Genomic DNA, 54,632 nt, shown 5'->3' with positions numbered 1-54,632 from the left:
TATCCCCTGTGTGCCTTGTCTGGTGGTACCGACGCGGCTGAATACCTGAAGAAAAAACTGGGTATTGATTACAACGAGACCACCAAAGACGGCCTGTTCACTCTGAAAGAAGGTGAGTGTATGGGCGCTTGTGGGGATTCCCCAGTCATGTTGGTGAACAATCACCGCATGTGCAGTTTTATGAGCAACGAAAAAATCGATGCGCTGGTAGAGGAGTTGAAGTCATGACTTGTTTGCACGGACGACATATTAACCCAGTGATTCTGGCTGGTCTCGATGGCAGCAACTGGGACCTGAAAGGTTACGAAGCACGTGGTGGTTACAAGGCGCTGCGCAAAATCCTGACTGAGGGTATTTCTCAAGAAGACGTGATTGCGGAAGTGAAGAAGTCCGCGTTGCGCGGCCGTGGAGGCGCAGGTTTTCCGACCGGCCTGAAATGGAGCTTCATGCCTCGCCAGTTTCCAGGGCAAAAGTATTTGGCCTGTAACTCCGATGAGGGTGAGCCGGGCACATTCAAAGACCGTGACATCTTGCGCTACAACCCGCACTCAGTCATCGAAGGCATGGCGATTGCTGCCTATGCGATGGGTATCTCTGTGGGGTATAACTACATCCATGGCGAAATTTGGGAAACCTATGAGCGCTTTGAAGAGGCCTTGGAACAGGCTCGTGCCGCGGGTTACCTTGGTGACAATATCATGGGTTCCAACTTCAGCTTCCAGTTGCATGCCCATCAAGGCTATGGCGCTTACATTTGCGGTGAAGAAACCGCGCTGATTGAGTCTATCGAAGGCAAAAAGGGTCAGCCCCGTTTCAAGCCACCGTTTCCGGCTTCTTACGGAATTTATGGCAAGCCCACCACCATCAACAACACAGAAACATTCGCTGCAGTACCTTTCATTATTCAGAACGGTGGTGACTGGTTTCTTGAGCTGGGTAAACCTAACAACGGTGGTACGAAGATTTTCTCGATCTCCGGCGATGTTGAAAAACCCGGTAATTATGAAATTCCTCTGGGGACACCCTTTGCGACGCTGCTGGAGATGGCAGGTGGCATGAAGGGCGGTCGAAAAATCAAGGCGGTGATTCCAGGTGGTTCATCCATGCCAGTGTTACCCGGCGACGTGATGATGGCCACCGACATGGACTACGACTCAATCGCAAAAGCGGGCTCCATGCTGGGTTCGGGTGCTGTGATCGTGATGGACGAGACACGCTGTATGGTGAAAAGCCTGTTGCGCCTGTCGTACTTCTATTACGAAGAAAGCTGTGGCCAATGCACACCTTGCCGTGAAGGTACTGGCTGGCTGTACCGCATTATCAACCGGATTGAACATGGCGAAGGCCGTCCCGAAGATCTTGATATGCTGAACTCGATTGCAGACAACATTCAGGGCCGTACCATTTGCGCGCTGGGTGACGCAGCGGCGATGCCAGTGCGCGCTTTCTTGAAACATTTCCATGAAGAATTTGAGCATCACATCACACACAAGTCGTGCATTGTGCCGGCTTACGTTTGATTCCCTGCGGGTAGATACAAATGGTTGAACTAGAGATTGATGGTGTAAAAGTTGAAGTGGCCGAGGGCAGCATGCTCATGGACGCCGCTGAGAAGGCAGGCAGCTATGTGCCTCACTTTTGCTATCACAAAAAATTGTCGATTGCGGCCAATTGCCGCATGTGTCTGGTTGACGTAGAAAAGGCGCCCAAGCCGCTCCCCGCTTGTGCCACGCCTGTGTCGCCGGGCATGATTGTTCGCACCAAAAGCGAAAAAGCCGTGAACGCCCAAAAAAGCGTGATGGAATTTTTGCTGATCAATCACCCGCTTGATTGCCCGATTTGTGACCAAGGTGGCGAGTGTCAGTTGCAAGACATCGCAGTGGGTTACGGTGGCGTGTCTTCACGCTATCAGGAAGAAAAACGCGTTGTATTCTACAAAGACATCGGGCCGCTGGTTTCCGCGCAGGAAATGAGCCGTTGCATTCACTGCACACGTTGCGTGCGTTTTGGTCAGGAAGTGGCCGGCGTGATGGAACTGGGCATGGCCAATCGCGGTGAGCATTCAGAAATTCTGAGTTTTGTGGGTAATTCGGTGGACTCCGAATTGTCGGGCAACATGATCGATCTGTGCCCGGTGGGTGCGCTCACATCCAAGCCATTCCGTTACAACGCCCGCACTTGGGAAATGGCGCGTCGCAAATCCATCTCGGCGCATGACAGCCTGGGGTCGAATGTGGTGGTGCAGGTTAAGGCCGACAAGGTCATGCGCATTGTTCCGCAAGAAAACGAGAGCGTGAATGAGTGCTGGATTTCCGACCGCGACCGTTTTAGCTATGAAGGTTTGCAGGCCGCGGATCGTTTGACAGAACCGATGATCAAGAAAAACGGTCAATGGGTGACAACCGACTGGCAAACCGCTCTGAATGTGGCCTTTGAAGGTTTAAAGAAGGCCCGACGCGAATCGACCGACCTGAATAGCATCGCCATGCTGGTTTCGCCAAACAGTACCTTTGAGGAAATGGCACTGGCCAAGGCTTTGATGTCAGGTGTCGGTTCAACGAGTATTGATGCGGGTCTGCGCCACAGTGCAAACATTAACCTGGCCGGTGCTAATCCCTGGTTGGGCGCTTCAATTCAAGAATTGGCGGATGCGGAATCGATCATTGTTGTGGGTGCTGACCCCCGCAATGATCAGCCTTTGCTGACTCAGCGAATTCGTCAAGCGGCAAAGCAGGGTGCCCGGGTGGTATTGGTGAATGCCGGTGGATTGGATCCATTGATGCCCAAAGCCGTATGGCTCAGGGCAGCTCCTTCCAAGTGGGCTGACACCCTGGGTCACGATGCTGTATCCAACGCATTGAGCGCACCTGAAGGCGGAAAGTTTGTACTGATTGGTCAACAGGTTTTGATGAGCCCCTTTGCAGGTCAGGTATTGACCAAGGCAAATGACTTGGCCAAATCGACTGGCGCGACACTCGGGTTCCTGGGTGATGGTGCCAACTGGGTCGGGTCTTTTATTGCGGGCATTCAAGCCAGTGCTCATGGTGGTAAAAGCGCCCAAGCGATGCTGGAAGGCAAGGCCAAGGCAGCGATTGTTTTTGGCGCAGAACCTGATCTGGACAGTGTGCAAGGTCAAAAGATCGTACGCGGCCTGATTGATGCGGAATTTGTGGTGCAAGCCAGTGCATTTGTGGGCAACGCCAAGCAGTATGCGGATGTCCTCTTGCCGATCGCGCCCAGCACTGAAACATCCGGTACCTTTATCAACATTGCGGGCACCGCTCAGACGTTCAAAGCTGCGGTTCGACCATTGGGTGAAACTCGCCCAGGCTGGAAGGTATTGCGAGTGTTGGGCAATTTGCTGGGCCTGGAAGGTTTTGAGTTCAATAGTTCTGAAGAAGTATTGAAAGCATTCTTGCCAGCCAACCATGCTGCGGTCTTGAGCAATGCGATTCCCGAACAAGCTGTCGCCGGCGTGGCGCTCAACGGCCAACTCGAACTGGCAGCATTCGCGCCAATTTATGACACCGATGCATTGGTTCGCCGTGCGGATTCACTGCGTAAAACCAAGGCGGCGAAGCCAGCGCTTGCGCAAATTGGTGTACGAACTGCCGACGCATTGGGTATCAAGTCCGGTGACAAAATTCAATTGACAGACTCTGAGGGCGGCACGTTGCGTGCTGCGGTTCTAGTGAATAAAACAATTGCTGACAACACAGTGTTGGTGCCCATGGGGCGTGCGGATTCGCAAAGCCTGCGCAACGTATTTGGTGGTGTAACAGTCGAAGCGGTGGTCGCCAGTGAGGTGCAGGCATGAGTTCGCCGGTTGAAATGATCACGACCTTCGGCGCTGATTTGCTGGGCCCGGCCTGGCTGCCAGTTTGGACACTGATCAAAATTCTGTGTATCACTTTGCCGCTATTGGGTCTTGTGGCTTATCTGACCTATTGGGAACGCAAAATGATTGGTCGCATGCACATCCGCATGGGTCCAAGTTATGTGGGCCCAATGGGTTTGCTCCAGCCAATCGCCGATGCGGTCAAGATGATGTTCAAGGAAATCATCGTGCCGATGAATGCCAACAAAGGCTTGTTCATCATTGCGCCGATCATGACCATCATGCCAGCCTTGGCGGCGTGGGCGGTGATTCCGTTCGGACCTGAAACCGTTCTCGCCAATGTGAATGCTGGTTTGCTTTATCTCATGGCGATTACATCGCTTGAGGTGTATGGCGTGATCATCGCCGGTTGGGCATCCAATTCCAAGTACGCCTTCCTGGCTGCCATGCGTGCTTCTGCGCAAATGGTGTCCTATGAATTGGCGATTGGTTTTGTACTGGTCACAGTGTTGCTGGTAGCAGGCAGCCTGAACATGACCGACATCGTGATGACTCAGACCACAGGCCAGTTTGCTGATATGGGTTTGAACTTTTTGTCCTGGAACTGGTTGCCGCTGTTGCCATTGTTGGTGATCTACATGATTTCAGCTGTGGCTGAAACCAATCGTCACCCATTTGACGTGGTAGAAGGCGAATCGGAAATCGTGGCTGGCCACATGGTTGAATACTCTGGCATGACGTTTGCCATTTTCTTCCTGGCTGAATACGCCAACATGATTTTGCTGTCTTGCCTGGCAGCGATTATGTTCTTCGGTGGTTGGGACGCACCAGTTGCATTCCTGAGTTTCATTCCAGGCTGGATCTGGCTGGGTATTAAAACCTTTTTGCTGGTGTCGATGTTCATTTGGTTCCGTGCATCATTCCCGCGTTACCGCTATGACCAGATCATGCGTCTGGGCTGGAAAGTGTTCATTCCATTGACACTGGTTTGGCTGGTAGTGGTGGCTGCCTGGATGCAGACTCCCTGGAACATCTGGAATTAATTGAGAGCGAACCATGTTTCAAGTTGTTAAAGAATTTTTGAACAGTCTGTTGCTGCGCGAGATGCTGAAAGGCATGGCGCTCACCATGGGTTATATGTTCACTCAACCCATCACGGTGCTTTATCCGATGGAGAAAACACCGATGTCGCCCCGTTTTCGCGGATTGCACGCTTTGCGTCGTTATGAGAACGGGGAGGAACGCTGCATTGCCTGCAAACTCTGTGAGGCGGTGTGTCCGGCCATGGCGATTACGATTGAATCCGAGCAGCGCGAAGACGGCACACGTCGTACAAGTCGTTACGACATCGATTTGACCAAGTGTATTTTTTGCGGTTTTTGTGAAGAGTCGTGTCCAGTAGATTCAATTGTAGAAACCCATATTCACGAATATCACGGTGAGAAGCGTGGTGATTTGTACTTCACCAAAGAAATGCTTCTGGCTGTGGGCGATCGCTACGAGGCTGAGATCGCAGCCAATCGCGAAGCCGATGCAGCCTACCGTTAACTTGATACAAAACTTAGAAGACTAAATGCAATGGATGCAATAACCGGTTTCTTTTATGTGTTCGCCGCCATTCTGGTATTTGCCGCGGTGCGCGTAATTACTGCCAGCAACGCTGTACATGCAGCCTTGTATCTGGTGCTGTCGTTTTTCTCAGCCTCAGCGCTTTGGATGTTGCTCGAGGCAGAATTTCTGGCTATTTCCCTGGTGCTGGTTTACGTCGGTGCGGTCATGGTTTTGTTCCTGTTCGTGGTCATGATGGTTGATGTGAACATGGACAAGGTGCGCGCCGGGTTTTGGAAAAATCTGCCAGTGGCCGCAATTGTCGGCTCGCTGATTGCCTTCCAGATGTCGGTCGTATTGCTTCGCGGCTTCTGGGACCCCAATCTGGAAACTCCGGAACAGGCTGCCAACAACACTGCGGCTTTGGGTAAGTTGCTGTACACCGAGTATTTGTATCCATTCGAAGTGGCTGCCTTGATTTTGCTGGTGGCCATGGTTGCCGCGATTGCCCTCACATTGCGAAAGCGCAAAGACACGAAAGGCCAAGTGCCGTCTGAACAGGTTCGAGTGAAGTCTACTGACCGAGTGACCCTGGTGAGTATGCCCGCCGACCTTGACCGCAAACAAACAAAAAGCGAGACCCCAAGTGGTCCCAAAGCCTGATCGGGAATAGACAACAATGATTTCACTTTCTCATTACCTCGTGCTGGGCGCGATTTTGTTCTCGATCAGCGTGATCGGAATTTTCCTGAATCGCAAGAACCTGATCGTGATTTTGATGGCCATTGAACTGATGCTTCTGGCCGTGAATATGAACTTCGTGGCGTTTTCTCACTTCTTGGGCGATTTGTCCGGGCAGTTGTTCGTTTTCTTCATCCTCACAGTGGCTGCCGCTGAGTCTGCAATCGGCTTGGCAATTCTGGTGGTCCTTTTCCGTAACATGAATTCAATCAACGTCGAAGACCTCGACCAGCTGAAGGGGTAAGCGCGAATGAGTCCCTTGTATTTGATCGTTCCGTTCGCACCGCTGGTTGGCGCCATTCTCGCCGGTTTTTTCGGTAAGCAAATCGGTCGAACCGGTGCCCATACAGTCACCATTGCGGGTGTCGCCATTTCCCTGATCGCTTCGATCATGGTTTTTATGGATGTGATGGAAGGCAACACGTTCAACGGCACTTTGTATGAATGGGCAGCCGTTGGCACCTTGGTGTTCGAAGTTGGTTTCCTGATTGACACACTGACCGCCACCATGATGTTGGTCGTAACTAGCGTGTCGCTGATGGTGCACATTTATACCATCGGCTACATGGAAGAGGACGACGGTTATCAGCGGTTCTTCTCCTACATCTCGCTGTTTACTTTTTCCATGCTGATGCTGGTCATGAGTAACAACTTCCTGCAATTGTTTTTCGGTTGGGAAGCAGTGGGCCTTGTCTCCTATCTGTTGATCGGATTTTGGTATAAAAAGCAAAGTGCGATTTATGCCAACTTGAAAGCTTTTCTGGTTAACCGTGTCGGTGACTTTGGTTTCATTCTGGGTATCGGCCTTGTGATGGCTGCTACTGGTTCAATGAACTACACCGAGGTTTTTGCTCAGGCAGACAGTCTCGTCGGTCAGACCATGCCTGGAACGGATTGGCCTTTACTGGCTGTGGCCTGTATCTGCTTGTTCATCGGCGCGATGGGCAAGTCAGCCCAGTTCCCACTGCATGTATGGCTGCCAGACTCGATGGAGGGTCCAACACCGATCTCTGCCTTGATTCACGCGGCGACCATGGTAACCGCAGGCATTTTCATGGTCAGCCGGATGTCACCGCTGTTTGAACTCAGCGACATCGCCTTGAACTTTGTTCTGGTGATCGGTTCAATCACTGCCTTGTTCATGGGTTTTCTGGGCATTATTCAAAACGACATCAAACGCGTGGTGGCTTATTCAACCTTGTCGCAGTTGGGCTACATGACTGTCGCCTTGGGGGTTTCCGCCTACCCAGTGGCTATATTCCACTTGATGACCCATGCTTTCTTCAAGGCCTTGCTGTTCCTTGGCGCAGGTTCCGTGATCATTGGGATGCATCACAATCAGGACATTCGTTACATGGGCGGCTTGTGGAAGTACATGCCCATCACTTGGCTGACTTCTTTGTTGGGTTCGCTGGCTCTAATTGGTACGCCGTTTTTCTCGGGTTTTTACTCGAAGGACAGCATCATCGAGGCAGTGCATTTCAGCAACTTGCCCGCGGCCGACTTTGCTTACTTCGCTGTGGTGGCGGGTGTATTCATCACTGCCTTCTACAGCTTCCGCATGTATTTCCTGGTGTTTCACGGCAAAGAGCGTTTCCATGACATCCAACACCACGATGACCATGGCGATGATGATCACCATGCGCATCACGGTCCCGTGCAACCTCATGAGTCGCGCTGGGTGGTTACTTTGCCGCTGATTTTGTTGGCCATTCCCTCGGTACTTATTGGTTATATCGCTGTTGAGCCCATGCTGCACGGCACTTTCTTCGAAGGCGTAATCACCATCAACCCCGAACATGGGGCCATGGCTGGTCTGAGCAGCATTTTCCACGGTGCAGCCGCAATGGGTGTTCATTCATTGCAAACAATGCCATTCTGGCTGGCTTTGGCTGGCGTGGTTGCCGCCGCCGTTTGCTACTTGTGGGTTCCGGCTATTCCAGCAGCGTTTATGAAAGCTTTGAAGCCTGTCCACACGTTGCTGGACAACAAGTACTACATGGACAAGTTCAACGAAGTGGTGTTTGCCGGTGGTGCACGTGGCCTGGGAGAAGCATTGTGGAAGTTCGGTGATCGCATGTTGATCGATGGGTTGGTGGTCAATGGCAGTGCCAAGTTGGTGGGTTTGATCTCGGGTGTGGTTCGCTTTGCGCAAAGCGGTTTTATTTACCACTATGCGTTCGCGATGATTCTCGGCGTTCTGGCCATGATCATCACATTCATCACACTCAAATAAACAGGGCGGAACCTCGGTTCTTACGATTGGAAAATATCAATGTCTAACAATATTCCTTATCTAAGTTTGGCGATCTGGCTGCCAATCGCCTTCGGTGTCTTGATCATGGCCTTGGGCAATGACAAGAACGCTGGGGCAGTTCGGGGAGCTTCCCTGATTGCTGCGTTGATTAGCTTCGCCGTAACTCTGCCTTTGTACTTTGGCTTTGATACGAGTACGGCTGAATTGCAATTTGTTGAAAAGATGCCGTGGATCGAGGCGTTCGGCGCTTCGTATGGTTTGGGTGTGGATGGCTTGTCAGTCTGGTTTGTGATCCTGACTGCCCTGATCACAGTGTTCGTTGTCGTCGCGGCCTGGGAAGTGATTACCGAGAAAGTTGCGCAATACATGGCCGCCTTCCTGATTCTGTCTGGTTTGATGGTTGGCGTGTTCACAGCGACCGACGGATTGCTGTTTTACGTATTCTTCGAAGCAACGCTGATTCCGATGTACATCATCGTGGGTGTGTGGGGCGGTCCAAACCGAATCTACGCTGCTTTCAAGTTCTTCCTGTACACCTTGTTGGGGTCGCTGTTAACACTGGTTGCGATTATTTATCTCCAGTTCCAGTCCGGTACGTTTGAAATTGCTGCGTGGCACAAATTGCCGCTGAACCTGACTGAGCAAACCCTGATTTTCTTCGCATTCCTGATGGCTTTTGCGGTGAAGGTGCCGATGTGGCCTGTTCACACTTGGCTGCCCGATGCGCACGTGGAGGCGCCCACCGGTGGTTCTGTGGTGTTGGCTGCCATTATGTTGAAGTTGGGCGCGTATGGTTTCCTTCGCTTCAGCCTGCCAATCGCGCCGGACGCAAGCCAGGAACTCGCTGGTTTCATGATCACCTTGTCATTGATCGCTGTGGTTTATATTGGTGTAGTGGCACTGGTCCAAAAAGACATGAAAAAACTGGTGGCGTATTCGTCGATCGCGCACATGGGTTTCGTCACTCTGGGTTTCTTCATGTTCCAGGACCTGGCAGTGCAGGGTGCCATCATTCAAATGATTTCGCATGGTTTCGTATCCGGCGCCATGTTCATTTGTATCGGGGTTTTGTACGACCGTGTTCACAGCCGTGAAATTGCTGCTTATGGTGGCGTGGTCAACACCATGCCCAAGTTCGCAGCCTTCTTCCTGTTGTTTGCAATGGCCAATGCCGGTTTGCCTGCAACCAGTGGTTTTGTGGGTGAATTCATGGTGATTTTGGGTGCTGTGAAGTACAACTTCTGGATTGGTTTGCTGGCGGCGACCACACTGATCTTCGGTGCGGCCTATTCGTTGTGGATGTACAAGCGTGTCGTGTTTGGCGAGGTTGCCAATGATGACGTGAAAGCGTTGAGTGACGTGAATACCCGTGAATTCATGATGTTGGGTGCGCTGGCAATACTGGTTATGGCCATGGGCCTTTATCCCAAACCCTTTACTGATGTGTTGCAAGTGTCCGTCGATGCTTTGTTGCAACATGTGGCTCAGTCCAAGCTTTAATTGAGGAATGTTCGTGGATCAGATGAATCTCTCACTCGCTATTCCTGAAATTGCCCTGGCACTTTTCGCCTGTGCATTTCTGATTGCTGACAGCGTGACCAAGGGCCGCATTTTGCCGATGCTGCACAACATTGTGGTCTTGTTCTGTATCGGTCTTGGTGTGTATTGCCTGGCGCAAGTGCCCACAGCTGGAACCGAACTGGCATTTAACAACATGTACATCGCCGATAGCATGGCTCTGGTACTGAAAGGTTTTTCTGCACTGGCAATCGCTTTCACATTGATTGTAGGTGCGAACTACGCCAAAGACCGTGACATGTTCAAGGGTGAATTGCATGCTTTGGTCTTGTTTGCCTTGTTGGGGCAGATGATCATGATTTCCGCCAACAACTTGTTGCTGGTGTACCTGGGTGTTGAGCTTTTGTCGCTCAGCTTGTACGCGGCTGTGGCCATGCAGCGTGACAATGTGCGTGCAACCGAGGCGTCGATGAAGTATTTTGTTCTTGGCGCTCTGGCTTCAGGTTTCCTGTTGTACGGCATGTCCATGATTTATGGTGCTACAGGGTCGTTGAACCACTCTGATATCGCGTTTGCTGCCACAGCGGCCGTTTCCGGTCAGAAATCCATCATTTTCGTGTTCGGTATCGTGTTTCTGGTGGCCGGGTTGGCCTTCAAGCTGGGCGTGGTTCCCTTCCACATGTGGGTGCCCGACGTGTATCAGGGTTCGCCGTCAATTTCCACTTTGCTGATCAGTGGTGCTCCCAAGTTGGCTGCATTTGCGATGTTGATGCGTCTGTTGGTTGATGGTTTGTTTGTGATGGCATTTGACTGGCAAAACATGCTGATGGTGTTGGCGATTGCATCACTGGCGATTGGTAACCTGACCGCGATTGCACAAACCAGCTTGAAACGCATGTTGGCCTATTCAACCATTGCGCAAATGGGTTTTATGTTGCTTGGTTTTCTTTCTGGCGTTACTGGACAAGACACGGGTAATGCAGCTCAGGCTTATTCTTCTGCTATGTTCTACAGCATTACCTATGTACTGACTACGCTGGGTACTTTCGGTGTGATCATGGTGATGTCCCGCAAAGGTTTTGAGGTCGAAAACATCAGCGATCTGAAAGGGTTGAACAAGCGTGCCCCTTGGCTGGCTTTGATTATGCTGTTGTTGATGTTCTCATTGGCGGGTATTCCACCCATGGTGGGCTTTGCCGCCAAGCTGTCAGTACTGAAAGCCTTGTTGGCCACGGGTCAAGTGTGGCTGACTGTGTATGCCGTCATGTTTAGCCTTGTGGGTGCTTTCTATTACATTCGAGTGGTGAAGGCGATGTATTTCGAAGTCCCTTCGGATGAAACTGAAATTGTGATGGGCAATGATGCCCGCGCTGTGTTGGGCCTGAATGGCTTGGCAGTCATCTTGCTGGGCCTCTTGCCTGCACCTTTGATGGCGTATTGCATGACGGCGATTCAGCAAACACTTGCTGGTTGATTGATAGTTTCAATTCTTTGAATATTGACAGGAGGTAGGTTTTGACGCAGACGATTGGGCATTGGTTGTTGTTTGGCTTGGCCTTGCTGTTTGCGAACCTGCCTTTTGTGAGCAACCGAGTGATGGGTATTCTGCCTGTGGCGAAAAAGGGCGGTTGGACCCGAGTGCTTGAAGTAATCGCTGGTTACTTTATTGTGGGTTTAATCGGATTTGCCATTGAAGGTAGTTTGAGCCAGGTAACCCCACAGCGTTGGGAGTTTTACGCACTCACTGCTTGTCTGTTTCTGGTGTTTGCATTTCCGGGTTTTGTTTACCGCTTCCTGTGGCGTTCACCAAAAGGTTAATCGAGGCCTGCCACTGTCGCTTTGCCTGTATTCCTTTCATTCCTCTGTTGCGTTCAAGGTAAACGTGTATTCATGGAAATCCAGTTATGAAACGTTTGCTGCCTGGACTTGTTGTACCTGCAGTATTTGTATTTGGCGCCTGCACAAATTCACCTGAAGCCACAACCCGAAAATTACAGTTTCTTGCCAAGACGGATTGTGAATTGGTCTACAAGTCGACAGGGGCTCAGGTGATCGAAAATTTCTGTGAAACGCAATGGAAGCCAATCACCGTTTACATTGCTGATCAAAAGTATTCGGTCGACTGGATCAACGAGAAAACCAGTCGCAGACTGTTTGAACTAGGGTGTGGGCAGCCCGCGGCTTGCTATTACGAATTGACGTTGGACGGCGTAACAGTCAATGGCAGGTTCGCTTACGTGACTGATTTGCTCAAAGGAGAATATACCTTTGAGATTGACGCAAATGAAAATTTCAAACTTCTGAACGAAACGACTGACGAGCTCGCGTCTTGATTGCTGTTTCCCAAACAAAAACGCCGACTTGAGGGTCGGCGTTTTTGCAGCTCAGTTACATATTGGGGTAGTTGGGGCCGCCGCCACCCTCTGGTGTCACCCACACAATGTTTTGTGTGGGATCCTTGATGTCGCAGGTTTTGCAATGCACGCAGTTTTGAGCGTTGATCTGCAGCTGATCTTTGCCATCTTCTTTTTTCACATACTCATACACACCGGCAGGGCAGTAGCGCTGCTCCGGCCCTGCGTAGGTAGTCAGGTTTGTTGCGACCGGCACATCCGCATTCTTCAACGTGAGGTGTGCGGGCTGATTTTCCTCGTGGTTGGTGTTGGAGATAAACACCGAACTCAAGCGATCAAACGTGATTTTCCCATCAGGTTTCGGGTAGTTGATCGGCTGGAACTCCGAGGCGGGACGAAGGCACTCATGATCCGCATGCTTGTGGTGCAGAGTCCAAGGTACCTTGCCCTTGAACAGTTTTTGTTCGATACCCACCATCATGGTGCCGGTATACAGGCCTTTGCTCATCCATTGCTTGAAGTTACGGGCGCGGTATAGTTCGTCGAACAGCCAAGAGTCGTGGAATGCCTTTGGATAGGCTTCCAGCTCGTCGCCAGCACGGTCCTGGGCCAGTGCGTCAGCAATCGCATCGGCGCACAGCATGCCGCTCTTGATGGCCGCGTGTGAGCCTTTGATTCGTGATGCATTCAAGAAGCCGGCATCACAGCCCACCAAGGCGCCGCCAGGGAACACCAACTTGGGCAAACTCATCAGTCCGCCCGCAGCGATTGCGCGCGCGCCGTAGGAAATACGCTTGCCACCTTCGAAATACTTGCGAATTTCAGGGTGTGTTTTGTAACGTTGGAATTCTTCGAACGGTGAAAGGTATGGGTTTTCATAGGCCAGGCCTACGACAAAACCCACAGCCACCTGATTGTTTTCAAGGTGGTACAGGAAAGAACCACCGTAGGTGCTGGAGTCCAGAGGCCAACCGCCAGAATGAATCACCAAACCCGGTTTGTGTTTGGCAGGGTCGATTTCCCACAGTTCTTTCAAGCCAATGCCATAGACTTGAGGGTCACGGCCGTCGTTCAAATTGAACTTCTCGATCACACGCTTACCCAAATGGCCGCGAACACCTTCAGCGAACACGGTGTATTTGGCATGCAGTTCCATGCCAGGCTGATAAGCGTGGGTGTGTTCACCATCTTTGCCGATACCCATGTCGCCTGTTTGAACACCTTTCACGGCACCTTTGTCGTCATACAGAATTTCTGCGCCAGCAAAGCCAGGGAATACTTCAACGCCCAACGCCTCGGCCTGTTCTCCAAGCCAGCGTACGACGTTGGCCAAACTAATCACATAGTTGCCGTGATTTTGAAAACATTCAGGCAGCAGCGCGTTGGGCACTTTTTTGGCGGAGGTTTCGGTGAGAAACAAAAACTGGTCCTCGGTGACTTCGGTGTTCAGTGGCGCACCGCGTTCTTTCCAGTCGGGAAACAATTCGGTAATTGCGCGTGGATCCATGACCGCGCCTGACAAAATGTGTGCGCCCACTTCCGAGCCTTTTTCCAATACGCACACATTGATTTCCTGGCCTTTTTCTGCAGCCACTTGTTTCAGGCGAATGGCTGTGGACAGGCCAGCGGGGCCTCCGCCAACTACCACTACGTCGTATTCCATCATGTCTCTTTCTACAGCCGACATTGGGTGCGTCTCCTTAAAGTTTGTCGCGGGTGCTACAGCGAGGTGCAGCTTTGATTTTAAGCCGAAAGCTTATTGCATATCGGGAAAAAATAGTTGACTTTGATCTCTAGTCTGAGAAACTTGCTTTTGTGCGATGCAGCAATAAAATTGTGGGTGTCGAGAAGTTAAACTATGGGCACAAATTCAAAGTAAAGGGAATCAGGACATGGGGATGAACAAGGTATCGGCCAGCGCAGCAGAGGCATTGGCCGACAAGATCAAAGATGGAATGACGCTGGCCGTGGGCGGATTTGGGTTGTGCGGTATTCCGGAGGCGCTGATCGAAGCCGTGCGAGCATCTGGCGCAAAAGATCTGACGGTGATCTCGAACAATGCAGGCGTTGATGGATTCGGTTTGGGTCGATTGCTGGAAACTCGTCAGGTTCGCAAAATGATTTCGTCCTATGTGGGCGAGAACAAGGAATTTGAGCGGCAATATCTCAGTGGTGAACTGGAACTGGAATTCACGCCGCAAGGTACTTTGGCGGAGAAACTTCGCGCTGGTGGGGCTGGTATCCCCGCATTTTTTACCAAAACTGGCTTTGGAACAGTGATTGCCGAGGGTAAGGAAACCCGGGTGATCAATGGTGAAAACTATGTGTTGGAACACAGTCTGAAGGCGGATATTTCATTGGTCAAGGCGTGGAAGGCAGACACTTCGGGCAACCTTATTTATCGCCTTACCGCGCGCAATTTCAATCCCGAATGTGCAGCGGCTTCGAAATTTACAATCGCCGAGGTTGAGGAAATTGTCGAGGTTGGGGCGCTTGATCCCAATTTTATTCACACCCCAGGGATTTATGTACAGCGCGTGGTTTTGAACGCCAATCCTGAAAAGCGGATTGAGAAACGTACTCTGGCGACCTCGGCACAATAAGGAGAACAACAAATGGCGTGGAATCACGATGAAATGGCAGCACGCGCAGCGCGTGAATTGCAGGATGGTTTTTATGTGAATTTGGGCATTGGATTGCCTACCTTGGTCAGCAATCACATTCCAGAGGGCATGGATGTGATGCTGCAAAGTGAGAACGGATTGTTGGGAATCGGACCCTTTCCGACCGAGGCGCAAGTCGATGCAGACTTGATCAATGCAGGCAAACAAACGGTGACCACTCTGGATGGATCAGCATTTTTTTCCAGCTCGGAATCTTTCGCAATGATTCGTGGCGGGCATATTAATTTGGCCATCTTGGGAGCCATGCAAGTTAGCGAGAAGGGTGATTTGGCCAACTGGATGATTCCCGGCAAGTTGGTGAAGGGCATGGGCGGTGCCATGGATCTGGTGGCCGGGGTGTCCCGCGTTGTTGTGCTGATGGAGCATGTGGCTCGCAAAAAGGACGGCACCACCGACCTGAAAATTTTGCCCGAATGCACGCTGCCTTTGACGGGTAAAGGCGTGGTCAACCGCATTATTACTGACTTGGCGGTGATGGATGTCGGCCCCCAAGGTCTCCAAGTGCTTGAACTTGCTCCCGGCGTGTCTAGAGAAGAACTCCAAGAAAAAACAGGGTGCGAACTGAAGTTTAGTTAAGATCACTGGCATGGACCAAGCGCGCTCAGGTTATAATTCTGCTTTCAAACAGCGCACGATTTGCCCAATTGTGCGCCCTACTGAGCGCCGAACAGAGCGCCGCCTGGCACTATGACCAAATATGTATTCGTTACTGGCGGGGTTGTCTCGTCCCTTGGCAAAGGTATTGCCGCAGCATCCTTGGCCGCGATCCTTGAAAGTCGCGGACTGAAAGTCACCATGCTCAAACTGGATCCCTACATCAACGTGGACCCAGGCACCATGAGCCCCTTCCAGCACGGCGAGGTGTTCGTCACTGAAGACGGCGCTGAAACCGATCTGGATTTGGGTCATTACGAACGCTTCATTTCCACGAAAATGAAGAAGTCAAACAACTTCACCACAGGGCAGATCTATGAGTCTGTGCTGCGCAAAGAGCGACGTGGTGAGTATCTTGGCAAAACCGTGCAGGTGATTCCCCACATTACCAATGAAATCCAGGCTTTCATTGAGAAAGGTGCGCGCGCCGCTTGGGGTGGTGAAACCGATGTGGCCATAGTTGAAATCGGTGGTACCGTGGGTGACATTGAGTCATTGCCTTTCCTGGAGGCGGTTCGACAAATGAGCCTGCGTTTGGGGCGAAACAGCGCTTGTTTTGTACACCTCACACTGGTGCCGTTTATCCCGTCAGCTGGTGAATTAAAAACCAAGCCTACCCAGCACAGCGTACAAAAGCTACGCGAAATCGGTATTTATCCCGATGCATTGCTTTGTCGCGCTGATCGCCGTATCCCGGATGATGAACGTGCCAAGATTTCCATGTTCTCGAATGTGCAACTGGAAGCGGTTATTTCGGTTTGGGATGCTGACACCATCTACAAGATTCCAGCCATGCTGGAAGCCCAAAAGCTTGATGACATTGTGTTGGAAAAGCTGAACATCGAAGCACCTCGCGCAGATTTGTCGAAGTGGGCCGAAATTGTATATGCGCAGGAAAATCCCGAGCAAAACATCACCATTGGCATGGTGGGTAAGTACGTCGATTTGACCGAGTCGTATAAATCCCTGATCGAAGCCTTGAATCATGCTGGCTTGCACACACGAACCAAGGTGAACATCAATTACATCGACTCCGAGGAAATTGAAGCCCACGGTACTGAAAGTTTGAAGAAGCTGGATGCCATTTTGGTGCCCGGTGGTTTTGGCAAGCGCGGCACGGAAGGCAAAATCAAGGCGATTCAATATGCCCGAGAAAACAAGGTGCCTTACTTGGGCATTTGTTTGGGCATGCAGTTGGCCGTGATTGAATTTGCGCGACATTGCGCGGGGTTGCCCAAAGCCAACTCGACCGAATTTGACAGCCTGGCCGATACGCCAGTGGTGGCCCTGATCACCGAGTGGAAAGACAGCACAGGTAAAGTCGAGCTTCGATCCGACCAAAGCGATTTGGGCGGCACCATGCGCCTGGGTTCACAGCGTTGTCCAATCAAGCCTGGTACTTTGGCTGAATCCATTTATGGCCCCGAAGTAAATGAGCGTCACCGTCATCGTTATGAGGTGAACAACAACTATGTACCTCAGCTTGAAGAGGCGGGGCTGCGAATTTCCGCCCGTACTCCAACTGAGGATTTACCGGAAATCATGGAGTTGCCGGATCACCCGTGGTTCTTTGGCGTTCAGTTTCACCCTGAGTTCACCAGCACCCCACGTGACAGTCATCCCTTGTTTTTGGCCTATGTCAGGGCGGCTTTGGCCCACAAATTGGCCAAAGCGTTATAAGCTGAACCCAACAGGAGGACACCTCATGAAACTATGCAATTTTGAAGTGGGTTTGGATAAACCTTTTTTCCTGATCGCTGGCCCATGCGTGATTGAAAGTGAACAAATGGCCATGGACACGGCTGGCCAGCTCAAGGAAATCTGCGAGTCACTGGGTGTACCTTTTATTTACAAAAGCTCATATGACAAGGCTAACCGTAGCTCAGGCAAAAGCTTTCGTGGTTTGGGTATGGACAAAGGGCTTGATATTCTGGCCAATGTCAAGAAATCGCTGAATGTCAATGTATTGACAGACGTCCATGCAATTGAAGAAATTGCTGCTGTGGCGAGTGTGGTGGATGTATTGCAAACCCCTGCGTTTTTGTGTCGTCAAACCGATTTCATTGAGGCTGTGGCCACTTGTGGCAAGCCAGTGAACATCAAGAAAGGCCAGTTTTTGGCGCCCGGCGACATGGTCAACGTGGTTGACAAGGCCCGAACTGCCGCTATTGAAGCCGGCGGTGATGGCAAGAACATCATGGTGTGTGAGCGGGGTGTAAGTTTCGGTTACAACAATCTGGTCTCCGACATGCGCAGTCTGGCCATCATGCGCAACACAGGTTGTCCGGTCGTGTTTGATGCGACGCACAGCGTACAGTTGCCGGGCGGGCAGGGCACAGCCAGTGGTGGTCAGCGTGAATTTGTGCCTGTGCTGGCGCGTGCTGCTGTTGCGGTGGGCGTGGCGGGTCTGTTTATGGAAAGCCATCCTGACCCTTCAAAAGCGATGTCAGATGGCCCCAACGCCTGGCCTTTGCCCCGCATGAAAGCCTTGCTATCCACTTTGCAAGAACTGGACCGTTTGGTGAAGTCTGGTCCATTGGCCGAAACAGACTTGATGAAATAAAACAGGTCGAGTGTTCAAAACAGAATTTAATCCATCCAAGAGGAAACTATGAGCGCAATTGTTGATGTGATTGGTCGTGAGGTTATTGATTCTCGCGGCAATCCCACCGTTGAATGTGACGTGTTGCTGGAAAGTGGCGCAATGGGCCGGGCGGCCGTGCCCTCCGGCGCTTCTACTGGTACTCGCGAAGCTGTGGAATTGCGCGACGGTGACAAGTCTCGTTATTTGGGCAAAGGCGTGTTGCGCGCGGTTGAAAACATCAACACCGAGATTTCCGAAGCCATTTTGGGTCTGGATGCGCAAGAGCAGGTGTTTCTGGATCAAAACCTGATTGACCTGGACGGTACAGACAACAAGAGCCGTTTGGGCGCCAACGCTACTTTGGCGGTTTCCATGGCAGTGGCCAGAGCGGCAGCTGAAGAAACTGGTTTGCCCCTGTACCGTTACTTCGGTGGTATGGGTGGCATGAGCCTGCCAGTGCCCATGATGAACGTTATTAATGGTGGTGCGCACGCCAACAACAATCTTGACTTGCAGGAGTTCATGATCCTGCCAGTGGGTGCCCCATCCTTCCGTGAAGCAATTCGCTATGGCGCAGAAGTGTTCCATGCACTGAAGAAGATTATCCATGACAAAGGCATGTCGACAGCCGTTGGCGATGAGGGCGGTTTCGCGCCTTCAGTGGCTAACCATGAAGCGGCCATTCAGATGATTATTCAGGCGATTGAAACAGCCGGTTTCGAGCCAGGCACGCAAGTAGCCTTGGGTCTGGATTGTGCAGCCTCCGAGTTTTACAAGGGCGGCAAGTACAAGCTGGCCGGCGAGGGCATGGAACTGAGTTCACAAGAATTTGCGCATTTGCTGGAAAGTTGGTGCAACAAATATCCAATCATTTCGATCGAAGACGGCATGGCCGAAGACGATTGGGACGGTTGGGCTTATTTGTCAAAAACCATGGGCCGCAAGGTGCAGTTGGTGGGTGATGACCTGTTCGTAACCAACACCAAGATTTTGGCCGAAGGCATCGAAAAGAAAATCGCCAACTCCATTTTGATCAAGATCAATCAAATCGGTACTTTGACTGAAACCTTTGCTGCCATTGAGATGGCCAAGCGTGCTCGCTACACAGCGGTTATTTCTCATCGCTCTGGCGAAACCGAAGACAGCACCATTGCTGACATCGCGGTGGGTACCAATGCCATGCAGATCAAGACTGGTTCGATGAGCCGTTCCGATCGGATCGCCAAATACAACCAGCTGTTGCGTATCGAAGAGGATTTGGGTGACATTGCCTACTACCCGGGCCGTTCAGCCTTCTATAACCTGGATTAATCGATATTAATCGAAGGTGGCCCCGCAGTGCGGGGCCTTCTTGTATATGAACCCCAGGCTGATTTCACTTGTCCTTTTTGCCCTGCTGATTTTGCTTCAATACCCACTGTGGTTTGGCAAAGGCGGGATGTTGCGCGTCAGCGACCTCGAAGATCAGCTTGAACAGCAAAAGCAGGTCAATGAGGCGTTGCGTTTGCGCAATCAACAACTTGAGGGCGATGTACGCAGTTTAAGTGAAGGGGTTGAGGCCATTGAGGAACGTGCCCGAAATGATTTCGGCATGATCAAGAAAGATGAAGTGTTTATTCAGTTGATTGAGCCGCGCGGTCAACCCGCAGCCACACAACCTGGTGCAGCTGCAGAAACCTCAAATTAATGCAAGGTGGGTGGCTGGGGGTTTTGTGAGGCGTCCTCATGAGAGGTCTCGGTAAACAATGCCTCGCAATCAGCTCGTGTGAATGAGTAATTGGCGTTGCAGAAGTCGCACTGAATTTCGACCGTAGGGTTTTCTGACAGGGCTTCGTTCAATTCGGCCTGTCCCAAGGTCACCAGCATTCTCCCCACCTTTTCGCGAGAACAGGAGCATTCAAAGTGCGCTTGGCGTTCTGCCAGTCCATCCGGGTCCTCCTCCCAGAATAGACGTTTGGCCAATTCATCGGTGTCGGTAGTCAAATGCTCCTCAGCCTGCAGCGTATTGATCAAGGCTTTCAGTCGGTCCCAGCCGTCGGCGTCAAACTCTTTGTTTGAAACAACACCGCCATGCTGTGGCATTTGTTGAAGCATGACGCCTGCAGCAGTGGTGGAGTTTGAATTGAGAATTAGGCGGGTTTCCAATTGTTCGCTGCTGTGCATGTACGCTTCAAGCGAATCGGCAACGGAGGTACCTGAAAGCGGCACAATGCCTTGATAGGGGGCTTGACCCGGTAGACGGTTACGGGGGTCGAGAATGATTGCGCATATGCCTTTGCCAGTCGCATTGACCAAATCTTTAAAGCACGCATCCTCGGGGATGTCGGTGCCTTCAAGCAATTTGACAGTGGCACGCAAACCCAGGCGACTATTGCACTCTGCCACCAGCAAACGAATGGGTCCGTCGCCCTGGATCTGAATAATCAGCGATCCTTCGAACTTCAGCGACGCTGAAAGCATGGCGCTGGCCGCAACCAGTTCACCCAATACTCGCTGAACCGGCTTCGGATAATCATTGTTGTTGACCACTTGTTGCCAGGCTTTGGAAAGATGAACCAAGTGCGCTCGGCAACTGGATTGATCAAAGATCAGTGTTCGTAGTGTGTCGGTCATGGATACAAAATAAGGGCAAGATTTAATCGTCAATTCGTTCAAGTGTTTCTTTGAACAGCTTGGCTTTTTGCACGTAGAAGGCAGCACCTATCAGGCGGGCCACTTCATCGTCGTTCAGGGTTCGAATCACTTTTCCGGGCGAGCCGACCACCAGCGAACGGTCGGGAATTTCCTTGCCTTCTGTGATCAAGGCGCCGGCGCCGATGATACAGTTTTTTCCGATCTTTGCGCCGTTCAGTACCACTGAACGAATTCCGATCAAACTGCCTTCACCGATAGTGCAGCCGTGCAAACACGCCTGATGTCCAACTGTCACGTTTTTTCCAACCACCATGGGATAACCAATGTCAGTGTGCAGCACAGCGCCTTCCTGTACATTGCTTCCCGCCATGATGTGGATTAATTCGTTGTCACCTCGGATCGCTGCGAAATCCCAGACCGACGTGTTCTCATCAAGTTGCACTTTGCCGATGATGCTGGCCATTTCAGCCACATACGCGCTGGAGTGGACGGTGGGGGCTTCGCCATTGATTTTGTACTTGGCCACGATTGTCTCCTGAGTCGGGGTGTTGCCATGGTGTGTTTGCCTTAAAATAACATGCATCGAACCCTTGTGCAGTGTGGTTATGGGCAGTGAACTGGAACAAACTTTGAGACAGGCCGCCTTGCAGGCATTGGAGTGTAAAAACTCCGTGGAAAAAGTGTGTCTGGTCTTGGCGATTGATGAAGGCCTGCCAATTGGCGGTGAGGCGGAGTTTTCACCGGGTGTGGGCCGCCCCGACAAACCGGAGCTGGTACACCCGGCACGCGTGCCCACACGCAAAGTCAATCAGCCGCTGGGGCGGGGCATGCTATTGCACTCGCTGGCCCACATTGAGTTCAATGCAATCAATTTGGCCCTAGACCTGCTGGTTCGTTTTTCCTCCATGCCCGATCAGTTTTATCTCGATTGGTTGAAAGTGGCCAAGGAGGAGGCTTACCATCACAACTTGTTGTGCGACAGAATGAGGGCATATGGATTGAGTTATGGAGACTATCCTGCCCATGATGGCCTTTGGCAGATGGCTGAAAAGACCAAAGGCAGCTTGCTGGCTCGACTCGCCTTGGTGCCGAGGCTTTTGGAGGCGCGCGGGTTGGATGTGTCACCCGCCATTCGCGAGAAGCTTGCGGCGGCTGGTGACATTGATAGTGCCGAGGTGTTGGACATTATTTTGCGCGATGAAATTGGCCATGTTGCGATAGGCAATCGCTGGTTCAATGAAGTGTGCAACAATGAAAACCGTGAGCCTCTTGAAGCCTTCGAGGGTTGTTTGCGCGAGTACACCGCCCCACAGCCCCGTTCTCCCTTCAATTTCAAGGCCCGCGCACAGGCTGGTTTTTCTGAAGAAGAGTTGGCTTGGTTGATGCAAGTTGAATTGGAGCAATCCGCCCAATAAGTGGATTGCAAGCGTATGAGTACAGCAGCACAAATTGACTGGAGCGACCCGCATTTGATCAATGCGGATCTTCATTGTCATTCCACCACCTCAGATGGCACTTTGACCCCGGAAGAGCTCGCGGCACGCGCCGCTTCCAACGGAGTGCAGATCTGGTCCCTGACCGATCATGATGAGGTGGGTGGTTTGGCGCGAGCAGCAAAAGCAGCAGCTGAACACAACATGATTTTTGTACCTGGTGTGGAAATTTCGGTGACCTGGTCCGCGGTAACCTTGCACATTGTGGGTTTGAATGTGCAGTACGAGAATTCGCCGCTTGAGAAGGGTTTGGCCAGCGTGCGCAACGGGCGAACCGAACGAGCCATGGAAATGTCGCGGCAACTCGAAAAGGTGGGCATCGAAGATGTGTATGAAGGTGCCTTGAAGTATGTGGGCAACCCCAACCTGATTAGCCGAACCCACTTTGCCCGTTGTTTGGTTGAGCGCAAGGTGTGTACTGATATTCGCGAAGTGTTTGAGCGTTTTCTAACCCCGGGCAAACCGGGTTACGTACCCCATGAATGGGCCAGCTTGAAGCAGGCGGTCGACTGGATTCTCGATTCAAATGGTTTGCCTGTCATTGCGCATCCTGGCCGTTATGATTTGAGCCCCATGCAGATGGATGAACTGGTTGAGCAGTTTGTCAAAATGGGTGGTGTGGGAATTGAGGTGGTCACGGGCAGCCACACTATCGATCAGTACGCCACCTATGCGCGGAAATCTGTTCGATCTGGCTTGAAGGCATCGCGCGGATCAGATTTTCACGGCCCCACTGAATCCAGGGTTAATTTGGGTGAATTACCCCGGTTGCCCGACGGCTGCGTGCCAATCTGGGATAATTGGGGCAAGTTGTTCAGCTAACAGGATACCCATTGGCGCAGTTATTCAACGTACATCCTCAAAACCCACAATCGCGTTTGTGCAAACAGGCTGCCGACTTGATCAATTCAGGTGGAATTGCGGCAATCCCGACAGACAGTTGTTATGCACTTGTTTGCCACCTGGATGATAAAAACGCCGTTGAACGCCTGCGCAGGTTGAAGGGTATTTCAGAGAAGCAGCATTTGGCTTTGCTGTGCAAGGATTTGAGTGAACTGGGCAGTTACGCCAAGGTGAACAATGTTCAATACCGCTTGCTGAAGTCGGTGTTTCCCGGGCCGTATACTTTTATTCTCGAGGCTACAAAAGAAGTACCAAAGCGGGTATCGCATCCTTCGAAGAAATCGATTGGGTTGCGCGTACCTGCACACGCAGTAGTGCAGGGCTTGCTTGAACACATTGAAGGCGCGTTGATTGCCACCACGCTGCAATTGCCGGGTATGGATGAACCTGCACGTAGCGGTTGGGAGGCCCAGGAAGCCGTGGGTAACGATGTAGATTTAATTGTGGACGACGGAGAGTACTGCGGCGCATTTCCGACCACCGTGATTGATTGGACCAGTGAAGAACCCGTGGTGGTGCGAATTGGGGCTGGACCACTGACAGGTCCTTTGGAACCCGTGAATGTTGAAGAACAGGAAGAGCTGTGATGGACGCAGGCATTATTCAAACCATTGCGGTGTACGCATTGCCCGTGCTTTTTGCCATTACGCTACATGAGGCGGCACATGGTTACGTGGCGCGAATGTATGGCGACAACACTGCCATGTATGCGGGTCGCATTACCTTGAACCCAATCAAGCACATCGACCTGGTGGGAACCATTCTGGTGCCGATTGCAATTCTGGTGTCCTCAAGCTTGATGGGCATTGGTGCCTTTCTGTTTGGCTGGGCCAAACCTGTTCCGGTGAATTTTGGCAATTTGCGCAATCCGAAAAAAGACATTCGTTTTGTGGCTTTCGCTGGGCCCGGCGCGAATTTTGTGATGGCCCTGATATGGGCACTTAGCCTGAAACTGCAGTTTGTCACCGGGCTGAACGAGCCCTTTTTTGCCGAAATGGCCAAGGCCGGAATCGTAGTGAACCTGGTCTTGGCTGCTTTGAACCTTCTGCCAATCCTGCCGCTGGATGGCGGACGAATTCTGTTCAGCTTCCTGCCCAGTTCTGCAGCCTACAGTTTCAGCCGTACTGAGCCCTATGGCATGATCGTGCTCATTGCACTCTTGATGCTGGGTATTTTGCCCATGTTCATCCAGCCCATTGTTAGCGCCGGGTTGAGTGTGTTAACCCTTTTGTTTAATTTTTAAGTCACCATGTTTCCTGAACGCGTATTGTCGGGCATGCGCCCAACCGGTTTGTTGCACCTTGGCCATTACCATGGTGTGTTGAAAAACTGGGTGAAACTTCAGAACGAGTTTCCCTGCCTGTTTTTTGTGGCCGATTGGCATGCGCTGACCACGCATTATGAAACCCCGGAAGTCATCAAGGAAAATGTGTGGGACATGGTGATTGACTGGCTGGCTGCTGGCGTTGACCCCGAGAAGGCCACATTGTTTGTTCAGTCCAAGGTGCCTGAGCATGCTGAACTGCATTTGCTGTTGTCGATGAATACGCCTTTGAGCTGGCTTGAGCGCGTGCCCACCTACAAAGACCAGCAAGAAAAACTCAGTGATAAAGACTTGGCCACCTATGGTTTTTTGGGCTACCCCTTGTTGCAGTCCGCTGACATTCTGATTTACCGCGCCACACAAGTCCCAGTGGGTGAAGACCAGGTGCCGCACATTGAGCTGACCCGCGAAATTGCGCGGCGCTTCAATCATTTTTACAGCAAGGAAAAACTGCTGGATGCGAAAGGTGTTGAAATTGGCCGAAAGCCGATTTTGCTGGAACCCAAAGCCTTGCTGACCGAGGCCAGCAAGATGCCAGGGTTGGACGGCATGAAAATGTCCAAGAGCTACCAAAACACCCTGGCCTTGCGGGAAACACCCGAGAACATTTCCCAGAAAGTACGCAAAATGCCAACGGACCCGGCCCGCGTGCGCCGCACCGACCCGGGTGATCCCGCCAAATGCCCTGTTTGGCAATTGCACGAGGTGTATTCAGACGCCAGCACCAAGCAGTGGGTGCAGGAAGGTTGCAAATCGGCAGGCATTGGCTGTATTCAATGCAAAGAGCCCATTATTCAGGCAGTTACCGACGAGTTGACGCCCATGCGCGAACGGGCAGCAATGTACACCGACAACCCGACATTGGTGCGAAAAATCATCAGCGAAGGCTGTGAACGTGCGCGTGCGATGGCCAACGACACAATGCAGGATGTGCGCAAGCACATGGGACTGGATTATTCCTGACATGGCTGCTGATCACGCCAATCCGCTCATGGCGCCCTCGCCATGGGTTCGCCAGTGTGTTGAAAGCCTGCTAGGTTCGGGTCTTGTCAAACCAGGTTCGAGGGCACTTGATCTTGCCTGTGGGGGCGGGCGTCATGCCTTGTATCTATCGGGTTTGGGTTACTCCGTGCACGCGGTAGACAAGCACACACCGACCACCGAATGGCCGGTCAACGTGCATTTTGAGGCCATGGATCTGGAGCAGGATCACTGGCCGCTGGCTGGGCAGCAATATGACCTGATTGTGGTAACCAACTATTTGCATCGGCCTCATTTCGAGAACCTTTTGGTCAACTTGAAGTCAGTCAATGCAGTCTTGGTGTATGAAACATTCATGGAAGGAAATGCGCAGTTTGGCTCACCTCGCAGTCCAGAGTTTTTACTGCAGCCGGGCGAATTGTTGGCGCGTATGTCTTCGTTGAACGTTCTGCGTTTTGAACAGGGGTTGAGAAGGGTTCCAAGCCCTGCAATGATTCAACGGGCCATGGGCATTACAGGCGCTTGGTCTGAGATACAATCTGGAACAATAACACTCACTCAAAGGGACTAAATGATCACTGGCAGCATTGTCGCGATTGTTTCGCCGATGTTTGAAGACGGATCGCTGGACTATGACAGCTATCGTCAGCTCATTGATTGGCATATTGAACAAGGCACCGACTCGATTGTAGCGGTTGGAACCACTGGGGAATCACCTACAGTGGACGTGGAAGAGCACGGCGAATTGATTCGTGTAGCGGTTGAGCAGGCAGCTGGTCGCATCCCGATTATTGCGGGTACCGGCGGCAATTCAACCACTGAGGCCATTGAGCTCACCGAATTTGCCCGCAAAGTGGGTGCTGCAGCCAGTCTTCAAGTCGTGCCTTATTACAACAAGCCGACCCAGGAAGGCATTTACTTGCACATGCGCAAGGTTGCTGAGGCTGTTGACTTGCCAGTAATTTTGTACAACGTACCTGGCCGCACGGTGGCCGACATGGCACATTCAACGGTGGTTCGCCTAAGCCAGGTAGATGGCATTGTGGGTATCAAGGAGGCCACAGGCAACCTTGAGCGCGGAGCTTGGTTGATTCGCGACACCTCACCCGATTTTGCCGTGTACAGCGGTGACGACCCCACAGCAGTGAACTTGATGCTGATGGGTGGAAAAGGCAATATTTCAGTGACTGCCAACGTGGCCCCGAAGTTGATGCATGAGTTATGTGCCGCGGCCATTGCAGGTGATTCAAAAACTGCTCACACGTTAAATTTGAGCTTGCTGGATTTGCATCAGGCCATGTTTGTACAGGCCAATCCAATTCCCGTGAAGTACGCATTGAGCAAAATGGGCAAAATGGCACCCGGTGTGCGCTTGCCTTTGACCCGACTGGAATCCAATTTTCACCAAACCGTGGACGCCGCCTTGCGTGCGCACCGGTTGATCGACTAAAGACGACTTAAGGCTGTGAAACACATGGAATTGAACAAGATGACCCCTTTCAAGCTGTTGCTGATCGCAGCGGCCGTATCCACTGCCGCTGGCTGCGCCTCTTACAAAGAGGCTGTGGAAGGACAGAAGACGGCTTACCGCACTGCTGAAAAGCGTGAGCAGGGCCTTGAGGTGCCGCCCGATCTGACAGCACAGTCTGCCGATGAGCAATTCCTGATTCCGGGAGAGTCTGGTTCCGGTTCGGTCTCCGCCTCGTCCTTTTACAGCGGTGGCGGCGCCCGTCCAGCGGGTGCACGTCCACAGGCACAGGCCGAGCCGGTATTGGTCTCCTCCGATGATGTAAAAATCAAACGGGTGGGCAATTTGCGTTCTCTGGAAGTGAAAATGCCCCCTGAGCAGCTGTGGCCCAAATTACGCGAATTCTGGAAGGACACTGGGTTTGAGCTGGCTGTGGATGATCCGAAAATTGGTTTGATGGAAACCAATTGGGCGGAAAACCGTGCAAATATTCCACTGGACGGTTTGCGTAAGGTAATTGGTACTGTATTTGACGGCATTTACTCCAGCAATACCCGAGATCGTTACCGCACCCGTGTAGAGCCTATTGAGGGCGGCGTTGAAATTTTCGTTACTCACCGTGGCATGGAAGAAAACTACACGGATCAGTCGCAATCCAATTTGGTGTGGATGAATCGTCCCTCTGATCCAGAGTTGGAGGCGGAGATGCTGAACCGTTTGATGGCGAAGCTGACTGGAGATGAAAAGGCTGCTGAAGCGGCTGGACGCCCCGTGGGTCAAGAGCTTATATCGGTTCAGAAAAAGCCAGAAGGCACTTCGATTATTCTGGCGGAGGACTTTCCTTTGGCGTGGCGTCGAGTAGGGTTTGGCCTGGATCGCGCCGGATTTATCGTCGAAGATCGTGATCGTTCCAACGGTGTGTACTACGTGAAGTACATTCCTGATTCAGCCTCGGCTGAGGGAAAGAAAACGGGTTTCTTTGGAAAAATTTTCGGAGGTGCCGCGGATGACAAATCCTTGAAAGCGGATCAACGATTCCAGGTGGTTGTCGCGCCCGAGGGCAACAAATCCACATCTGTAAAGTTTACGTCTGAACGGGGGGCGGCGGTGGACGCTGCAATCTCTGAGGAAGCTGCGACCAAGCTGGCCGAAAAGCTCAGGTAATTGGTGTGCGTTTTGCGAGTTTGGGCAGTGGCAGTGAAGGGAACAGTTGGCTGTTTGAATGCAGGCTGACTGAGACGCCTGCGCGCCTGATGGTGGATTGCGGTTTCGCCGTCAAGGAAACTGTGGGTCGCCTGAATCGCGTGGGCCTTGCTCCCGAGGATGTCGATGCGATCGTTGTGACACATGAACATGGCGATCACATCGGGGGGGTGTTCAAATTCAGCAGAAAGTTTGGAACGCCGGTGTATTTGACCCACGGTACCTGGCGAGCTGCATTGCGGTCTGGATTAACCGACGAAGATTACCTGCAATCGGGACGGGTGATGTTAATCGACAGCCACTCTCCGTTTCGCGTGAAAAATCTGACATTGCATCCATTTCCGGTTCCCCACGATGCGGCCGAACCCATCCAGATGTTGATCGAATCAACGTCAGGCTTTGTGACCGGTATTCTGACTGATTGTGGAAGCTCCACGCCGCATCTGGTCAGTATGTTGAACCGTGCACATGCCTTGATACTGGAATCCAACCATTGCCCGGATATGCTGTCCAATTCGCCTTATCCACCTAGTCTGAAAAAAAGGGTAGGTGGTGATTACGGTCACCTCAGCAATCAGGTGGCCTGTGACATTCTTCGACAGCTTGATTCGGGAAATTTACAGTTTGTCGTGGCGGCCCATTTGAGCCAAACCACAAATTGCCCCGAGTTGGTTCAAAAACTGTGGGCTGAGGTGCTAACCCCACGTGGAATCGGGTTTGACATTGCTTGCCAAACTGAAGGTTTTGGCTGGACTACCCTTGATATGCGGCAAATAGCGGCATAAAAAAACCCCGGATTTTCATCCGGGGTTTTTTCATTCAAATCGCTTTGACAAGCGAAAAGAATTTACTTCTTTTCTTCTTCAGCTGGGGCTGCTGCTGGCTCAGTAGCGGCTGGCTCAGTAGCGGCTGGCTCAGTTGCTGCTGGTTCTGTAGCGGCTGGCTCAGTTGCTGCAGGAGCTTGCTCAGTTACAGCTGGTGCTGCTGGTTCAACAGGAGCTGCTTCTTCTTTCTTGCCACAAGCGGCCAAAGCAACTGCAAACAAAGATGCGATCAAAATTGAGTTTTTCATGTTTATTCCTTTTGGGGTCACGAACTAGACGCCGATTCAAGCGTCTTTTTTAGAGCAAATAGGCTCACAAGAGAACCCAGAATCACCCATTTTCCTGCTGGGTGTTCAAGCACTCAAGCGGAAAACTCTGCAAATTCTATCGAATAGCCTGTCAAATTCAAGTCATTGTTTCGACCTTATTTTCGAAGCAAAATTCTATTGACTTTGCCGAGTCGTTTCAAATTCTAAATGAAATTAATCACATTAGGGTTTCTACCCAACCGGCTTTTGCAAAACCAATTAAAAAATACTGGAATTCAGGATTTTTTAAAGCCTCTGCAGCGTCGATTGGCTCCATTTCGCGCTGGTTTGCGAGCATTTGCAGCTGTTTAACGGTAAGGGCACTGACCGGGTTGACAGCTTCGCCGTTGATGTAGAAAACAGCATCTTTGAACAACATTTTAGTTTTCATGCTTAATGCGATGCCACGCTCACCGAGAACACTAATAATTTCGTGTATTTCTTGATCTTCGGTGTTGTTTACAAAATACACATGTGGCTTGGGTTCTGTGAGCAAAATCCCAATGCTGCGCTGGATTTGGGGCGATTTCGCTGAAAATTGTTGAATCAAATTAAATCCAAAATTCAGCAAATCGTCAGGAATCTCTGCCGGGTTTTTCTGTAGCCCACGGGCCGGGTCAGAAAACAGCGTTTGAGTCATGGTGGGGTCTTGATCAATTTGATCAGCCATGTCTCGCAATATGCCGCTGAGAACCTCTGCTTGCGTGGGAGCTCTGAAACCAATGCTCAGGGTTGAGCAGGTACCTTCGGCAATGCCATCGTGCCCATAGTTCGGGGGAAGATAAAGCATGTCTCCCGGCTCGAGTACAAACTCTTCGGTGGGCTCAAAGTTCTTCAAAATTTTCAGTGGCACGCCTTCTTCAAGTTCTTTGTTCGGCAAAGGACCAATTTTCCAGCGCCGTTTGCCGTGCATTTGCAGTAGAAAAACATCATAGGAATCGTAGTGTGGGCCCACACCACCACCGTCGCTCGCCAGGCTCAACATGACGTCATCAAGGCGTGCGTCGGGAATGAAGCGGAATAGTTGCAGCAGGTCATACGCTTCAGGCAGGTGGTGGTCGATGCCCTGAATGAGCACCGTCCATGCCTTTTTCCTCATCGATGGCAGTTCATCAAAGGGACCATGTTCAAGAGTCCAACCGGTTTTGGTGTGTTGGATAAGCCGGCTTTCGATGTCTTCATCCGAGGCCATCTCGGCGATGGTGTCGAAATCGCACAGTGGTTCAAAATCAGGAAATGCCTGACGAAACAAATATGGCTTGAGGTGCCAATACTCGGTCATGAATTTTTCCACGGACAGAGTGGCGATGTGGGTGAGGGGCTTGATCATCTAAAGGGGCTTTATTTGGGTGATTTATCGATTACGGGTATCATAGGCCACCTTAAAAGACTGCCCGCGATTCGGGCGCTGATTTCTGGAGTTATGTACGATGATTGTTGAGCAAGGCACGGTGGTAACCCTTGATTTTGAGCTGCGTGATGCGCAGGGTGAACTGATTCAGGAACACGGTGGCGAGCCGATTATCTACCTGCATGGCAGTGAAAATGAGGTGTTTCCCAAACTTCAGGATGCGGTGCAAGGCAAGGCCGTGGGTGACGAGGTATTTGTGCAACTCGAGCCAGATGAAGCATTCGGTGACTTCGATCCGGAACTGATGCGTGTTGAAGACATCGAGATGTTTGGCGAAGAACTCGAAATCGGTATGCAGCTTGAAGAGGTGCCTGTGGATGATGAGAACGAACCCGATGAGCAGGCGAACGAGGAAAACACCGGCTTTGGTCGCGTGTGGACGGTGACTGACATTGCAGAGGGCAAGGTGGTCTTGGATGGCAACCACCCGTTCGCGGGCATGGCCTTGCGCTACCATTTGAAAGTGCTGGATATTCGTGCAGCGAACGACGAAGAAAAAGCGCAGGGTGCCGCAGCCCAATCGCTATTCAGCATCGCGCCGAACCCGGACGCGCGCAAGCTTAATTGAAATTCGAGCCAATCGTTATCCTAGTTGCCCGCAGCAGGGGATGGCATCGATTGGCTGCTGACTTCAAATGGCGCTGTCTGGCCTTGATTGACGGTAACCCTTACCCAAGTATTCATGAAGGGATGCCCCCATCCTTCGACCCGGTAAAATAAAAAATCCGTGTGGGGGGTGCCCCCAAATTTCTGAAGGCCGGGTTTGTCCCATTTGAACCGATGGGTGTCGCCGTGGGCCAGCAGCACTGGTCGATTTGTGGTGTTGATGTATTTTACAAGCCGCTCCATGAAGCGTGCATAGCCATTCTTTTTGGGGTTGATGTCATCGCCACCTGAGCCGTCGATTGGATTGCCTTGAATGGCAATGACAGTTTCGGTGGGACGCGTTCTTTCATCCAAAAACAAGGCCTCTGCCTCGTTCAACCATGCGTCAATTGCCCGTTCGCGCGCCAGCAGCAGTTGCATTGCTTTACTTGTGGTGGTCTTTCTCGATTCTGGGTTGAGCAAGTCATTGTTACTGCCTGGCACATTCAAACTCACGAAGAGTGTACTGCCTTGTTGCCACATCAGGTTTTCGGGATAGGGATGGCTGGCTTGTTGTCGAACCCGAAAGTTGGTTTTACCCAGCGACCTTGGATCAGAAAATACCTGCTGTCGAAGAAAGCTCAGGCGTTCTTGGCTGTCGAAATTTCCGTTGGACGGCCTGTGGCAATCGGTCCATTCATTGTCGCCGGGTACATACACCAAGGGTATTTCGCTTCTTTGCAGTTGCGCGATGCGACGTTCTATCAATTCGTTGGTGCAAGGCTCGTTGCCACCCTTGATGTCGCCGAGGTGCAAAATCCAGTGAATATCGGGTTGATTCCCAATGTGTTGAATCAAGCTTTCAGTGGCCGGCTCGAAGAAATTGTTGTAAGGCTGATCTCCAATCAGTGCAAAGCTGAAGGTGATTTGCCGGGGGCTGGCTTGGACAGCCGCAATGAAAGTGACCAAGGCGGCCGCACAGGCTCTGATGGCTGCGCGGCGAAGATTCATGTTTGCAGGCCTTTCAATTGAAAGATTAACTGCAATGCTTCACGCGGGCTAAGTTCATCCGGGTCAATTTCGTTGAGTTTTTCAAGAATCAGGTTGACGTGTTGAGCACTGGCTGGTTGCTCGGCCGCTTCCTGAGTTGGCATATCAAACAGATCCACCTGGGCGTTCATGGCACGTTTATCAGCCTCGAGCTGGTCAAGTCGTTTTTGTGCATTTTTCACCACCAAGGCGGGCAAGCCCGCAAGCTTGGCCACTTGCAGGCCGTAACTTTGGCTAGCAGGGCCAGCTTCAATGCGGTGCAAAAATACCAGCTTGCCTTGATGTTCGGTGGCTGACAAATGCACATTGAAAACACTGTCAAGTTCATGACCCAACGCGGTAATTTCAAAGTAATGTGTGGCGAACAAGGTCAGGCATTTGTTGGTGTTGGCCAAGCGCTTTGCGATTTCCCAAGCCAGAGATAAACCATCGAAAGTTGAGGTTCCACGTCCAATTTCGTCCATGATGACCAGGCTTTGAGGTGTGGCTTGCCGAACAATGGTTGCGGCCTCGGTCATTTCCACCATAAAGGTTGAGCGACCTCCTGCAAGGTCATCCGATGCGCCAATGCGCGTAAAAATACGATCAAGCAAGCCAATTTGCGCGTTGGTTGCTGGTACGAAACTGCCCATGTGAGCCAATAGCGCAATGAGCGCTGTCTGGCGCATATAGGTACTTTTACCGCCCATGTTGGGCCCAGTGATCAGCGCCATGTGTTTGCCGGGGTGCAAGGCGCAGTCGTTCGGTGTGAATTGTTCCACTTGTACTTCGAGCACTGGGTGACGGCCTTGCTGAATGTTCAGCAGGGCATGCGGCACCATTTGCGGACGCACCCAATTTGCCTCGAAAGCCACAATCGCCAGGGCCGCCATGGCATCGAGTTCAGACAATTCACGCGCACAGCGCTGCAAAAATGGTGTGAATTGCCCCAGCCACGCCATCAGGTTTTCATAGATCACTTTTTCTAGGTTCAGTGCTTTGTCTTTTGCGGAGAGCGCTTTTTCCTCGAAGGCTTTTAATTCCTCGGTAATGTAGCGTTCGGCATTTTTCATGGTCTGCCGGCGAATGTAGTGCGCGGGCACCTTATCGGCCTGAGAACTGCTGACCTCAATGTAAAAACCATGCACCCGGTTGAACTCAACTTTCAAGTTGGAAATACCGGTGGCCTCGCGTTCCTGTTTTTCCAGTTCAATTAAAAACTGCCCGCTGCCGGTTTGAATGTTTCGTAACTCGTCAAGTTCGGTGTGGTAACCGTCAGCAATTACGCCTCCATCTCGAATCAGTACTGGCGGGTTCTCCGCCAAGGCTTGCATCAATTCAGCCAATAGCTCGGGTGGTGCTTGAAGTGCTTCCAAGGCGGCGTTGAATTCGCCGTTGCCAAAATCAGCGATGAGCTCGGTAACCTGCGGCAGTGCCTGCAGACTTTCCCGCAGTGCCAACAAATCACGAGGTTTGGCTGTTTGCATGGCAATGCGGCTGCTGATACGTTCAATATCGGCCATTGCACGCAATGTTTTTACCAGGCTGAAACAGGCCGGCTCGGGTGCTTGGCCCAGGGTGGAGAGCAGGTGCTGTATTTTGTTTTGTCGTGCTTCAATGTGGGCAAGGTTGCGTAGAGGTTCCAGCAGCCATTGGCGCAGACGTCTGGCACCCATGCCGCTACCAGTGCGGTTAATGCGCGAGAACAGCGTGGGTGCAGGCTCGCCTCGCAATGTTTCTGTCAATTCCAGGTTGCGGCGCGCGGCCTCATCCAGCACCAGAAAGTCTTGCTCGTGTTCAACCTGAATATCGGACACGTGTCTGAAGGTTTCAATACTGAGGTGCGTTTCTTTGGCATATTGCAAAGCTGCGCCCATGGCTGGCACGGCCAGTTTGGCGTTATGCAATTCGAGGCTTGCCAGGTTGGCTGCTTGCAGCACGGTTTGCAGATGCGTCTGGGCAAAACCTGCGTCAAAGTGCCAGGCGGGACGTTCGATACAGGCCGCAATTTGGCTTTGCTGCGCCCATGTGCGGTTATTCACGAGCACCTCGGCAGCATTAAAACGACTTAAATGGGCCGACAGCGCGCTAGAGTCGCATTCCAGCAAACGGATTGAACCCGCAGACAGTGCCAGACAAGCTACTCCCCAATACTTGCCGTCCTCAGAAAACAAGCTAAGCAGTGTTTTGTTTTCCTGGTCGGGCAATAAGGTGGATTCGGTGAGTGTACCCGGAGTGACTACTCTGGCAACCTTGCGTTCCATGGGGCCTTTGTTAACACCAGGTGTTCCCACTTGCTCACAGATCGCTACTGAATGACCTAGCGCCACAAGTTTGGCAAGGTATTGATCTGCCGCATGAAAAGGCACACCGGCCATCGGAATGGGTTGACCCGCCGATTGGCCTCGGTGGGTCAGGGTAATCCTGAGAAGCTGTGCAGCCAGTTGTGCATCGTCAAAAAACAGCTCGTAAAAATCGCCCATGCGATAAAAGAGCAGTTTATCGGGGTATTCGGATTTCAGCGTAAGGTACTGCTGCATCATTGGCGTGTGGCTTTCAAACGCCTGTGATGCGGCCTGGTGATTTGTACTCGCTTGTTTGCTCAACTGGGTTCCTGTTTGTTTATTTGAAGCTCAGGAGGTACTGAAGGGCTTTCGGGTTGCCTGCCACTGCATCGCCCGTGGTCATGAATGTGTCATTGCCTTGGGGGTCAGTGATCAATCCGCCAGCTTCGGAAACCAGCAAAACGCCTGTCGCCAAATCCCAGGGTTTAAGACCGAAACACATGTATCCGTCTAGGCGACCACAGGCCACATAAGCCAAATCAAGCACTGCTGAACCGGATTTTCGAATGCCGGCGGTGCTCTCGGTCAGTGCCAGCATTTTGCGTTTTACACCCAGTGAGCCCTCATTCTGACCGCTGGGGAATGCAAAACCAACCAGGAATTCATTCGGCTTGCTGCGTTTTGAAACCCGAATTCGACGGTTGTTCAAAAATGCGCCTTCACCTTTGGATGCTGTGAAAAGATCGTTGGTGGCTGGGTTGTACACGACTGCCTGTTGTACATTGCCGTTCACTCGCAACGCGATTGATATCGCGTAATGTGGATAGCCGTGAATGAAGTTTGCTGTACCGTCAATGGGATCGATCACCCACTCATACTCGGATTTGCCGGATGCACCGCTTTCCTCGGCTAAAATGGCATGATCGGGAAAGGCTTGTTTGAGCACTTCGATAATGGCGCTTTCAGCAGCCTGGTCGGTCTCGGTGACGAAATCGTTGGGCCCTTTGACACCGATTTTTACCTGATCGAGGTCAAGCTCCGCTCGGTTGATGATTTTTCCAGCAGCGCGAGCGGCTTTCACCGCCACGTTCAACATCGGATGCATGGCCTTTCCTTTCAATTTGAATACGTTTAACCCGACATTATAAATGACCGCAGCCATTTCCCTCGAATCCATTTCAATAGTTCTAGTAAAAACAAGCCATCCAGGCAACGTCGGTTCGGTGGCACGCGCCATGAAAACCATGGGTTTGAATGATTTGCGTTTGGTTGAACCGAAAACCAAAGAAATTTGCATGGCCGAGGAGGCGGTTTCTTTGGCCAGTGGCGCCACTGATGTGCTGGAACAGGCTCGTGTTTACAACTCCTTGCCCGATGCCTTGGCTGATCGAAGCGTTGCGTTTGCTCTGTCGGCTCGTTTGCGTGATTTGGGACCGCATCTACAAAGCCCGCAAGAGGCGGCACGAGAGGCGTTGAGTCTGACGGAAAACGGGATCGGTGCAGCTTTTGTGTTTGGTGCGGAGCGAACTGGTCTAAGCAACGAGGAACTGCTGGTGTGCAATCGGCAGGTGACCATTGCCGCAAACCCACTTTACAGTTCCCTGAATTTGTCACAAGCCGTGCAGATTGTGGCCTATGCGCTGCGCACGGAATGGATGGCTGGTGAATGGACGGTGGCTACTCAAGACTCCCTGGCTGGCAGTATTCGTCAGGGGGGTAAACTGGCGACGGTGAAGGCTGTATCGGATTTGCAGGCTCATTGGCTTCAAGCCATGGCAGCGGTTGACTTTATCAATCCCGACAAACCGAAGAAAGTGGTGCAGCGCTTGGCGAGAATGTTGGCCAAGACACCTTTGGAGCAAGAAGAGGTGGATATGCTTAGAGGCTTTTTTTCTGATGTGCTCCGTGTGGTCGACAATCGCCTTTATCCACATGAATTTGAGCGCAAGAAGCCGTGATTCAGCCGTGATACACTGCGGCGACCAGCGTTTGACGCATCAATCACAATTGATTCAGGGCTTTCCGCGCATGTGGATTCGACTACAAGAAGACATTGACACGATTTTGAAAAAAGACCCGGCGGCTCGAGGGCGTCTGGAGGTCTTTTTGTGCTATCCCGGTCTACATGCCCTGATTTGGCATCGTTTGGCCCACAAGGCTTGGGGTGCAGGTTTAACTACCCTGGCGCGTTTTTTGTCGCATTTGGGCCGTTTTTTCACTGGCATTGAAATTCATCCGGGCGCAAATATCGGTCGACGCGTGTTTATCGATCACGGCATGGGCGTGGTAATCGGTGAAACCGCAGAGATTCACGACGATGTGACCATTTACCAGGGCGTAACCCTGGGGGGGACTTCCTTGGCCAAAGGTAAACGTCACCCTACGCTGGAAAGGGGTGTCGTTGTAGGCGCGGGAGCTCAGGTTTTGGGACCATTTACGGTGGGCGAGGGTGCCAAAATAGGGTCGAATGCGGTAGTGACCAAGCCCGTTCCAGCCGGCGCAACAGCGGTAGGCAACCCGGCCCGCATGATTTTGAAGACTGAAGAACGTGCTGCAAGTGAGGAGCTGACTGGGGCGGCCAAAACCAAGGAAGAATTTTCGGCTTATGGTGTCTCCAAGAATGGCGATGATCCGCTGATCAAGGCCATGCATGGTTTGATTGATCAGGCGATTGCCCAGCAACAACGCATCGAACTGCTCGAAAAACAGCTGAGCAAAGGCAAATCGGAGCCAGATTGTGGTGACTCCGTGGATTGTGAAGAGTTGAAAGCCTTGAACAAGCTGGTTGACAACTAGTTGAAAAGATTCAGGCTGAATTCGCCTTTGCTGTCCAGTTTCAAGAAACCGCCTTTAGGGCGGTTTTTTTCTGGTTCATCAAAATTCCAGTCGGGTAATACTATTCTTTGACCCTTCTGCAGTTGCCCCTGCGCAGATTCTGGTGTGATGGGTGCTGGGGCATTTAATGTGTGGTGTATGCCACAGCGGTGTGTGTGTCCATGCAAAATGACATCGCTTTTGCCCACGTAATATCCATCGGGCCAATTACCCTTGAATGATTCCGCAACTGCTTGCAGGTTGACATCCATGATGCTCATGGCGCTGTTGGCTTTGTGTATTTTGCTTTCACTGCGAATGGCTTTGGCCATTTCTATTCGTTGCTGTAGGGGCAGTGAGAGGAAGTTTTTTTGCCACTTGTCATCTCGGCTCTGAAGCCTGAATTTTTGATAAGTTTTGTCGTCCGTGCAAAGTTGATCGCCGTGGGTAATCAGTACTATTTGGTGGTTGACCAGCAAAAATTCAGGATCCGGAAGAATCTCGAGTCCAGCCTCTTCTGCAAATTGGTCACCGAGCAGGAAGTCGCGGTTCCCATGCATGAAATACAGCGTGGCTCCGGCGGATTTTGCACTTTGAACTGCTTGAGTTACTCGCTTGCTTGAGCTGTCGCTGTAATCGTCTCCGTACCAAACCTCAAAAAGGTCTCCAAGCAAAAAGATGAGCGTTTGGTCCTGAGCGACATTTGCCAACCAGTTTTCAAAGGCTTCAAGGGTGTTGGGAGTTTGTTCAGAGAGGTGTAGATCGGAGGCAAAAAATGCGGCGCCTGATGGAGGAATTTCAATCAACTTGTTACCTGATTAAAAAGTCATAAAAAAAGCCCTTGAGAGAAGGGCTTTTTCAACGGAGGCTGGCTTAGAGTACTTCGACACCCTGAATGACCACGTCTTCCAGAGGTACATCTTGGTGAAAGCCCTTTGAGCCAGTTTTTACGCCCACAATCTTGTCAACCACTTCTTTGCCTTCAGTGACTTTGCCAAACACGCAGTAGCCCCAACCTTGTGGTGTCGGGCTTTTGAAGTTCAGGAATTCATTGTTTTCAACGTTGATGAAAAACTGTGCGGTTGCCGAATGTGGATCGTTGGTACGGGCCATGGCAATCGTGTATTTCTCGTTTTTCAAGCCATTGTCAGCTTCGTTTTTTACCGGGTCTTTGGTGGGTTTTTGTTTCATGCCAGGCTCGAAGCCGCCGCCTTGTACCATGAAGCCGCTGATGACACGGTGGAAAATGGTATTGGTGTAGAAGCCGCTTTTCGCGTACTCCAGAAAGTTCGCAACGGTGGCTGGGGCTTTTTCAGCGTCCAGCGCAATGGTGATGTCGCCAAAATTAGTTTTAAGTTTAACCATGGTTCGTTTTTTCGCTTTTGCAAACGCAGAGGAGATTGAAGAATTACCGATGCTAACAGCTATCGCCGAGAACATCGACCACTTGAGAAAAACACGTTTGCCTTGAATCACTGACTCGTTCCTTAAAGTTTAAAGGTGTCTTCTTGGACAATTTGCCAACGAGTGCCGACCTTCATCCAGTATTGTTGTTTACGAATTTCCCCCGACAAATTGTCCTCTTGCTTGAAAGACACCAGCATCATGTCTTTGTCGCTGGGGTAACGCATGACCGTGAGGTCGTCGATGGATATCTTTCCAAACGATTTGTTGCCGATCTGTTGGGCCTTTTGCCACTCAATCAGACCTTGTCCGTCAATTTTGACATCGCTCGCGTAATGGTAAATCCCTTTCGAGAAACCTTTTTCAAGATCTTTCTTCCAGGTGTCCACCATTCGCAGGGCCGCTTTTCGGTGACTCTGCCACACGTCAACCGGTACGAAGTCTAGCCTTTCACTAATCACGACCTGAGTCGTGCCAATATCAACAAACTTTTTCAAGGCGAGCAGATCCTGGTTTGCCAATACTACGCAGCCATCACTGGCTTTGGGCGGTCGGCTTACATAGTGCTTGGGCATCCCGTGCAGCCATATGCCATAGCCGGTTTTCCCAAGGCGCCTGTCCCAAGCGTTCGGGTAGTCGATGGGAAGGGCGATCGGACCGTAAAAGTCAGTCAGTTTTTCTTTTGGCAGCAGTTCAGTGATGGTGTACACGCCGATGGGCGTACGTTTATCACCCTCACGTACCTTCACTGCTCCCATTTTGCCTTGGGACACGTAAAAGTCGGTCACGAGGCGGGGTTGAGGAAATGCATTTTCATACAGAAACAGTCTCGATCGGGTGGTATCCACCAAGATAACGTAACGCTGGTCATCGTTCAATTCAACCAACTCAGCAGGCAGCAGGTCCCGTTGCGGACGGTCTTTCACCGCTTTGAAGCGCGCGATTGCTTCCTCGCGCAATTCGGTCAGTTCTTCCTGTTTGCCTTTGGGTACATCTGGCATGTCTCCAATTTTGGTCAGGGGGCGACCCGCTTTCAGCGACAGAATATCGCCCTTGAGCATGTGACCAAGGTAAAAATTGGGAAATTCACTCAACAAGCGGTCGGTCAATTCAAGCGCTTTGTTCAACTCGTGATTACTGAGAGCCAGGTAAATTTCTTCAACTGCCGTGTCGATGACTGGCTCGTAGCTGGCCGATTCAAACAACTTACTGGCCAGTGAACTCTTTTTGGGCTCAGGGTTGCTGTAGGCCGCAAGGTCGAATGACTCTTGAGGGCCAGACTTCACAAAAGTGGGAGCCGCCGTCAATGCCCAAAACATCAGGGGTGCGACCAAGCGCAATCCTCTGGGCATTCCGCGGAGCCTGCTTCTAAACCACATTTAACCGCCCACCCTCTCGCTGGTGATTTTCCAGGTGCCGCCTTCCTGTTTCATGGTCAGTGTTTTGGTGGACACATTGTTCAGGCGGTTGGAGAAATAGCTTTGCTTGAATTTCACCACGGCCTCATTGCCAGTGATGGTGATCAACGGGTTCTCAACTACCACGCGAATGGTTTCCTTGCCGACAATACGCTGCTCGCGCATTTTTTCCCAGTTTGCACGGTTCATTTTGCCTGGGGTTTCAAAGTCTTGGCTGTAGGCACCCAGATAACCGGCCATGTCTTGATCCGTCCATGCCTTGGCCCAGGCTTCAACGGCAGCCAGTACCTGGCTGTCCATACCGATGGTATTGGGTTTTGGTTCAGCAGGTTTGCTGGCTGTAATGGCAGGCTCTGCCGGGGCTGGTTTGCTGGGCGCAACTTCAGCTGCGGGTGGGGTTGCAGCAACCACCGGCGGGGTGGGCACTGCCGCGGGTGCAGTTTTTGCGGGTGCTGGCTTGCTAGCCGGTGCGGCTGTTGGTGCTGCCGCCACAGCCACAGTTTCGGGCTTGCCGGCAATCAGGTTGCGCACCAGTGAAAGTTTGGTTTGAGCGGTTGAATTGCGCCCGTCCAGTTGAAGTGCCTTGTCGTAGGACTGGCTGGCCAGCTTCGCGTAGACGTCGCCTAGGTTTTCATGGGCGGTGGCATAGCTTGGGTGGGTGCGAATTGCCATTTCCAGCGACTCGCGGGCTTTTTCATACTCTCCGCGCCCCGCGTACAGCACAGCCAGGTTGTTGTAGGGCTCAGGCAGCTCCGGAAAATCTTCGGTCAGCTTTGTGAACACGGTGATGGCTTCTGCGGTTTTGTTGCGCTCAGTCAAAATCAGACCCTTCAGAAAACGCATCTGTGCGTCATTGGGCCGGTTGGCCAGGTATGCGTCTGCGCGTGCCTGTGCCTGTTCAAATTGACCGCTTTGAATAAGTTTTGAAACCTCATCTGACTCGTCGGCATGGCCTGGAGCGCCTGCAAATGCCAAGCCCATGAGGGCGACTAGCAATGCATATTTGCTTTTCTTGTATTTGCCAATGATTGACGACGTGATTGTTTTTTTAGCCTGCATTCGGTTGCGCCTTTGCGGGGTTACCCGTTTCATCTGATTGGTAGGGAAAAACTCGATCATGCGTAATGATATACTCGACCGCTATTGTAGCAAGCCCCAGAGCGGGTTGGCTTCTGAGCTGGGTTTCCTGAAGATTCCAGTATCAGATTGTACCGTTTTGGCAAGCTGGGTCCGCTTTTTTTCTGAGTCCAATGAAATCGTCTCTTCAAATTTACAATTCAATTCTAAGGAAAAAGCAGGCTTTTTCACCGCTTGATCCACAGAACGTTCGAATGTACGTGTGTGGCATGACAGTCTATGACTTCTGCCATTTGGGTCATGCCCGTGTCATGGTGGTGTTCGATCTGCTGAAGCGCTGGCTGCGTGCCTCTGGCTACCCGGTCACCTATGTACGCAATATCACCGACATTGATGACAAAATTATTCGCCGCGCTGTTGAGAACGGTGAAAGCATTCGTTCGTTGACGGATCGCTTCATTGCGGCCATGCATGAGGACGCCGATGCCTTGGGTATTGAACGCCCCGACTACGAGCCTCGTGCGACTGAGTATGTCGCAGAAATGCAGGACATGATTCACTCCCTGATGAACAAGAGGCTCGCTTACCGGGATGATTCTGGTGATGTGAACTTTTCGGTGCGCGCCTTTCCTGAATACGGCCGGCTATCAGGCAAAAGTCTGGATGAATTGCGGGCTGGTGAACGTGTGGGGGTTTCAGGTAGCAAGAATGACCCGCTGGATTTTGTTTTGTGGAAAAGCGCAAAGGCTGATGAGCCTGCAGATGCCAAATGGGAATCTGATTTCGGTGTTGGTCGCCCTGGTTGGCATATTGAATGCTCGGCGATGAGTTGCAAGTTATTGGGCAATACCTTTGATATTCATGGCGGCGGTGCTGACTTGCAGTTTCCGCATCATGAAAACGAGATTGCCCAAAGTGTGGGTGCAACCGGCGAGGGTTTTGCCCAGTATTGGATGCACAACGGTTTTGTGCGAGTCGAAACCAATGGGCAATCGGAAAAAATGTCCAAATCGTTGAATAATTTCTTCACGATCCGCGACATTTTGAAAGTATACGATGCCGAAGTAGTGCGCTTTTTTATTCTGCGTGCGCAGTATCGCAGTCAGTTGACCTATTCAGAGGGCCATGTACAAGACGCGAAAGCTGCCCTGGGTCGCCTGTACAAGGCCGTGGGCGACGTTCAGGTGGTGGATTCGATTGATTGGACCCTCGAATTTGAATCCCGTTTCGCCGAGGCCATGAATGATGACATGAACACACCGATTGCCGTGTCGGTTTTGTTTGAGATGGCCAATGAGGTGAACCGCACTGCCGACCAGACATTGGCCGCGCGTCTGAAAGCTTTGGCACAGGTACTGGGTTTGTTGGGACGTACGGCTGAAGCTTTTCAGAAAGCCGAGGTGGGAGACCAAGCTGGGGCCTTGGACGAGGCCGAGATTCAAGCGTTGATTGACGCCCGAACCCAGGCCAAAGCTGACCGGGATTTCTCAAAAGCGGATGCCATACGCCAGCAATTGCTCGACATGGGCGTGGTACTGGAAGACAAACGGGGCGGTGCAACCGAATGGCGGCGAGCCTGAGGTTGAATCAAGATCCCCACGCGCCTGATTACTGGCAGGTGGCGTGTGAGACCTTGGCTTCGCAAAGCCCGGTATGGGCTGAATTGGTGACCCGACATTCGGACCGGGCCTTGCGTTCGCGTGGCGCGCCTTATGAAACCATGCTGCGCTCGTTGGTGGGCCAACAAATTTCGGTGAAGGCTGCTGACGCCGTGTGGGCCCGAGTGGTCGAGGCGCTGAATGGGCAAATCAATAGCAGCGTATTGCTCGCTCTGAGTGACGACACTTTGAAGGCCACAGGCCTTTCACGTCAGAAAATAGCCTACGCGCGTGCCTTGAGCGAATTTGAGCAGCAAGGACGTCTTGAGCTGACACTGCTAGATGGCATGGACGATGAGGCCTGCACCCGCCACCTATGTGAAATCAAGGGAGTAGGGCGTTGGACCGCCCAAATGTTTTTGATGTTTTGTTTGCGTAGGCCCGATGTTTGGCCTGTGGATGACATTGGTGTGCAGCGCGGTATCTCGCGCCAATTTTTCGAAGGTGAACCCATCGGACCGAAAGAAGCACTACAATTCGGGGAAAAATTAAAACCTTGGCGGACAGTGGCAACGTGGTATTTGTGGCGCAGCCTCGATCCAGCCGTGGTGGACTATTAAGAGAACCTCATGAAGCAAACATTTCTGGATTTTGAAGCACCCATTGCTGAGTTAAAAGGCAAAATCGAGGAGCTGCGCCTGGTTCAGGACGGCTCAGCGGTCGATTTGTCGGAAGAAATTCGCCGCCTGGAAGGCAAAAGCGATGTGTTGACCAAGGAGTTGTACAGCAAGTTGACCCCTTGGCAGGTTTCGCAGGTGGCGCGTCACCCCCAGCGCCCCTACACCCTGGATTACATTGCCCACGCATTCACTGACTTTCACGAGTTGCATGGCGACAGGCATTTTGCAGACGACCCTTCGATCGTAGGGGGCCTTGCCCGCCTTGATGGTGAAAGCGTCATGGTGATTGGTCACCAAAAAGGCCGTGATGTGAAAGAGCGTACTTTGCGTAACTTCGGCATGCCACGCCCCGAGGGCTATCGCAAAGCGCTTCGCTTGATGAAAACCGCTGAGAAATTCGGTATTCCCATCGTAACCCTGGTGGATACCCCGGGGGCATACCCTGGTATTGATGCCGAGGAGCGTGGGCAGTCTGAGGCCATTGGCCGCAATTTGATTGAAATGGCACAAATTCAGGTACCCATCGTCAGTGCGATTATTGGTGAGGGCGGTTCAGGTGGCGCTTTGGCGTTGGCTGTGGCTGACCACGTCATCATGATGGAAAATGCGACTTACTCTGTAATTTCCCCTGAAGGTTGTGCTTCCATTTTGTGGCGCAGCGCTGAAAGGGCATCGGATGCTGCAGAGGCCTTGGGTATTACCGCCAAACGCCTGCGCGATCTTGGGTTGATTCAGGAAATCGTGAAGGAGAGCTTTGGTGGAGCGCATCGCGACCATGCGCAAACGGCCAGCAACTTGAAAACCGCAATCAAGGCTGCCTTGAATATGCTGGTCACCTACAAGCCCAAAACTTTGCTGGACGCTCGCCATGACCGACTCATGAGTTATGGCCACTTCAAGGTGAGCAAATAATTGAAACAGTCGCTTGAAGCCTTTCTAAGCGACTTCAAGCGCCAAGCCCCTCTGCCCGACTGTTTTGTGGTGGCTTATTCAGGCGGGGTCGATTCCACCGTGTTGCTTCATGCCTTGCATGAAATGGGCATGGCCTTGCATGCTGTGCATGTCAACCATCAAATTCAGTTGCAGGCCGATGCCTGGGAGTTACATTGTGAAACCCAGTGTCAACAGTGGGGTATCCCTTTTACTGCTTTAAAAGTAAATGTTCAACCCAGTGATCTAGGCCTTGAAGGTCAGGCCCGTGTGCTGCGGTACCGAGCCATTTTTAACTGGATGAAGGCCAATCAACGCACAGTGTTACTGTGCGCCCATCATCGGGATGATCAACTTGAAACAGTGCTGCTGCAATTGTTGCGCGGTTCCGGCTTGCGAGGAGTGGGAGGGATGCGCGTTGTGGGCCCTGTCGGCGTGGATCGTCACCTGTATCCCGACTTGCTGTTGTGCCGACCTTTGCTCGATAGCAGCAAGGCCAGTTTGCTCGAGTACGCCCGTGCCAATCGCCTGCAGTACATCGAAGACCCCAGCAACGAGGACACTACACTGCGCCGCAACTGGGTGCGCCATGAACTCTTGCCTAGTCTGATTGCACACTTTCCACAGAGCCCCAAGGCTCTGCTCCAACTGGCTGAATTTTTTCGGGCACACTATTCAGAGGAAGATTCAAATACGCAAGTCAAGGCGCCGCAGGTGATTTCTGAAACTGGAGGCTTGCAATTGATTCAGTGGCGGGCACTGGACGATTCAGCCCAGCTCAATACCCTCCGACATTGGTTGCTTGGCCAAGGCGTACGTTGTGGCAAACTGAAATTGATTGAATTGGCTCGCCAATTGCGTATTGATAAAGGTGGAATTCGCGAGGTGAAAAAAGGCTGGCAAGTGAGAGTAAGCCGACAGCAGGCGTACTTAATTCATACTGAACCATAGGACATTCCGTTTGGATAACAAGGAATTGAACAGCAGCATTGGCGATGTAGACCAGGAAACTGTTGCCCGATGGCTGGAAAGCAGCGGCAATTACAAGGTACTGCGTCGCATTCAAATGCGCGACACTTTTGGTGGGCAAATTAACAGCCCAGTTAAGGTGCTGGTCGTCGATACTGAAACCACAGGCCTTGATTTTGCAACATGCGAAGTCATTGAGGTGGGGGCGGTGCTGATTGAGGTGGACCAGGACACCGGAGCGATTGGTGCAGTGCTGGGCACGTATGGAGGCCTTGAAGAACCCAAGGTACCCATTACGCCCGAGAATTCAGCCATTCATGGCATTACCAACGACATGGTCAAAGGTCAGCGGTTTGATGAAGCTGCGTTAAAAGCCCTGTGCAGTGAGGCCGCTTTGTTCGTGGCGCACAACGCAGCATTTGACAAGCCATTTATGCTTCGCCGTTTCCCCTGGCTTGAAAAATCGATCTGGGCTTGCACGTTTCGGGAACTGCCATGGACCCAGGAAAATTATTCCGGACGCAAACTGGAATACTTGTTGTCGGATTGCGGTTACTTCCACGGTGCCCACCGTGCAGTGGAGGATTGCAATGCACTGGTCCATGTGTTGGCGCAACCCTTGAAAACATCCCAGCGCATGCCATTTCAGGTGTTGTTTGACAGTGCCAATGAATCGATTTATCAAATCGCTGCGTTGAAAGCACCATTTGAGAAGAAAGATTTTTTAAAGTCCAAGGGCTTTCGCTGGAATGCGGACGACCGGGTTTGGGAATTCGAGGCAGTGGGTTTTTCAGAAGGCAAAGAAGTCATCGAATGGCTGCGGGAACAGGTGTACTGTACCACCGGAAAAATCATGCTGGGCTTTCGCATTCAGGCTGGGGTGGATCGTTACTCTGGCGCTGCGCTGAAACAACAATTCAAAGAGGTTTAAGGCGTGTCAGCCAAGGTTTATCCGTCAGATACGAGTGAACTTGCGCTGGATGGTGCACAAGCGCGCGAGCGGGATGTGTTGTTGCATTTGCAGACGCAGTTGCCCGACAACTACACCATTTATCACGGCATTCATTGGTCGAGAATTGAACATGGGCTGACCGTCACTGGGCGAATTCAATTTCTGGTGCTTGGTCCCAGTGGTATCGTCTACAGTATTTTGATGAAAACCGGTTTGATGAAAGTGGACCAAGGCCGGATGGTGAAGCAATTGGGTGAACAGCGTCAGGATGTATTTAACGCACTGGCTGAGCAAGGCGCTTTGTTGAACCAGAAATTCAAGTTGCAACATCAAGGTCACTTGCGAGTAGAGCCCATTTTTTATTGCCCCGATTTCACCGTACCCGACCCCAGTGGACTTACCGTGAATGCCGAGCGGGTGGTGGATGCCCGTCACAAGGATGAATTGGCTGCCCTGATTCAAACCATCGACATTACTGCTGACCTGTTCAGCAGCAACAGCAATCCCAAAGCCATTCACTCCTTTTTGTGCAATGAACTGAACCTGGTGCCGGAGGTGGGCGCTTTGTCACAAGCGGCCGAAACATTGGTGACGCGTTTGTCGCACGGACTGGAGCAATGGGTGTCAAGGCTGAGCTTCGAGCCTTTTCGTTTGCGTGTTACAGGCACTGCGGGCAGTGGAAAATCACAATTGGCTTTCAGCGAACTGCAGCGCAACCATGGTTTGAGAGCCCGAACCTTGTATGTGTGTTATAACCGGCCGCTTTCCTCGCACATGGCACAGCAGGTTCGTGAGGCTGGTTTGGTGGGCGCGGTGGTTTTTAATTTTCATGCATTGTGCGACCGAATGCTGCGTGATGCGGGTCAGGAGGTGGATTACGCGTCGCCCGGGGTGTTCGGCCGTTTGCCCGAGCAGGTATTGGGCACACCGCTGGACAAGCGCTGGGTTTTTGACTCGATTGTGGTGGATGAAGGGCAGGACTTCGACCAGAGTTGGCTGCCGGTGCTTCAGCGTTGCTCGCATTCGGGCACCCGGTGGCTGTGGCTGGAGGATCCGATTCAGAACCTGTACGCCAAGCCGGCAGTCAGCCTGCCCGGTTGGGTCAGCTTGCACACGCCCATGAATTATCGAAATCCAAAACGCGTGGTTCAAGCCTTGCAGTTGGTTCAACATGTATTCCATTTTGACTCGCCTTTGTCGCTTGATATTGAAGCTGCTTGTCCCCTCGAAGGTTTGCCCTTGGAGTTTTTCGAGTATGACGATGATGAGTCGTTGTTGAGTCAAACCGCCAAGGCAATTACTGCCTGCTTGCGCCACGGTTTCACGCGAGACAAAATTGCCGTACTGAGCATGCGGGGGCATGAGAAATCAAAGATATTGGCGCAAGCCAGCCTTGGACCACACACTCTGAGGCACTTTACCGGTCGATATGATGAAAATGGTAGCCAGGTATTCACTGAGGGTAACGTGCATGCCGAATCGGTGTACCGCTTCAAAGGGCAGGCGGCGCAAGCCATTGTGGTAACCGAGTTGGCTTTTTCGGAGTTTAATGAAGCTGAATTTCGAAAGCTGTTTGTGGCAATGACTCGGGCCAAATTACTGTTGGTGCTGGTTGGGCATTCGGATACCCTCCAGCGTTTGCGCAAGGCGGTATTTGTCTGAGATTACTGCTGAATTTGCCAGGCGCCTTTGCTGGGCGAACACACCTCACCCCGGAACTTGGTTTTTTCACCGTTGACGATGGTGACCCCCAAGTATGTTCTGCAAGTGTCCGACTTGGCTCCGGGCGATAGATACACACCGACGCCGTTCACCGGATTGAGCCAACGCACCGCTTGCCCCGACGGAACTAGCTCCATGGTGTGCCCGAAGCAATGAGAGTCCACCGCAAACGCATCGACCAATTGGGTTTCCGTAAAAATTGCCTTGAAAGCCTCTGTGGATTCAACGTAGGCCATTTGCTCGGTTAACGTGCCCTTGAGCGCTTCACTTTGAACCAGTTTGGCATCACATTGACCGCGTAGCACCCCGAAATCGCTGTTCCAGCCTTTGCCCGTATAACCTATGAAGTTTTTCGCGTTGGCGGTATGAAATGGAAGTGCCGCCACAAGCACAAGCAGGCAAAGAACAGTTTTGGAGCGCACTTTGACTATGGGCATGGAAGAATACTTAACTGGGCAGCCTGATGACATTGATAAAAACGGTGCGTGCTCGAATTTCGTTGACCCAAAGAGTGTATCTTTTTCTGTATAAAAAAACACGAGACAGCAGCCGGAGACCGCACAAAATGACAGTTCAGGGCAAAACAGTATCCGCAATCGACATTGCCAAAGGCGCCTTGAGTTTTCTTCCTGACGTGCCGCATATTTTGCCCTCGCTGGCCAGTCTGGCCTTGCTCCGACCACATTCCCGACGTTCAATGGGTTTGTTGTTTCAGGAAACTGCGCGCAAACACGCGAAATCGGTATTCCTGAAAAGTGATCAACAGTGTTGGACCTATGGGCAAGCGAATTCGATTTGTAATCAAATGGCGCGCGGTTTGCTGTCTATGGGCGTGAAGGCTGGTGACACGGTGGGCTTGTTGTCAGCCAATCGTCCTGAAGCTTTGCTCGCAGTCATTGCCTGTGCCAAGTTGGGAGCGGTTGCTGCGCTGCTGAACATTAACCAACAGGGTTCAGTGCAAGCGCACAGCTTGAAGCTGGTGAAACCAAGAATAATTCTGGCGTGTGATCGTGGTCTGGATATTCTCAAGCAGTTGGAATCCAATGACAACACACTGCTCAAAGGCGTCGATTTGCTTTCGCTGCAAACCGACAGTAATCATCTGCGTGTGAGTGACTTTCGCAGCGCCTGGTCTACGCAACCTGTTCATAACTTGGCGCAAACCGCACAAATTACAGCCAGCTCGCCCTGTTTCTATATTTTTACCTCCGGCACAACCGGTTTGCCCAAGGCTTCTGTAATGAGCCATTACCGCTGGTTGCAGGCGGCCTCGGGCATGAGCACCGCCGTGCGCTTGACGGCTTCTGATGTGTTTTACTGTTGTCTGCCCTTGTATCACAACAATGCACTCACGGTGTCCTTGGGGGTCGTACTGGCATCCGGCGCCTGCTTTGCGCTGGATGAAAAATTCAGTGCAAGTCAGTTCTGGAGGCGTATTTCACATTACAGGGCAACGGCGTTTTGCTACATCGGCGAACTGTTGCGGTATCTCCTGAATCAGGTGCCTCACATGGACGATCAGAATCATGAAATCCGGTTGATTCTAGGCAACGGCCTGCGTCCTGAAATATGGGAGGACTTTGAACACCGGTTCGGTATTCATCAGATTTTCGAATTTTACGGGGCGAGCGAATCCAATCTCGGATTTATGAACGCGTTTGGTCTTAAAGAAACCGTTGGCTTTTGTCCCATGCCCTTTGAGGTCATTGCCTGCGACGCAGATTCGGAACAAGTGGTACGAAATCAACATGGTTTTTGCGAGACTGTAGGCCGCGGTGAGGTAGGGTTGTTGATCAGTGAAGTGACCGAGTTACGGCCCTTTGATGGTTACACAGACCCGAAAGCCAACGAAGGCAAGTTGCTGCGCAATGTGTTTAAACACGGTGATTGCTGGTTCAACTCGGGGGATTTGGTACGCAGACAGGGTTGGCAGCATATTCAATTTGTTGACCGTCTGGGCGACACGTTTCGCTGGAAGGGCGAGAATGTAGCCACATCAGAAGTGGAAGGTGTATTGGCCAAACTGCCGTTTCTTGAACATGCGGTGGTTTATGGCGTAAAGCTGGATGGATTCGATGGTCGGGCCGGTATGGCTGCAATTGCCGTAAAGCCCGGCGCGTTGCTTGACCTGGATGCGCTGGCCGCGCACGTATGCAGCCAGTTACCCGGGTATGCTGTGCCGCAGTATTTGCGTGTGATTCAGGCTGTGGAAACAACCGGCACGTTCAAGTACCAAAAAGTACAGTTGAAAAAAGAGGGTATTGATCAAAACCAGGTCAAAGATGCTCTCTACCGTTTCGACCCAGCAACCCGAAGTTACACCGCTTTAGTTTGAAGCAGTTTGCAACGATCGACCCTGTACCAGCTTCACGATCAGTTCAAGAGTCTCTGTGTCGTACAACATGCCGCTGTGTGACACCCGTTTGCCTGGCAACAGATCTTGAATATAGACGTTTTGCACGCCAGGTTCTTTCACAAACTGGTTTTCAACCGGTACTACAACCTTGTCGTTTTTTGTGACCAAAACACTGTAATGCACCCCAGGCATTGTGATGGGGCCGTTTTTCAATTCGCGAAGCAAGGCTGAACGGGGGTGTTGGTCAGCACAGGCAAGGCAATATTCGACCAGGTCTCGGTTGGGTGTCTTGGCAATCGAGGTGCCGTTGACACTAGGGGCCAAGGCCACAAAGCGGTCCACATGGGTAGCTCCCTGCAACATCTTCAGATAGTAAAAGCCGATCAGACCGCCCTGAGAATGACCTACCAGGGTCACCTTGTCACGCCCAGTGGTTGTTTTCACAAACTTTACAAATTCAGCAATACGCTGCGCTGATTCATCCACCGGGCCCACGCCCTTGAACCAGTCGCTCGGTTCAGCTGCACCGTAGTCGATCGAGTATACGCACAGGTTTTGATTGGCCAGCGCCGGACCCAAGGCCCCAAATGAATACATGCTGGAAGAAAAAGTACCGTGAATCAGTACAACCGGGTTTTGGTTCTCTGCGGGGCGACATGCCCAATTGTTCACCCCATCGGGCATGGTTTGACCGCCGAAAACCTGGCTTAAAAATGAACTGGTCCAGTTTGCCTTCGCTTGATATTGCGCTGATGAATTGCCTGGGTTCGTGGTGCTACAGGCGACCAACGTCAGCAGGGAGAAAGCTGTTAGCAAGGAGCGACGAATGAACTGTAAAGGCATTGTTCGGTGTTCCCGGAATGAACTTGAATGATGTTTATGACCAGAATTGCAGCAAAGGGTTCTGCAGCGCGCCGGCAAACAGATAAAGAGTGCCTCCAATTTCGGCGAGTATCAGTGCCACCATAAATAAGGCCAAACCTGCGCGGGGCATTGGGTGGTTTCCCAGTTTGTGAGGTTGCCGCAACTGATTGTCGGGGCCGTTCAGCGCTGCCTGTATCAAATACCCCGTCACGGCCAGTGCAAAAAATACAATCACAGTTACTGCCGCGAATAAATTGTAATTCGGGCTGAATGTGCTGAAATGTGCCAATATGGCCAAGGTGAGACAGGCAAAACCATAGAGCAGGCTGGCTCGGTGGGCGATATCCAGGTAAGGATGAGCCAGGCCTTGTTCACTGCGCCACATCTGTAGAAACTTCCACAAACCGCTGAAGAGACCAACAAGCAAAAACACGCCTGCGGAGACAATTGCAAACGCACTGGCAGAACTGAAGGTCATCGTGGTCACCTCGTGGGGGTAGTCGAATAAGGTGGCCCCCTTTGTGGGAAAGACTCACCTGTGTATTTGCACTTAAATAGAGGCATCAACACACATGTGCATTATGCACCGGGAGTATTGCCATGGATGATTTCGCAAACAAGAGCTTCGATGTAGCCATGCTGGGCGAACTGGAAACCAAAAGAGAGTGGTTTGTTGGTGTTCTGGGCGCCTCAGTTTGTTATGGCCTGATTTTGTGGTTGCTGTAGTGTCTTCCTGACCTCTCTTTGCAACCATAAAAAAACCCTCGAGAACTCGAGGGTTTTTTATTTAGTCAAAGCGCAGCTCAAGCTGGGCCATGTCTATTCAGACTGAAGCCTTCGGGGCGGCTGCTGCGCGCTTTGCACGTGGAGCAGCAGCTTTCTTGGCAGCAGGCTTCTTGGCAGCTTTTTTCGCACCAGCTTCACCTTTAACACCAATCTTTTCGAACAACTGGGCAGCAATTTGCTCAGCTTGTTCAATGGCGGGCTTCAGGGTTTCGTTTTTTTTGGCTTGTTCCAAAGCGCTTACACCCATGGTGATTGCGTTTTCGGTCAAGGATTCCGCCTGTGACAGGGCCAAAGCGGCATAAGAAAAACCTTTGTCGATAACCACCGGCAATTGCTGTTCGAACAGCTCAACACCTTTTTGTGTGTAAACCTGGCTTACGCCCACCACTTTTTCCAAGCCTTGCTTGATCTCGGTGCGTGCGTTAACAACCACTGGCTTGTCGGCCAAAGGCAGCTTTTCAGCAGCGGTGAATGCGTTGCCCAAACCTTGTGACAGCAGGCCGAATTGTGCTTGTACCAGGCTGTTCAGGGCCTTGGCAGCAGCTTGGTGCTGGTTTTTGAGTTCGGTGTTGGTCTTGGTCAGCAATTCAGCTGTTTTTTCGAAAGCATACATCGTGAGATCTCCTTGGGTAGCGGGTAGTCAAATTTCGTGACACTTCGCACTATAGGGAAATCGATTACGCAATGAAAGGGTTTGAACCTGAGGCTCTACACTAAAAATAGGTGTAAAAGCCTCAGGATGTGCGGCTTTTTAATCCATTCCCTTGGCCTGAACCATGGGTTCAGGTGCTGGTTTTCCTTTAAAGAATTTATTAAGAACAATTGCTACAACAGCCAGCACTGCTCCGCCGATATCAGTGTACAAACCGCCCTCAATCATGCAAAGCGCAGCGATGAGTAGAATGCCGCGTACTAGCCAATTTGAATGTGCTCCCCAGAACCAGCCTTGAATAGAGGCGGCGAGGAAAAACACGCCAATGCACGCTGTAACAAATGCACGCAAGATCACAAACCATTCACCTTCCATCAGTAGTGCAGCGTTGTAAAAAAACATAAACGGCACGATAAACGCAGTCAGGCCGATCTTGAATGAGGTGAAAGAGGTTGCCATTGGGTTCGCGCCGGAAATACCCGCGGCAGCATACGAGGCCAGCGCCACTGGCGGCGTAATGGCCGAGATGACGGCGAAGTAGAACACAAAGAAGTGGGCCACCAAAGGTTGAATGCCAAGTTCGATCAGGCCAGGGGCAACCACGGATGCAGCCACGGCATAGGCGGCTGTAGTCGGCATGCCCATGCCCAGCAGAATTGCAATGCACATCGCAAAGAACAGGGCAATCAACTGTGAATTTTCAGCGATGTCCAGCAGAATGGAAGAGAAGCGGGCGCCAACACCAGTCAAGGCAATCACCCCCACGATGATGCCAGCACAGGCGCACACCGTGATGATCTGGATGGACATTACCCCTGCCAAATCGAAGGCCTTGAATATACTTTTTGGGCCCATTTTGAATGGCGACAACCAACTGACTACCGCGGCAGCCGCTGTGGCCAAAGTGCCAGCACGTATCACCGAGTAACCCATGAACAGAGCAACAATCAGAATAATGATGGGAATGAACAGGTAGACCTGTTTCACCATTTTCGAAAATTGTGGTAACTCATCGGAGCGCATGCCGCGCATACCGAGCTTGGCCGCTTCAAAGTCAACCATCAGATAGGTGGAGAGAAAATACAGCACAGCAGGAATAACCGCAGCGATTGCAATTTCGGAGTAGGGGATTCCTGTTATTTCCGCCATGATGAATGCGCCAGCACCCATGATCGGCGGCATGATTTGCCCGCCTGTAGAGGCAGCGGCTTCGATGGCACCGGCAGTTTTACCGTTGTAGCCCACTTTTTTCATCAGGGGTATGGTCAAGGACCCGGTGGCAACCACATTGCCCGCACTGGTGCCGTTGATCATGCCCATCAGGCCAGAGGCAAATACAGCCACTTTGGCTGGGCCACCTCGAGCACGGCCCGCTGCCGCAAAGGCAAAGTTGACGAAGTAGTCGCCCACCTTGGAGGCTTGGAGAAAAGCGGCGAAAACGATGAACAAAATGATGTAGGTGGACGACACCGCAGTGGTAGCGCCCAATATGCCTGCGTCGGTGTAGATGTACGAGAAAAAGCGGCTGAAATCAAAACCATCGTGCGTCAGAAAACCGGGCAGATAAGGCCCTACGAATGAATACACCACGAAAATAACGGAAATGATGACCAATGCACTACCCGCCACGCGGCGCGTCAGTTCAAGAATCAGCGCCAAGCCCACCATTGCAGCCCAAGCGTTGCCGGGGGAAGCGAAGGGAGTTCCGGCTCGCATGCGCAACGCTGTTCCATCCAGGTGAACCATGAGGTAGGCGGTACTGGCGATCACGGTCAACACCAGGG

55 protein-coding genes are annotated in these 54,632 nt (G+C 51.7%); 38 read left to right on the top strand and 17 right to left on the bottom strand.

Going from position 1 to position 54,632, the window contains the following annotated elements; translation table 11 throughout:
• The 12 genes from A0129_RS07015 to A0129_RS06960 all read left to right on the top strand — a co-directional run.
• Nucleotides 1-228 (top strand): NAD(P)H-dependent oxidoreductase subunit E (locus A0129_RS07015; protein ID WP_291713656.1); only part of this gene is annotated, 228 nt, incomplete at its 5' end.
• Entirely contained in the window at nucleotides 225-1,520 is a 1,296-nt protein-coding gene (gene nuoF / locus A0129_RS07010; RefSeq protein WP_291713655.1) for an NADH-quinone oxidoreductase subunit NuoF, read from the top strand. The genes A0129_RS07015 and nuoF, both read left to right, overlap by 4 nt.
• A 20-nt stretch (nucleotides 1,521-1,540) precedes the next feature.
• A complete protein-coding gene (nuoG, locus tag A0129_RS07005; protein WP_291713653.1) occupies nucleotides 1,541-3,817 on the top strand; it encodes an NADH-quinone oxidoreductase subunit NuoG in 2,277 nt (758 codons plus the stop codon).
• Entirely contained in the window at nucleotides 3,814-4,881 is a 1,068-nt protein-coding gene (gene nuoH / locus A0129_RS07000) for an NADH-quinone oxidoreductase subunit NuoH (RefSeq protein WP_291713651.1), read from the top strand. Before nuoG ends, nuoH begins: the two co-directional genes overlap by 4 nt.
• A gap of 13 nt (nucleotides 4,882-4,894) precedes the next feature.
• Entirely contained in the window at nucleotides 4,895-5,386 is a 492-nt protein-coding gene (gene nuoI, locus A0129_RS06995; protein ID WP_008251211.1) for an NADH-quinone oxidoreductase subunit NuoI, read from the top strand.
• Nucleotides 5,387-5,416: 30 nt separating this feature from the next.
• Nucleotides 5,417-6,049 carry an NADH-quinone oxidoreductase subunit J gene (locus tag A0129_RS06990; RefSeq protein ID WP_291713649.1) on the top strand — a complete coding sequence of 211 codons (633 nt, stop codon included), beginning with the start codon at nucleotides 5,417-5,419 and terminating at the stop codon, nucleotides 6,047-6,049.
• A 16-nt stretch (nucleotides 6,050-6,065) separates the two neighbouring features.
• Entirely contained in the window at nucleotides 6,066-6,371 is a 306-nt protein-coding gene (gene nuoK, locus A0129_RS06985) for an NADH-quinone oxidoreductase subunit NuoK (RefSeq protein WP_008251215.1), read from the top strand.
• Between the two features lie 6 nt (nucleotides 6,372-6,377).
• Nucleotides 6,378-8,363 carry an NADH-quinone oxidoreductase subunit L gene (gene nuoL, locus A0129_RS06980; protein ID WP_291713647.1) on the top strand — a complete coding sequence of 662 codons (1,986 nt, stop codon included), beginning with the start codon at nucleotides 6,378-6,380 and terminating at the stop codon, nucleotides 8,361-8,363.
• 39 nt (nucleotides 8,364-8,402) lie between these two features.
• Entirely contained in the window at nucleotides 8,403-9,884 is a 1,482-nt protein-coding gene (locus A0129_RS06975) for an NADH-quinone oxidoreductase subunit M (RefSeq protein ID WP_291713645.1), read from the top strand.
• A 7-nt stretch (nucleotides 9,885-9,891) separates the two neighbouring features.
• Entirely contained in the window at nucleotides 9,892-11,376 is a 1,485-nt protein-coding gene (nuoN, locus tag A0129_RS06970) for an NADH-quinone oxidoreductase subunit NuoN (protein ID WP_291713643.1), read from the top strand.
• 41 nt (nucleotides 11,377-11,417) lie between these two features.
• Nucleotides 11,418-11,720, top strand: coding sequence for a DUF2818 family protein (locus A0129_RS06965; protein WP_291713641.1), 303 nt, complete (start codon nucleotides 11,418-11,420; stop codon nucleotides 11,718-11,720).
• A gap of 86 nt (nucleotides 11,721-11,806) precedes the next feature.
• The gene (locus A0129_RS06960) at nucleotides 11,807-12,235 is read left to right on the top strand and encodes a hypothetical protein (protein ID WP_291713640.1); all 429 of its coding nucleotides are present in this window, start codon (nucleotides 11,807-11,809) and stop codon (nucleotides 12,233-12,235) included.
• 55 nt (nucleotides 12,236-12,290) lie between these two features.
• On the opposite strand, the gene A0129_RS06955 is transcribed toward A0129_RS06960, so the two are convergent.
• Complete coding sequence (locus A0129_RS06955; RefSeq protein ID WP_291713638.1) at nucleotides 12,291-13,943, bottom strand: electron transfer flavoprotein-ubiquinone oxidoreductase; 1,653 nt, start codon at nucleotides 13,941-13,943, stop codon at nucleotides 12,291-12,293.
• Nucleotides 13,944-14,154: 211 nt separating this feature from the next.
• On the opposite strand from A0129_RS06955, the gene A0129_RS06950 reads away from it, so the two are divergent.
• The 6 genes from A0129_RS06950 to ftsB all read left to right on the top strand — a co-directional run bounded on the left by A0129_RS06950 (nucleotide 14,155) and on the right by ftsB (nucleotide 19,865).
• The gene (locus tag A0129_RS06950) at nucleotides 14,155-14,859 is read left to right on the top strand and encodes a CoA transferase subunit A (protein ID WP_291713636.1); all 705 of its coding nucleotides are present in this window, start codon (nucleotides 14,155-14,157) and stop codon (nucleotides 14,857-14,859) included.
• 12 nt (nucleotides 14,860-14,871) lie between these two features.
• A complete protein-coding gene (locus A0129_RS06945) occupies nucleotides 14,872-15,516 on the top strand; it encodes a 3-oxoacid CoA-transferase subunit B (RefSeq protein ID WP_291713634.1) in 645 nt (214 codons plus the stop codon).
• 111 nt (nucleotides 15,517-15,627) lie between these two features.
• Nucleotides 15,628-17,274: a CTP synthase gene (locus A0129_RS06940; RefSeq protein WP_291713632.1), complete on the top strand. Its 1,647-nt coding sequence runs from the start codon at nucleotides 15,628-15,630 to the stop codon at nucleotides 17,272-17,274.
• A gap of 25 nt (nucleotides 17,275-17,299) precedes the next feature.
• Nucleotides 17,300-18,157: a 3-deoxy-8-phosphooctulonate synthase gene (gene kdsA, locus A0129_RS06935; RefSeq protein WP_291713630.1), complete on the top strand. Its 858-nt coding sequence runs from the start codon at nucleotides 17,300-17,302 to the stop codon at nucleotides 18,155-18,157.
• A 48-nt stretch (nucleotides 18,158-18,205) separates the two neighbouring features.
• Nucleotides 18,206-19,489, top strand: coding sequence for a phosphopyruvate hydratase (eno, locus tag A0129_RS06930; protein ID WP_291713628.1), 1,284 nt, complete (start codon nucleotides 18,206-18,208; stop codon nucleotides 19,487-19,489).
• A gap of 46 nt (nucleotides 19,490-19,535) precedes the next feature.
• Entirely contained in the window at nucleotides 19,536-19,865 is a 330-nt protein-coding gene (ftsB, locus tag A0129_RS06925) for a cell division protein FtsB (protein ID WP_291713627.1), read from the top strand.
• On the opposite strand, the gene A0129_RS06920 is transcribed toward ftsB, so the two are convergent.
• Both A0129_RS06920 and A0129_RS06915 read right to left on the bottom strand, forming a co-directional pair.
• Nucleotides 19,862-20,791 (bottom strand): Hsp33 family molecular chaperone HslO, encoded by a 930-nt coding sequence (locus A0129_RS06920; protein ID WP_291713662.1) that lies wholly within the window; start codon nucleotides 20,789-20,791, stop codon nucleotides 19,862-19,864. The two genes, ftsB and A0129_RS06920, sit on opposite strands and share 4 nt — an antisense overlap.
• A 22-nt stretch (nucleotides 20,792-20,813) precedes the next feature.
• Nucleotides 20,814-21,338, bottom strand: coding sequence for a gamma carbonic anhydrase family protein (locus A0129_RS06915; RefSeq protein WP_291713625.1), 525 nt, complete (start codon nucleotides 21,336-21,338; stop codon nucleotides 20,814-20,816).
• A gap of 79 nt (nucleotides 21,339-21,417) precedes the next feature.
• Between A0129_RS06915 and A0129_RS06910 the strand changes: the two genes are divergently transcribed.
• Genes A0129_RS06910 through A0129_RS06870 form a run of 9 tightly spaced genes read left to right on the top strand, consistent with a single transcriptional unit; the run spans nucleotide 21,418 to nucleotide 28,969 of the window.
• Nucleotides 21,418-22,227 (top strand): ferritin-like domain-containing protein, encoded by an 810-nt coding sequence (locus tag A0129_RS06910; protein WP_291713623.1) that lies wholly within the window; start codon nucleotides 21,418-21,420, stop codon nucleotides 22,225-22,227.
• A gap of 15 nt (nucleotides 22,228-22,242) precedes the next feature.
• On the top strand, nucleotides 22,243-23,127 hold the full coding sequence (locus A0129_RS06905; RefSeq protein WP_291713622.1) for a 3',5'-nucleoside bisphosphate phosphatase: 885 nt from the start codon (nucleotides 22,243-22,245) through the stop codon (nucleotides 23,125-23,127).
• 11 nt (nucleotides 23,128-23,138) lie between these two features.
• Nucleotides 23,139-23,795: an L-threonylcarbamoyladenylate synthase gene (locus A0129_RS06900; RefSeq protein ID WP_291713620.1), complete on the top strand. Its 657-nt coding sequence runs from the start codon at nucleotides 23,139-23,141 to the stop codon at nucleotides 23,793-23,795.
• Nucleotides 23,795-24,451, top strand: a complete 657-nt coding sequence (locus tag A0129_RS06895) for a site-2 protease family protein (protein ID WP_291713618.1) — start codon at nucleotides 23,795-23,797, stop codon at nucleotides 24,449-24,451. The genes A0129_RS06900 and A0129_RS06895 overlap by 1 nt, the downstream gene beginning before the upstream one ends.
• Before the next feature lie 6 nt (nucleotides 24,452-24,457).
• A complete protein-coding gene (trpS, locus tag A0129_RS06890; RefSeq protein WP_291713617.1) occupies nucleotides 24,458-25,495 on the top strand; it encodes a tryptophan--tRNA ligase in 1,038 nt (345 codons plus the stop codon).
• Entirely contained in the window at nucleotides 25,461-26,084 is a 624-nt protein-coding gene (locus A0129_RS06885) for a bifunctional 2-polyprenyl-6-hydroxyphenol methylase/3-demethylubiquinol 3-O-methyltransferase UbiG (protein WP_291713615.1), read from the top strand. Before trpS ends, A0129_RS06885 begins: the two co-directional genes overlap by 35 nt.
• Nucleotides 26,085-26,963 carry a 4-hydroxy-tetrahydrodipicolinate synthase gene (gene dapA / locus A0129_RS06880; protein WP_291713613.1) on the top strand — a complete coding sequence of 293 codons (879 nt, stop codon included), beginning with the start codon at nucleotides 26,085-26,087 and terminating at the stop codon, nucleotides 26,961-26,963.
• A 24-nt stretch (nucleotides 26,964-26,987) separates the two neighbouring features.
• Complete coding sequence (bamC, locus tag A0129_RS06875) at nucleotides 26,988-28,145, top strand: outer membrane protein assembly factor BamC (RefSeq protein ID WP_291713611.1); 1,158 nt, start codon at nucleotides 26,988-26,990, stop codon at nucleotides 28,143-28,145.
• 5 nt (nucleotides 28,146-28,150) lie between these two features.
• Nucleotides 28,151-28,969, top strand: coding sequence for an MBL fold metallo-hydrolase (locus A0129_RS06870; protein WP_291713609.1), 819 nt, complete (start codon nucleotides 28,151-28,153; stop codon nucleotides 28,967-28,969).
• 62 nt (nucleotides 28,970-29,031) lie between these two features.
• On the opposite strand, the gene A0129_RS06865 is transcribed toward A0129_RS06870, so the two are convergent.
• Nucleotides 29,032-29,256: a hypothetical protein gene (locus A0129_RS06865; RefSeq protein WP_291713607.1), complete on the bottom strand. Its 225-nt coding sequence runs from the start codon at nucleotides 29,254-29,256 to the stop codon at nucleotides 29,032-29,034.
• Nucleotides 29,257-29,494: 238 nt separating this feature from the next.
• Nucleotides 29,495-30,646, bottom strand: coding sequence for a cupin domain-containing protein (locus A0129_RS06860; protein WP_291713605.1), 1,152 nt, complete (start codon nucleotides 30,644-30,646; stop codon nucleotides 29,495-29,497).
• 100 nt (nucleotides 30,647-30,746) lie between these two features.
• On the opposite strand from A0129_RS06860, the gene A0129_RS06855 reads away from it, so the two are divergent.
• Nucleotides 30,747-31,295, top strand: a complete 549-nt coding sequence (locus A0129_RS06855; protein ID WP_291713603.1) for an FKBP-type peptidyl-prolyl cis-trans isomerase — start codon at nucleotides 30,747-30,749, stop codon at nucleotides 31,293-31,295.
• Between the two features lie 20 nt (nucleotides 31,296-31,315).
• On the opposite strand, the gene A0129_RS06850 is transcribed toward A0129_RS06855, so the two are convergent.
• The 3 genes from A0129_RS06850 to A0129_RS06840 all read right to left on the bottom strand — a co-directional run bounded on the left by A0129_RS06850 (nucleotide 31,316) and on the right by A0129_RS06840 (nucleotide 35,731).
• The gene (locus A0129_RS06850) at nucleotides 31,316-32,323 is read right to left on the bottom strand and encodes a metallophosphoesterase (protein ID WP_291713601.1); all 1,008 of its coding nucleotides are present in this window, start codon (nucleotides 32,321-32,323) and stop codon (nucleotides 31,316-31,318) included.
• Nucleotides 32,320-34,884, bottom strand: coding sequence for a DNA mismatch repair protein MutS (gene mutS, locus A0129_RS06845; protein WP_291713660.1), 2,565 nt, complete (start codon nucleotides 34,882-34,884; stop codon nucleotides 32,320-32,322). Before mutS ends, A0129_RS06850 begins: the two co-directional genes overlap by 4 nt.
• Before the next feature lie 79 nt (nucleotides 34,885-34,963).
• Complete coding sequence (locus A0129_RS06840) at nucleotides 34,964-35,731, bottom strand: inositol monophosphatase family protein (protein WP_291713599.1); 768 nt, start codon at nucleotides 35,729-35,731, stop codon at nucleotides 34,964-34,966.
• A 43-nt stretch (nucleotides 35,732-35,774) separates the two neighbouring features.
• Here A0129_RS06840 and A0129_RS06835 point away from each other — a divergent pair, with 43 nt between their 5' ends.
• Together A0129_RS06835 and cysE are read left to right on the top strand one after the other, a co-directional pair.
• A complete protein-coding gene (locus tag A0129_RS06835; protein ID WP_291713597.1) occupies nucleotides 35,775-36,584 on the top strand; it encodes an RNA methyltransferase in 810 nt (269 codons plus the stop codon).
• Nucleotides 36,585-36,654: 70 nt separating this feature from the next.
• Entirely contained in the window at nucleotides 36,655-37,422 is a 768-nt protein-coding gene (cysE, locus tag A0129_RS06830; protein WP_291713658.1) for a serine O-acetyltransferase, read from the top strand.
• Here the strand turns inward: cysE and A0129_RS06825 are convergent.
• The 4 genes from A0129_RS06825 to A0129_RS06810 form a co-directional block, all read right to left on the bottom strand.
• Entirely contained in the window at nucleotides 37,419-38,246 is an 828-nt protein-coding gene (locus tag A0129_RS06825) for a UDP-2,3-diacylglucosamine diphosphatase (RefSeq protein ID WP_291713595.1), read from the bottom strand. The genes cysE and A0129_RS06825 overlap by 4 nt on opposite strands.
• A 67-nt stretch (nucleotides 38,247-38,313) precedes the next feature.
• Nucleotides 38,314-38,805, bottom strand: coding sequence for a peptidylprolyl isomerase (locus A0129_RS06820; RefSeq protein ID WP_291713593.1), 492 nt, complete (start codon nucleotides 38,803-38,805; stop codon nucleotides 38,314-38,316).
• A 122-nt stretch (nucleotides 38,806-38,927) separates the two neighbouring features.
• Nucleotides 38,928-40,196 carry a murein L,D-transpeptidase family protein gene (locus tag A0129_RS06815; RefSeq protein WP_291713591.1) on the bottom strand — a complete coding sequence of 423 codons (1,269 nt, stop codon included), beginning with the start codon at nucleotides 40,194-40,196 and terminating at the stop codon, nucleotides 38,928-38,930.
• A gap of 27 nt (nucleotides 40,197-40,223) precedes the next feature.
• Nucleotides 40,224-41,321, bottom strand: coding sequence for a tetratricopeptide repeat protein (locus tag A0129_RS06810; RefSeq protein ID WP_291713590.1), 1,098 nt, complete (start codon nucleotides 41,319-41,321; stop codon nucleotides 40,224-40,226).
• 191 nt (nucleotides 41,322-41,512) lie between these two features.
• On the opposite strand from A0129_RS06810, the gene cysS reads away from it, so the two are divergent.
• The 6 genes from cysS to A0129_RS06780 are packed head-to-tail and all read left to right on the top strand — an operon-like array spanning nucleotide 41,513 to nucleotide 48,130.
• Nucleotides 41,513-42,919 carry a cysteine--tRNA ligase gene (gene cysS / locus A0129_RS06805; protein ID WP_291713588.1) on the top strand — a complete coding sequence of 469 codons (1,407 nt, stop codon included), beginning with the start codon at nucleotides 41,513-41,515 and terminating at the stop codon, nucleotides 42,917-42,919.
• Nucleotides 42,904-43,557, top strand: a complete 654-nt coding sequence (locus tag A0129_RS06800) for a DNA-3-methyladenine glycosylase 2 family protein (RefSeq protein WP_291713587.1) — start codon at nucleotides 42,904-42,906, stop codon at nucleotides 43,555-43,557. Before cysS ends, A0129_RS06800 begins: the two co-directional genes overlap by 16 nt.
• A gap of 9 nt (nucleotides 43,558-43,566) precedes the next feature.
• Complete coding sequence (locus tag A0129_RS06795) at nucleotides 43,567-44,529, top strand: acetyl-CoA carboxylase carboxyltransferase subunit alpha (protein ID WP_105028816.1); 963 nt, start codon at nucleotides 43,567-43,569, stop codon at nucleotides 44,527-44,529.
• A complete protein-coding gene (gene tilS / locus A0129_RS06790) occupies nucleotides 44,530-45,498 on the top strand; it encodes a tRNA lysidine(34) synthetase TilS (protein ID WP_291713585.1) in 969 nt (322 codons plus the stop codon).
• Nucleotides 45,499-45,508: 10 nt separating this feature from the next.
• Nucleotides 45,509-46,447, top strand: a complete 939-nt coding sequence (locus tag A0129_RS06785; RefSeq protein ID WP_291713583.1) for a 3'-5' exonuclease — start codon at nucleotides 45,509-45,511, stop codon at nucleotides 46,445-46,447.
• A gap of 3 nt (nucleotides 46,448-46,450) precedes the next feature.
• Entirely contained in the window at nucleotides 46,451-48,130 is a 1,680-nt protein-coding gene (locus A0129_RS06780) for an ATP-binding domain-containing protein (RefSeq protein WP_291713581.1), read from the top strand.
• 2 nt (nucleotides 48,131-48,132) lie between these two features.
• Here the strand turns inward: A0129_RS06780 and A0129_RS06775 are convergent, their stop codons facing one another.
• Nucleotides 48,133-48,627, bottom strand: a complete 495-nt coding sequence (locus A0129_RS06775; RefSeq protein WP_291713579.1) for a hypothetical protein — start codon at nucleotides 48,625-48,627, stop codon at nucleotides 48,133-48,135.
• 128 nt (nucleotides 48,628-48,755) lie between these two features.
• On the opposite strand from A0129_RS06775, the gene A0129_RS06770 reads away from it, so the two are divergent.
• A complete protein-coding gene (locus A0129_RS06770; RefSeq protein WP_291713577.1) occupies nucleotides 48,756-50,525 on the top strand; it encodes a long-chain-acyl-CoA synthetase in 1,770 nt (589 codons plus the stop codon).
• Here A0129_RS06770 and A0129_RS06765 read toward each other — a convergent pair.
• Nucleotides 50,517-51,389 (bottom strand): alpha/beta fold hydrolase, encoded by an 873-nt coding sequence (locus A0129_RS06765; protein ID WP_291713575.1) that lies wholly within the window; start codon nucleotides 51,387-51,389, stop codon nucleotides 50,517-50,519. The genes A0129_RS06770 and A0129_RS06765 overlap by 9 nt on opposite strands.
• Nucleotides 51,390-51,423: 34 nt before the next feature.
• On the bottom strand, nucleotides 51,424-51,888 hold the full coding sequence (locus A0129_RS06760) for a hypothetical protein (RefSeq protein ID WP_291713574.1): 465 nt from the start codon (nucleotides 51,886-51,888) through the stop codon (nucleotides 51,424-51,426).
• 122 nt (nucleotides 51,889-52,010) lie between these two features.
• On the opposite strand from A0129_RS06760, the gene A0129_RS06755 reads away from it, so the two are divergent.
• Complete coding sequence (locus A0129_RS06755; protein WP_291713572.1) at nucleotides 52,011-52,136, top strand: hypothetical protein; 126 nt, start codon at nucleotides 52,011-52,013, stop codon at nucleotides 52,134-52,136.
• 97 nt (nucleotides 52,137-52,233) lie between these two features.
• On the opposite strand, the gene A0129_RS06750 is transcribed toward A0129_RS06755, so the two are convergent.
• Both A0129_RS06750 and A0129_RS06745 read right to left on the bottom strand, forming a co-directional pair.
• Nucleotides 52,234-52,809 carry a hypothetical protein gene (locus A0129_RS06750; RefSeq protein WP_146106670.1) on the bottom strand — a complete coding sequence of 192 codons (576 nt, stop codon included), beginning with the start codon at nucleotides 52,807-52,809 and terminating at the stop codon, nucleotides 52,234-52,236.
• A 138-nt stretch (nucleotides 52,810-52,947) separates the two neighbouring features.
• Nucleotides 52,948-54,632 (bottom strand): TRAP transporter fused permease subunit (locus tag A0129_RS06745; protein WP_291713570.1); only part of this gene is annotated, 1,685 nt, incomplete at its 5' end.

It is taken from the genome of Limnobacter sp. CACIAM 66H1 (genome assembly GCF_001601825.1).
Classification (GTDB): Bacteria; Pseudomonadota; Gammaproteobacteria; order Burkholderiales; family Burkholderiaceae_B; genus Limnobacter.
Note: the sequence above shows the minus strand (reverse complement) of the source record. Positions and strands in the feature narration are given on the sequence as shown.

Excerpts from the sequence above, each read along its gene's own strand:
- nuoF (WP_291713655.1), top strand. The coding sequence starts at position 225 with ATGACTTGTTTGCACGGACGACATATTAACCCAGTGATTCTGGCTGGT.
- nuoG (WP_291713653.1), top strand. The coding sequence starts at position 1,541 with ATGGTTGAACTAGAGATTGATGGTGTAAAAGTTGAAGTGGCCGAGGGC.
- nuoH (WP_291713651.1), top strand. The coding sequence starts at position 3,814 with ATGAGTTCGCCGGTTGAAATGATCACGACCTTCGGCGCTGATTTGCTG.
- nuoI (WP_008251211.1), top strand. The coding sequence starts at position 4,895 with ATGTTTCAAGTTGTTAAAGAATTTTTGAACAGTCTGTTGCTGCGCGAG.
- A0129_RS06990 (WP_291713649.1), top strand. The coding sequence starts at position 5,417 with ATGGATGCAATAACCGGTTTCTTTTATGTGTTCGCCGCCATTCTGGTA.
- nuoK (WP_008251215.1), top strand. The coding sequence starts at position 6,066 with ATGATTTCACTTTCTCATTACCTCGTGCTGGGCGCGATTTTGTTCTCG.
- nuoL (WP_291713647.1), top strand. The coding sequence starts at position 6,378 with ATGAGTCCCTTGTATTTGATCGTTCCGTTCGCACCGCTGGTTGGCGCC.
- A0129_RS06975 (WP_291713645.1), top strand. The coding sequence starts at position 8,403 with ATGTCTAACAATATTCCTTATCTAAGTTTGGCGATCTGGCTGCCAATC.
- nuoN (WP_291713643.1), top strand. The coding sequence starts at position 9,892 with ATGTTCGTGGATCAGATGAATCTCTCACTCGCTATTCCTGAAATTGCC.
- A0129_RS06960 (WP_291713640.1), top strand. The coding sequence starts at position 11,807 with ATGAAACGTTTGCTGCCTGGACTTGTTGTACCTGCAGTATTTGTATTT.
- A0129_RS06955 (WP_291713638.1), bottom strand. The coding sequence starts at position 13,943 with ATGTCGGCTGTAGAAAGAGACATGATGGAATACGACGTAGTGGTAGTT.
- A0129_RS06950 (WP_291713636.1), top strand. The coding sequence starts at position 14,155 with ATGAACAAGGTATCGGCCAGCGCAGCAGAGGCATTGGCCGACAAGATC.
- A0129_RS06945 (WP_291713634.1), top strand. The coding sequence starts at position 14,872 with ATGGCGTGGAATCACGATGAAATGGCAGCACGCGCAGCGCGTGAATTG.
- A0129_RS06940 (WP_291713632.1), top strand. The coding sequence starts at position 15,628 with ATGACCAAATATGTATTCGTTACTGGCGGGGTTGTCTCGTCCCTTGGC.
- kdsA (WP_291713630.1), top strand. The coding sequence starts at position 17,300 with ATGAAACTATGCAATTTTGAAGTGGGTTTGGATAAACCTTTTTTCCTG.
- eno (WP_291713628.1), top strand. The coding sequence starts at position 18,206 with ATGAGCGCAATTGTTGATGTGATTGGTCGTGAGGTTATTGATTCTCGC.
- ftsB (WP_291713627.1), top strand. The coding sequence starts at position 19,536 with ATGAACCCCAGGCTGATTTCACTTGTCCTTTTTGCCCTGCTGATTTTG.
- A0129_RS06920 (WP_291713662.1), bottom strand. The coding sequence starts at position 20,791 with ATGACCGACACACTACGAACACTGATCTTTGATCAATCCAGTTGCCGA.
- A0129_RS06910 (WP_291713623.1), top strand. The coding sequence starts at position 21,418 with ATGGGCAGTGAACTGGAACAAACTTTGAGACAGGCCGCCTTGCAGGCA.
- A0129_RS06905 (WP_291713622.1), top strand. The coding sequence starts at position 22,243 with ATGAGTACAGCAGCACAAATTGACTGGAGCGACCCGCATTTGATCAAT.
- A0129_RS06895 (WP_291713618.1), top strand. The coding sequence starts at position 23,795 with ATGGACGCAGGCATTATTCAAACCATTGCGGTGTACGCATTGCCCGTG.
- trpS (WP_291713617.1), top strand. The coding sequence starts at position 24,458 with ATGTTTCCTGAACGCGTATTGTCGGGCATGCGCCCAACCGGTTTGTTG.
- A0129_RS06885 (WP_291713615.1), top strand. The coding sequence starts at position 25,461 with ATGTGCGCAAGCACATGGGACTGGATTATTCCTGACATGGCTGCTGAT.
- dapA (WP_291713613.1), top strand. The coding sequence starts at position 26,085 with ATGATCACTGGCAGCATTGTCGCGATTGTTTCGCCGATGTTTGAAGAC.
- bamC (WP_291713611.1), top strand. The coding sequence starts at position 26,988 with ATGGAATTGAACAAGATGACCCCTTTCAAGCTGTTGCTGATCGCAGCG.
- A0129_RS06865 (WP_291713607.1), bottom strand. The coding sequence starts at position 29,256 with ATGAAAAACTCAATTTTGATCGCATCTTTGTTTGCAGTTGCTTTGGCC.
- A0129_RS06860 (WP_291713605.1), bottom strand. The coding sequence starts at position 30,646 with ATGATCAAGCCCCTCACCCACATCGCCACTCTGTCCGTGGAAAAATTC.
- A0129_RS06855 (WP_291713603.1), top strand. The coding sequence starts at position 30,747 with ATGATTGTTGAGCAAGGCACGGTGGTAACCCTTGATTTTGAGCTGCGT.
- A0129_RS06850 (WP_291713601.1), bottom strand. The coding sequence starts at position 32,323 with ATGAATCTTCGCCGCGCAGCCATCAGAGCCTGTGCGGCCGCCTTGGTC.
- mutS (WP_291713660.1), bottom strand. The coding sequence starts at position 34,884 with ATGATGCAGCAGTACCTTACGCTGAAATCCGAATACCCCGATAAACTG.
- A0129_RS06840 (WP_291713599.1), bottom strand. The coding sequence starts at position 35,731 with ATGCATCCGATGTTGAACGTGGCGGTGAAAGCCGCTCGCGCTGCTGGA.
- A0129_RS06835 (WP_291713597.1), top strand. The coding sequence starts at position 35,775 with ATGACCGCAGCCATTTCCCTCGAATCCATTTCAATAGTTCTAGTAAAA.
- cysE (WP_291713658.1), top strand. The coding sequence starts at position 36,655 with ATGTGGATTCGACTACAAGAAGACATTGACACGATTTTGAAAAAAGAC.
- A0129_RS06820 (WP_291713593.1), bottom strand. The coding sequence starts at position 38,805 with ATGGTTAAACTTAAAACTAATTTTGGCGACATCACCATTGCGCTGGAC.
- A0129_RS06815 (WP_291713591.1), bottom strand. The coding sequence starts at position 40,196 with ATGCCCAGAGGATTGCGCTTGGTCGCACCCCTGATGTTTTGGGCATTG.
- A0129_RS06810 (WP_291713590.1), bottom strand. The coding sequence starts at position 41,321 with ATGCAGGCTAAAAAAACAATCACGTCGTCAATCATTGGCAAATACAAG.
- cysS (WP_291713588.1), top strand. The coding sequence starts at position 41,513 with ATGAAATCGTCTCTTCAAATTTACAATTCAATTCTAAGGAAAAAGCAG.
- A0129_RS06800 (WP_291713587.1), top strand. The coding sequence starts at position 42,904 with ATGGCGGCGAGCCTGAGGTTGAATCAAGATCCCCACGCGCCTGATTAC.
- A0129_RS06795 (WP_105028816.1), top strand. The coding sequence starts at position 43,567 with ATGAAGCAAACATTTCTGGATTTTGAAGCACCCATTGCTGAGTTAAAA.
- A0129_RS06775 (WP_291713579.1), bottom strand. The coding sequence starts at position 48,627 with ATGCCCATAGTCAAAGTGCGCTCCAAAACTGTTCTTTGCCTGCTTGTG.
- A0129_RS06770 (WP_291713577.1), top strand. The coding sequence starts at position 48,756 with ATGACAGTTCAGGGCAAAACAGTATCCGCAATCGACATTGCCAAAGGC.
- A0129_RS06765 (WP_291713575.1), bottom strand. The coding sequence starts at position 51,389 with ATGCCTTTACAGTTCATTCGTCGCTCCTTGCTAACAGCTTTCTCCCTG.
- A0129_RS06760 (WP_291713574.1), bottom strand. The coding sequence starts at position 51,888 with ATGACCTTCAGTTCTGCCAGTGCGTTTGCAATTGTCTCCGCAGGCGTG.
- A0129_RS06755 (WP_291713572.1), top strand. The coding sequence starts at position 52,011 with ATGGATGATTTCGCAAACAAGAGCTTCGATGTAGCCATGCTGGGCGAA.
- A0129_RS06750 (WP_146106670.1), bottom strand. The coding sequence starts at position 52,809 with ATGTATGCTTTCGAAAAAACAGCTGAATTGCTGACCAAGACCAACACC.